General features: G+C 66.0%; 52 protein-coding genes and 2 pseudogenes (1 of these 54 cut by a window edge). 28 read left to right on the top strand and 26 right to left on the bottom strand.

Features of this window, described 5'->3' with window-relative positions:
- From WJ16_RS20370 to WJ16_RS20345, 6 genes are all read left to right on the top strand, one after another.
- Positions 1 to 355, top strand: partial view of a carbohydrate ABC transporter permease gene (locus WJ16_RS20370; protein ID WP_069258923.1) — the end only. It extends 488 nt beyond the left edge of the window; the window shows 355 of its 843 coding nt (coding positions 489-843); the start codon falls outside the window, past its left edge; its stop codon occupies positions 353 to 355.
- A 10-nt stretch (positions 356 to 365) separates the two neighbouring features.
- Complete coding sequence (locus WJ16_RS20365) at positions 366 to 1,400, top strand: NAD(P)-dependent alcohol dehydrogenase (protein ID WP_069258922.1); 1,035 nt, start codon at positions 366 to 368, stop codon at positions 1,398 to 1,400.
- Positions 1,401 to 1,403: 3 nt separating this feature from the next.
- Positions 1,404 to 2,597 (top strand): ABC transporter ATP-binding protein, encoded by a 1,194-nt coding sequence (locus tag WJ16_RS20360; protein ID WP_069258921.1) that lies wholly within the window; start codon positions 1,404 to 1,406, stop codon positions 2,595 to 2,597.
- A 32-nt stretch (positions 2,598 to 2,629) separates the two neighbouring features.
- The gene (locus tag WJ16_RS20355; RefSeq protein ID WP_069258920.1) at positions 2,630 to 3,565 is read left to right on the top strand and encodes an AraC family transcriptional regulator; all 936 of its coding nucleotides are present in this window, start codon (positions 2,630 to 2,632) and stop codon (positions 3,563 to 3,565) included.
- Positions 3,562 to 5,028, top strand: a complete 1,467-nt coding sequence (gene xylB, locus WJ16_RS20350) for a xylulokinase (RefSeq protein ID WP_069258919.1) — start codon at positions 3,562 to 3,564, stop codon at positions 5,026 to 5,028. The genes WJ16_RS20355 and xylB overlap by 4 nt, the downstream gene beginning before the upstream one ends.
- A gap of 125 nt (positions 5,029 to 5,153) precedes the next feature.
- Entirely contained in the window at positions 5,154 to 6,179 is a 1,026-nt protein-coding gene (locus WJ16_RS20345; protein WP_069258918.1) for a MerR family transcriptional regulator, read from the top strand.
- 270 nt (positions 6,180 to 6,449) lie between these two features.
- Here the strand turns inward: WJ16_RS20345 and WJ16_RS20340 are convergent, their stop codons facing one another.
- Both WJ16_RS20340 and WJ16_RS20335 read right to left on the bottom strand, forming a co-directional pair.
- Entirely contained in the window at positions 6,450 to 7,775 is a 1,326-nt protein-coding gene (locus tag WJ16_RS20340; RefSeq protein ID WP_069258917.1) for an epoxide hydrolase family protein, read from the bottom strand.
- Positions 7,776 to 7,901: 126 nt separating this feature from the next.
- Complete coding sequence (locus WJ16_RS20335; RefSeq protein ID WP_236858357.1) at positions 7,902 to 8,666, bottom strand: sulfite exporter TauE/SafE family protein; 765 nt, start codon at positions 8,664 to 8,666, stop codon at positions 7,902 to 7,904.
- Positions 8,667 to 8,987: 321 nt separating this feature from the next.
- Here WJ16_RS20335 and WJ16_RS20330 point away from each other — a divergent pair, with 321 nt between their 5' ends.
- Positions 8,988 to 10,331, top strand: coding sequence for an aminotransferase-like domain-containing protein (locus WJ16_RS20330; RefSeq protein WP_069258915.1), 1,344 nt, complete (start codon positions 8,988 to 8,990; stop codon positions 10,329 to 10,331).
- A 108-nt stretch (positions 10,332 to 10,439) separates the two neighbouring features.
- On the opposite strand, the gene WJ16_RS20325 is transcribed toward WJ16_RS20330, so the two are convergent.
- Positions 10,440 to 11,357: a LysR substrate-binding domain-containing protein gene (locus WJ16_RS20325; protein WP_208607019.1), complete on the bottom strand. Its 918-nt coding sequence runs from the start codon at positions 11,355 to 11,357 to the stop codon at positions 10,440 to 10,442.
- Positions 11,358 to 11,509: 152 nt separating this feature from the next.
- Between WJ16_RS20325 and WJ16_RS20320 the strand changes: the two genes are divergently transcribed.
- The 4 genes from WJ16_RS20320 (at position 11,510) to WJ16_RS20305 (ending at position 15,675) form a co-directional block, all read left to right on the top strand.
- Complete coding sequence (locus WJ16_RS20320; RefSeq protein ID WP_069258913.1) at positions 11,510 to 12,397, top strand: transketolase; 888 nt, start codon at positions 11,510 to 11,512, stop codon at positions 12,395 to 12,397.
- Entirely contained in the window at positions 12,394 to 13,395 is a 1,002-nt protein-coding gene (locus WJ16_RS20315) for a transketolase family protein (protein ID WP_069258912.1), read from the top strand. Before WJ16_RS20320 ends, WJ16_RS20315 begins: the two co-directional genes overlap by 4 nt.
- A 17-nt stretch (positions 13,396 to 13,412) precedes the next feature.
- Positions 13,413 to 14,258 carry an NAD(P)-dependent oxidoreductase gene (locus tag WJ16_RS20310; protein WP_069258911.1) on the top strand — a complete coding sequence of 282 codons (846 nt, stop codon included), beginning with the start codon at positions 13,413 to 13,415 and terminating at the stop codon, positions 14,256 to 14,258.
- 109 nt (positions 14,259 to 14,367) lie between these two features.
- Positions 14,368 to 15,675, top strand: coding sequence for an MFS transporter (locus WJ16_RS20305; protein ID WP_069258910.1), 1,308 nt, complete (start codon positions 14,368 to 14,370; stop codon positions 15,673 to 15,675).
- Between the two features lie 183 nt (positions 15,676 to 15,858).
- On the opposite strand, the gene pdxR is transcribed toward WJ16_RS20305, so the two are convergent.
- Positions 15,859 to 17,271: a MocR-like pyridoxine biosynthesis transcription factor PdxR gene (gene pdxR / locus WJ16_RS20300; RefSeq protein ID WP_069258909.1), complete on the bottom strand. Its 1,413-nt coding sequence runs from the start codon at positions 17,269 to 17,271 to the stop codon at positions 15,859 to 15,861.
- Positions 17,272 to 17,355: 84 nt separating this feature from the next.
- On the opposite strand from pdxR, the gene WJ16_RS20295 reads away from it, so the two are divergent.
- Together WJ16_RS20295 and WJ16_RS20290 are read left to right on the top strand one after the other, a co-directional pair.
- Positions 17,356 to 17,805, top strand: a complete 450-nt coding sequence (locus WJ16_RS20295) for a GNAT family N-acetyltransferase (protein WP_069258908.1) — start codon at positions 17,356 to 17,358, stop codon at positions 17,803 to 17,805.
- Positions 17,805 to 18,419, top strand: coding sequence for an FMN-dependent NADH-azoreductase (locus WJ16_RS20290; protein ID WP_069258907.1), 615 nt, complete (start codon positions 17,805 to 17,807; stop codon positions 18,417 to 18,419). The genes WJ16_RS20295 and WJ16_RS20290 overlap by 1 nt, the downstream gene beginning before the upstream one ends.
- An 84-nt stretch (positions 18,420 to 18,503) precedes the next feature.
- Here the strand turns inward: WJ16_RS20290 and WJ16_RS20285 are convergent, their stop codons facing one another.
- Together WJ16_RS20285 and WJ16_RS20280 are read right to left on the bottom strand one after the other, a co-directional pair.
- Positions 18,504 to 19,319: an alpha/beta hydrolase gene (locus tag WJ16_RS20285; RefSeq protein WP_069258906.1), complete on the bottom strand. Its 816-nt coding sequence runs from the start codon at positions 19,317 to 19,319 to the stop codon at positions 18,504 to 18,506.
- 13 nt (positions 19,320 to 19,332) lie between these two features.
- The gene (locus tag WJ16_RS20280; protein WP_069258905.1) at positions 19,333 to 20,625 is read right to left on the bottom strand and encodes an MASE1 domain-containing protein; all 1,293 of its coding nucleotides are present in this window, start codon (positions 20,623 to 20,625) and stop codon (positions 19,333 to 19,335) included.
- Between the two features lie 302 nt (positions 20,626 to 20,927).
- Between WJ16_RS20280 and WJ16_RS20275 the strand changes: the two genes are divergently transcribed.
- Both WJ16_RS20275 and WJ16_RS20270 read left to right on the top strand, forming a co-directional pair.
- Positions 20,928 to 21,554, top strand: coding sequence for an LAPAL motif-containing putative phage structural protein (locus WJ16_RS20275; protein ID WP_069258904.1), 627 nt, complete (start codon positions 20,928 to 20,930; stop codon positions 21,552 to 21,554).
- Positions 21,555 to 21,633: 79 nt separating this feature from the next.
- Positions 21,634 to 22,071, top strand: a complete 438-nt coding sequence (locus tag WJ16_RS20270; RefSeq protein ID WP_069258903.1) for a GNAT family N-acetyltransferase — start codon at positions 21,634 to 21,636, stop codon at positions 22,069 to 22,071.
- Between the two features lie 24 nt (positions 22,072 to 22,095).
- Here the strand turns inward: WJ16_RS20270 and WJ16_RS20265 are convergent, their stop codons facing one another.
- The 3 genes from WJ16_RS20265 to WJ16_RS20255 form a co-directional block, all read right to left on the bottom strand.
- Positions 22,096 to 22,926, bottom strand: coding sequence for a peptidylprolyl isomerase (locus WJ16_RS20265; RefSeq protein WP_069258902.1), 831 nt, complete (start codon positions 22,924 to 22,926; stop codon positions 22,096 to 22,098).
- A 354-nt stretch (positions 22,927 to 23,280) separates the two neighbouring features.
- The gene (locus WJ16_RS20260) at positions 23,281 to 25,215 is read right to left on the bottom strand and encodes an NHL repeat-containing protein (protein WP_069258901.1); all 1,935 of its coding nucleotides are present in this window, start codon (positions 25,213 to 25,215) and stop codon (positions 23,281 to 23,283) included.
- A 543-nt stretch (positions 25,216 to 25,758) separates the two neighbouring features.
- On the bottom strand, positions 25,759 to 27,060 hold the full coding sequence (locus tag WJ16_RS20255) for a dicarboxylate/amino acid:cation symporter (RefSeq protein WP_069258900.1): 1,302 nt from the start codon (positions 27,058 to 27,060) through the stop codon (positions 25,759 to 25,761).
- Positions 27,061 to 27,663: 603 nt separating this feature from the next.
- Between WJ16_RS20255 and WJ16_RS20250 the strand changes: the two genes are divergently transcribed.
- Genes WJ16_RS20250 through WJ16_RS20240 form a run of 3 tightly spaced genes read left to right on the top strand, consistent with a single transcriptional unit; the run spans position 27,664 to position 30,128 of the window.
- The gene (locus WJ16_RS20250; RefSeq protein ID WP_069258899.1) at positions 27,664 to 28,809 is read left to right on the top strand and encodes a glycosyltransferase family 4 protein; all 1,146 of its coding nucleotides are present in this window, start codon (positions 27,664 to 27,666) and stop codon (positions 28,807 to 28,809) included.
- Positions 28,810 to 28,814: 5 nt separating this feature from the next.
- Entirely contained in the window at positions 28,815 to 29,375 is a 561-nt protein-coding gene (locus tag WJ16_RS20245) for a hypothetical protein (protein WP_069261047.1), read from the top strand.
- A gap of 21 nt (positions 29,376 to 29,396) precedes the next feature.
- The gene (locus WJ16_RS20240) at positions 29,397 to 30,128 is read left to right on the top strand and encodes a polysaccharide deacetylase family protein (protein ID WP_069258898.1); all 732 of its coding nucleotides are present in this window, start codon (positions 29,397 to 29,399) and stop codon (positions 30,126 to 30,128) included.
- Positions 30,129 to 30,251: 123 nt separating this feature from the next.
- On the opposite strand, the gene WJ16_RS20235 is transcribed toward WJ16_RS20240, so the two are convergent.
- The 3 genes and pseudogenes from WJ16_RS20235 to WJ16_RS35620 form a co-directional block, all read right to left on the bottom strand.
- Complete coding sequence (locus WJ16_RS20235) at positions 30,252 to 30,953, bottom strand: gamma-glutamyl-gamma-aminobutyrate hydrolase family protein (protein WP_167375389.1); 702 nt, start codon at positions 30,951 to 30,953, stop codon at positions 30,252 to 30,254.
- Positions 30,954 to 31,174: 221 nt separating this feature from the next.
- Positions 31,175 to 32,383, bottom strand: a complete 1,209-nt coding sequence (gene thrS, locus WJ16_RS20230) for a threonine--tRNA ligase (RefSeq protein ID WP_076606047.1) — start codon at positions 32,381 to 32,383, stop codon at positions 31,175 to 31,177.
- Between the two features lie 374 nt (positions 32,384 to 32,757).
- Positions 32,758 to 32,934, bottom strand: a pseudogene (locus tag WJ16_RS35620) (hypothetical protein); the annotation flags it as partial.
- Between WJ16_RS35620 and WJ16_RS33530 the strand changes: the two are divergent.
- From WJ16_RS33530 to WJ16_RS20215, 3 genes and pseudogenes are all read left to right on the top strand, one after another.
- Positions 32,922 to 33,047 (top strand): annotated as a pseudogene (locus WJ16_RS33530) (integrase core domain-containing protein); the annotation flags it as partial. The pseudogenes WJ16_RS35620 and WJ16_RS33530 overlap by 13 nt on opposite strands.
- A 371-nt stretch (positions 33,048 to 33,418) precedes the next feature.
- A complete protein-coding gene (locus WJ16_RS20220) occupies positions 33,419 to 34,036 on the top strand; it encodes a LysE family translocator (protein WP_069258895.1) in 618 nt (205 codons plus the stop codon).
- 107 nt (positions 34,037 to 34,143) lie between these two features.
- Positions 34,144 to 34,392 (top strand): hypothetical protein, encoded by a 249-nt coding sequence (locus tag WJ16_RS20215; protein WP_069258894.1) that lies wholly within the window; start codon positions 34,144 to 34,146, stop codon positions 34,390 to 34,392.
- A 57-nt stretch (positions 34,393 to 34,449) separates the two neighbouring features.
- Here WJ16_RS20215 and WJ16_RS20210 read toward each other — a convergent pair whose 3' ends face one another.
- The 7 genes from WJ16_RS20210 to pobA form a co-directional block, all read right to left on the bottom strand.
- Positions 34,450 to 35,808 (bottom strand): MFS transporter, encoded by a 1,359-nt coding sequence (locus WJ16_RS20210; RefSeq protein ID WP_069258893.1) that lies wholly within the window; start codon positions 35,806 to 35,808, stop codon positions 34,450 to 34,452.
- A gap of 191 nt (positions 35,809 to 35,999) precedes the next feature.
- On the bottom strand, positions 36,000 to 36,386 hold the full coding sequence (pcaC, locus tag WJ16_RS20205; RefSeq protein ID WP_006480129.1) for a 4-carboxymuconolactone decarboxylase: 387 nt from the start codon (positions 36,384 to 36,386) through the stop codon (positions 36,000 to 36,002).
- 10 nt (positions 36,387 to 36,396) lie between these two features.
- Complete coding sequence (gene pcaD, locus WJ16_RS20200; RefSeq protein WP_069258892.1) at positions 36,397 to 37,182, bottom strand: 3-oxoadipate enol-lactonase; 786 nt, start codon at positions 37,180 to 37,182, stop codon at positions 36,397 to 36,399.
- Between the two features lie 14 nt (positions 37,183 to 37,196).
- Positions 37,197 to 38,555 carry a 3-carboxy-cis,cis-muconate cycloisomerase gene (locus WJ16_RS20195; protein ID WP_069258891.1) on the bottom strand — a complete coding sequence of 453 codons (1,359 nt, stop codon included), beginning with the start codon at positions 38,553 to 38,555 and terminating at the stop codon, positions 37,197 to 37,199.
- An 88-nt stretch (positions 38,556 to 38,643) separates the two neighbouring features.
- Complete coding sequence (locus tag WJ16_RS20190; protein WP_069258890.1) at positions 38,644 to 39,300, bottom strand: CoA transferase subunit B; 657 nt, start codon at positions 39,298 to 39,300, stop codon at positions 38,644 to 38,646.
- Between the two features lie 19 nt (positions 39,301 to 39,319).
- Positions 39,320 to 40,036, bottom strand: a complete 717-nt coding sequence (locus WJ16_RS20185; RefSeq protein ID WP_069258889.1) for a 3-oxoacid CoA-transferase subunit A — start codon at positions 40,034 to 40,036, stop codon at positions 39,320 to 39,322.
- 141 nt (positions 40,037 to 40,177) lie between these two features.
- Positions 40,178 to 41,410 (bottom strand): 4-hydroxybenzoate 3-monooxygenase, encoded by a 1,233-nt coding sequence (gene pobA, locus WJ16_RS20180; protein ID WP_069258888.1) that lies wholly within the window; start codon positions 41,408 to 41,410, stop codon positions 40,178 to 40,180.
- Between the two features lie 116 nt (positions 41,411 to 41,526).
- On the opposite strand from pobA, the gene WJ16_RS20175 reads away from it, so the two are divergent.
- From WJ16_RS20175 to WJ16_RS20165, 3 genes are all read left to right on the top strand, one after another.
- Positions 41,527 to 42,453, top strand: a complete 927-nt coding sequence (locus WJ16_RS20175) for a LysR family transcriptional regulator (RefSeq protein WP_069258887.1) — start codon at positions 41,527 to 41,529, stop codon at positions 42,451 to 42,453.
- A 99-nt stretch (positions 42,454 to 42,552) separates the two neighbouring features.
- Positions 42,553 to 43,185 (top strand): GTP cyclohydrolase I FolE, encoded by a 633-nt coding sequence (folE, locus tag WJ16_RS20170; RefSeq protein WP_069258886.1) that lies wholly within the window; start codon positions 42,553 to 42,555, stop codon positions 43,183 to 43,185.
- Positions 43,185 to 43,988 (top strand): SDR family oxidoreductase, encoded by an 804-nt coding sequence (locus WJ16_RS20165; RefSeq protein WP_069258885.1) that lies wholly within the window; start codon positions 43,185 to 43,187, stop codon positions 43,986 to 43,988. The genes folE and WJ16_RS20165 overlap by 1 nt, the downstream gene beginning before the upstream one ends.
- A gap of 35 nt (positions 43,989 to 44,023) precedes the next feature.
- On the opposite strand, the gene epsC is transcribed toward WJ16_RS20165, so the two are convergent.
- The gene (gene epsC, locus WJ16_RS20160; RefSeq protein WP_069258884.1) at positions 44,024 to 44,944 is read right to left on the bottom strand and encodes a serine O-acetyltransferase EpsC; all 921 of its coding nucleotides are present in this window, start codon (positions 44,942 to 44,944) and stop codon (positions 44,024 to 44,026) included.
- Positions 44,945 to 45,081: 137 nt separating this feature from the next.
- On the bottom strand, positions 45,082 to 45,315 hold the full coding sequence (locus WJ16_RS20155) for a hypothetical protein (protein WP_069258883.1): 234 nt from the start codon (positions 45,313 to 45,315) through the stop codon (positions 45,082 to 45,084).
- A gap of 278 nt (positions 45,316 to 45,593) precedes the next feature.
- Here WJ16_RS20155 and WJ16_RS20150 point away from each other — a divergent pair, with 278 nt between their 5' ends.
- From WJ16_RS20150 to fnr, 3 genes are all read left to right on the top strand, one after another.
- Positions 45,594 to 46,004, top strand: coding sequence for a DUF3005 domain-containing protein (locus WJ16_RS20150; protein WP_069258882.1), 411 nt, complete (start codon positions 45,594 to 45,596; stop codon positions 46,002 to 46,004).
- A 559-nt stretch (positions 46,005 to 46,563) separates the two neighbouring features.
- Positions 46,564 to 47,031, top strand: a complete 468-nt coding sequence (locus WJ16_RS20140) for a universal stress protein (RefSeq protein WP_069258880.1) — start codon at positions 46,564 to 46,566, stop codon at positions 47,029 to 47,031.
- Positions 47,032 to 47,134: 103 nt separating this feature from the next.
- On the top strand, positions 47,135 to 47,881 hold the full coding sequence (gene fnr / locus WJ16_RS20135; RefSeq protein ID WP_069258879.1) for a fumarate/nitrate reduction transcriptional regulator Fnr: 747 nt from the start codon (positions 47,135 to 47,137) through the stop codon (positions 47,879 to 47,881).
- Positions 47,882 to 47,930: 49 nt separating this feature from the next.
- Here fnr and WJ16_RS20130 read toward each other — a convergent pair whose 3' ends face one another.
- On the bottom strand, positions 47,931 to 48,824 hold the full coding sequence (locus tag WJ16_RS20130; protein ID WP_006480142.1) for a LysR family transcriptional regulator ArgP: 894 nt from the start codon (positions 48,822 to 48,824) through the stop codon (positions 47,931 to 47,933).
- Between the two features lie 119 nt (positions 48,825 to 48,943).
- Between WJ16_RS20130 and WJ16_RS20125 the strand changes: the two genes are divergently transcribed.
- Positions 48,944 to 49,564 carry a LysE/ArgO family amino acid transporter gene (locus WJ16_RS20125; protein ID WP_011548718.1) on the top strand — a complete coding sequence of 207 codons (621 nt, stop codon included), beginning with the start codon at positions 48,944 to 48,946 and terminating at the stop codon, positions 49,562 to 49,564.
- Positions 49,565 to 49,645: 81 nt separating this feature from the next.
- Here WJ16_RS20125 and WJ16_RS20120 read toward each other — a convergent pair whose 3' ends face one another.
- The 4 genes from WJ16_RS20120 to WJ16_RS20105 are packed head-to-tail and all read right to left on the bottom strand — an operon-like array spanning position 49,646 to position 55,570.
- Complete coding sequence (locus tag WJ16_RS20120) at positions 49,646 to 51,379, bottom strand: T6SS phospholipase effector Tle1-like catalytic domain-containing protein (RefSeq protein WP_069258878.1); 1,734 nt, start codon at positions 51,377 to 51,379, stop codon at positions 49,646 to 49,648.
- Positions 51,380 to 51,415: 36 nt separating this feature from the next.
- Complete coding sequence (locus WJ16_RS20115) at positions 51,416 to 52,093, bottom strand: DUF3304 domain-containing protein (protein WP_069258877.1); 678 nt, start codon at positions 52,091 to 52,093, stop codon at positions 51,416 to 51,418.
- 56 nt (positions 52,094 to 52,149) lie between these two features.
- Complete coding sequence (locus WJ16_RS20110) at positions 52,150 to 53,052, bottom strand: DUF4123 domain-containing protein (protein ID WP_069258876.1); 903 nt, start codon at positions 53,050 to 53,052, stop codon at positions 52,150 to 52,152.
- Positions 53,053 to 53,065: 13 nt separating this feature from the next.
- Entirely contained in the window at positions 53,066 to 55,570 is a 2,505-nt protein-coding gene (locus tag WJ16_RS20105; protein ID WP_069258875.1) for a type VI secretion system Vgr family protein, read from the bottom strand.
- Between the last annotated feature and the right edge of the window lie 227 nt (positions 55,571 to 55,797).

The following is a 55,797-nucleotide window of genomic DNA, read 5'->3' as shown; positions in this document are numbered from 1 at the left end:
GCTGTCGATTCCGGTGTTCCGCCGGCTGCCGCGCGAGATCGAGGAAGCCGCCGCGCTCGACGGCTACGGCCCGTATGCGGTGTTCTGGCACATCGCGCTGCCGGTGTGCGCGAGCACGCTGCTCGGCGGCATCGTGTTCAGCTTCGTGCTGGTGTGGAACGAACTGATGATCGCGCTCGCGCTCACGTCGTCGCGCAGCGCGACGCTGCCGGTGGTCGCCTCCGCGTTCACGTCGCTCGGCCAGGAAGTGCCGTGGGGCGTGATCAACGCGTCGACGGTGCTGCTCGCGCTGCCGCCGCTCGTGTTCGTCGGCATCCTGAGCCGGCTGCTCAATTCGATGGTCAACGGAAAATAAGGAGGATGTGTTGAAAGCGCTCGTACTCGAACGCACGCGCGAGCTCGCGCTGCGCGACATCGACCTGCCGCAGGCGGTCGGCCCCGGCGACGTCCGGATCAAGGTGCATACGGTCGGTGTGTGCGGCAGCGACGTGCATTACTACGTTCACGGCGGGATCGGCCCGTTCCGCGTCGACGCGCCGATGGTGCTCGGCCACGAGGCGTCCGGCACCGTCGTCGAGACGGGGGCCGGCGTCACGCACCTGCGCGTCGGCGACCGCGTGTGCATGGAGCCCGGCGTGCCGCGCCTCGATTCTCCCGCGACGCTGCGCGGGCTCTACAACCTCGATCCCGACGTGCGTTTCTGGGCGACGCCTCCCATACACGGCTGCCTGACGCCTTACGTCGTGCATCCGGCCGCGTTCACGTACCGGCTGCCCGACAACGTGTCGTTCGCCGAAGGCGCGATCGTCGAGCCGCTATCGATCGGCCTGCAGGCCGCGAAAAAGGCGGCGATGAAACCGGGCGACCTCGCGGTGGTGATCGGCGCCGGCACGATCGGCGCGATGACGGCGCTCGCCGCGCTCGCGGGCGGCGCCGCGCGCGTGATTCTCGCCGACGTCGTGCCCGACAAGCTCGCGCTGTTCGCCGACAACCCGGCCGTCACGACCGTCGACGTGCGCACGCGGCCGCTCGCCGATGCGGTGGCGGAAGCATCCGGCGGCTGGGGCGCGGACGTCGTGTTCGAGGCGAGCGGCAGCGCGAACGCGTATGCGGGTCTTGTCGACCTGATGTGCCCGGGCGGCTGCGCGGTGCTGATCGGGATGCCGGTCGCCCCGGTGCCGCTCGACGTGGTCGCGCTGCAGGCGAAGGAAGGCCGCATCGAATCGGTGTTCCGCTACGCGAACATCTTCCCGCGCGCGCTCGCGCTGATCGCGTCCGGCGCGATCGACGTGAAGCCGTTCATCTCGCGCACGTTCCCGTTCTCCGAAGGCGTGCGCGCGTTCGAGGAAGCGGCGAGCGGCCACCCGCGCGACGTCAAGATTCAGATCGAAATGGATTGAGCCATGGCCCGGATCACCTGCAAGGCTTTGTCGAAGCACTACGACGGCGGCCCCGCCGTGCTGCACCCCCTCGACCTCGAGATCGCCGACGGCGAATTCATCGTGCTGCTCGGCCCGTCCGGCTGCGGCAAGTCGACGATGCTGCGGATGATCGCGGGCCTCGAGGCGATCACCGGCGGCGAGCTCGTGATCGGCGATGCGGTCGTCAACGACCTGCCGTCGCGCGAGCGCAACGTCGCGATGGTGTTCCAGAACTACGCGCTGTACCCGCACATGACGGTGTACGACAACATCGCGTTCGGCCTGCGGCGCCTGAAGGTGCCGGCCGACGAGATCGACCGCCGCGTGCGCGACGTCGCGCGCATCCTGAGCCTCGACGCGCTGCTCGACCGCCGCCCGCGAGCGATGTCGGGCGGCCAGCAGCAGCGTGCGGCGATCGCGCGCGCGATGATAAAGACGCCCGCGGTGTTCCTATTCGACGAGCCGCTGTCGAACCTCGACGCGAAGCTGCGCACGCAGTTGCGCGGCGACATCAAGCGGCTGCACCAGCGGCTGAAGACGACCACGCTGTACGTCACGCACGACCAGTTGGAGGCGATGACGCTCGCCGACCGTGTCGTGCTGATGCGCGGCGGCCACATCGAGCAGATCGGCACGCCGGCCGAACTGTACGGGCAGCCGCACACGGTCTTCGCCGCCGGCTTCGTCGGCACCCCGGCGATGAACTTCGCGGACGGCACGATCGAGCGGCTCGGTGCGAACGTGCTGCTCGAATGCAACGGCACGCGCTGGCCGCTCGCATCGCCGCATTTCGCCGGGCTGCACGACGGCCAGCAGGTGAAGGCCGCGATCCGCCCCAACCACCTGCGGCTCGTCGCCGAAACCGATCCGACCCCGGGCCCGCTCGCGCTGACCGGCACCGTCGAACTCGTCGAACTGCTCGGCGCCGAGGCGCTCGTCACGCTGGACTGGTGCGGCCAGCCGTGCGCGGCCCTCGTGCCGGCCCCGATGGCTCCGGCGCCGGGCGCCGTGGTAGCGTTGCGCTTCGACGAAGAAGCCCTGCATCTGTTCGACGCCGGCACCGAGCGCAACGTCGCGCTGCCGGACGCGAACCCGATCGCGCACGCGGCGCCGCCGGCGGCCGCTTCGCGCGCCGCGCCGCCCGCCGCGACGGGCTGGTCGATGTCCCGTTCGTAGCACGCCGGCACGCCCCGCAGACGGAGCTCACGATGAACCCGGATCTCGAGATCGTTCCCACCCACCGCGACGAGTCGTTCCGCGCGTGGATTCACGACTATCCGCATTCGGTCGCGAAGTGGCACTTCCATCCCGAGTACGAGATTCATCTGATCCAGTCGTCGCACGGCAAGATGTTCGTCGGCGATCACATCGGCGATTTCGGCCCCGGCAACCTGATCGTCACCGGGCCGAACCTGCCGCACAACTGGGTCAGCGAACTCGCCGACGGCGAACGCGTGCCGTCGCGCGACGTCGTGCTGCAGTTCTCGCGCGATGCGATCGAGAAGATGGTCGGCGCGTTCAGCGAGCTGCAGCCGGTGATCGACCTGATCGACGATGCGGCGCGCGGCGTGCAGTTTCCCGATCGCGTCGGGCTCGACGTCGCGCCGCTGATGCTCGAACTCGCGAACGCGCACGGCTGCCGGCGCGTGGAGATCCTGATGTCGCTGTTCGACCGGCTGTCGTCGTGCCGCGAGCGGCGCGTGCTCGCGGGCCCCGGCTACCGCAGCGACGCGCAGCACTACATGTCGTCGACCATCAACCAGGTGCTGTCGTACCTGAAGCAGAACCTGCCCGGCATGCTGCGCGAGACCGACGTCGCCGCGTTCGCCGGGATGAGCGTCAGCACCTTCACGCGGTTTTTTCGCCGCCATACCGGCTCGTCGTTCGTGCGCTACCTGAACCGGCTGCGCATCAACGAGGCGTGCGAGCTGCTGATGTTTTCCGACCTGACGGTGACCGACATCTGCTACCGGGTTGGCTTCAACAACCTGTCGAACTTCAACCGTCAGTTTCTCGCGATGAAGCAGGTGCCGCCGTCGAAGTTCCGCGCGCTGCACCGGCTCAACGAACCGCACGGCCGCGACGACGCACCGCCGCTTCGGCGTACGCCGCCGCGCGCCCCAGACAGGACGCTTCACCCGTGACATTTCTCGGCATCGATCTCGGCACGTCCGAGGTCAAGGTTCTTCTCACCGATTCCCGTTCGGTGCCCCTCGCGACCGGCTCGGCCGCGCTGTCGATCAGCCGGCCGCATCCGCACTGGTCCGAACAGAGCCCGCAGGCGTGGTGGCATGCGATGCTCGACGCGATCGCGTCGGTGCGCGCCGCGCATCCGGCCGGCTTCGCCGCGCTGCGTGGCATCGCGCTGTCCGGGCAGATGCACGGCGCGACGCTGATCGACCGCGCGGACCAGGTGCTGCGCCCCGCGATCCTGTGGAACGACACGCGCGCCGGCACCGAATGCGTCGAACTCGAAGCGCTGGTGCCGGAATCGCGCACGATCACCGGCAACATGGCGATGCCGGGTTTCACCGCGCCGAAGCTGCTGTGGCTCGCGAAGTACGAACCGGCCGTATTCCGCGCGGTGCACAAGGTGCTGCTGCCGAAGGACTACCTGATCTGGCGCCTGTCCGGCGAATTCGTGTCCGAGATGTCCGATGCGTCGGGCACGCTGTGGCTCGACTGCGCGCGCCGCGACTGGTCCGACCGGATGCTCGCCGCGACCGAGCTGACGCGCGCGCAGATGCCGCGCCTCGTCGAAGGCAACGCGCCCGCCGCGCAATTGCGCGACTCGCTGCGCCGCGAATGGGGCATCGCCGGGCCCGTGACGATCGCCGGCGGCGCCGGCGACAACGCGGCGTCCGCAATCGGCATGGGCGTGACGGGCGCCGGCAGCGGCTTCCTGTCGCTCGGCACGTCGGGCGTGCTGTTCGCCGGCAACGACCGCTTCGCGCCGAACCCGGACGCGGCCGTGCATGCGTTCTGCCATTGCATCGAAGGGCGCTGGCACCAGATGAGCGTGATCCTGTCGGCCGCCGCGAGCCTCGACTGGCTCGCCCGCGCGCACGGCACGACCGCCGGCGAGCTGGCCGCACGCGCCGAGCGCGCGGACCCGGCGCGTGCGCCGCTGTTCCTGCCGTATCTCGGCGGCGAACGCACGCCGCACAACGACGCGCATGCGCGCGGCGTGTTCTTCGGGCTCGCCAACGAGCACGCCGCGGACGATCTCGCGTATGCGGTGATGGAAGGCGTCGCGTTCGCGATGGCCGACGGCTACGACGCGCTGCGCGCGGCCGGCACGACGCTCGACGCGGTGTCGTTCATCGGCGGCGGCTCGAAGAGCGCGTTCTGGGCGCGGCTGTGCGCGAATGCGACGGGGCTCGCGATGCATCGTCACGCGGACGGCGCGGTCGGCGCGGCGCTGGGGGCCGCGCGGCTCGCGCGCGTCGCCGCGACCGACGACTCGCTCGCGGAAGTCTGCGTCGCGCCGCCCGTCACGGAGACGGTCGCGCCCGATGCCGCGTCGGTCGATCTGCTGGCCGGGCGGCTCGCGCGGTATCGGCGGTTGTATCGCGCGTTGAAGGACGAGTTCGCGGCGGCTGACTGAGCGCTCGCCGCGTGGGCGTGTATCTCTTCTCGGGCTGCGTCGCCGCGGACATCACGCCCGCTTGACCCGGCCCCTGGGGCCGCCTTTATGCTGATCGTCACGAATCGACGACCCGAAGGTGACCCATGAACGACGTCACGCGTGGCCTAAGCGCATCGGAAGCCGCTGCCCGGCTCGGCGTATCGGTCAAGGCGCTGCGGCTGTACGAGCGGCAAGGACTGGTCACGCCCGCGCGAACGGTGGCCGGATACCGGGCCTATGGCCCGGAGGATCTGGCGCGTGCCGCCGACATCGCGGCGCTTCGCGCGCTCGGCTTGAGCCTTGCCCAAGTCGCGAACGTGCTGAACGGCGACGCCCGCAGCCTGAGCGATGCACTGGCGACGCATGAAGCGACGCTCGAACGCGGCATTCAGGATCTGGTCGGCAAGGTCGACAAGGTTCGCGCGATCCGCGCCGATCTCGCGCGCGGCCGCATGCCCGACGACGGCGAACTGACGCGCCTGCTCGATCCGGCGGCTGCCGGCGTCGCGTTCAGCCTGCCGTGGCCGTGGGGCGGCGAATGGTTCGAGTGGCGCGATATCCGTCCGCTGAACTACATCATCGGTTCGCTGGGCAGCGGCAAGACACGGCTCGCATTGCGGCTGGCCGACGCATTGCCCGGCGCTGCGTTCATCGGGCTGGAGCGGCTCGAGCACGACGGCGCGGCTGCCTTCGCCGCGTTGCAGGCCGATCCGGCATTGAAGGCGCGCGTCGAGCGCACGTCGGCATGGCTCGCGGACGAAGGCGCCACACCGTCCGCGGCGCTGACCGCGCTGCTCGTCGGCCTCGAAGCGGACGGCATCGGCGCCCGGGTCGTGGACATGATCGAACAGGATCTCGACCGGCCGACACAGGAGGCGTTGATTGCGTACCTTCGCCGCCGCGCCAGGGCCGACGGCCGGCGGCCGCTGTTCATGCTGACGCGCTCGTCATCGATAGTGGACCTGTCGGCCGTCGGCCCCGACGAGGCGATCATTCTGTGTCCCGCCAACCATAGCCCGCCGGCCCGCGTCGCACCGTACCCCGGCGCACCCGGGTATGAAGCGGTGGCCACTTGTCTGGCGTCGCCCGCCGTCCGCGCAAGGATCGCGCGGCGGCCGGAGGGCGGGTGATGGTGTCGCCCGGGTTCGCAGTTACTGTCGGCGATGACCGGCGTATCGGGTCCGGGCCGCCGGTGCCGTAGGGCGCCAGAGTATCGGCAATGGTGTGCGCAGAAAATCAGCGAGTTGCGTCAGGGCGCGTCACTGGTACGGGGCGGGTGGCGGAGTTTGTGAAACCGCTCTACTGCGGCGCTTGCAACGATGACGCACATCGGCAGTCCGGCACGCCATCGCGACAGGTTGGCGCGTAAACCTCGCGGCAGGCTGCGTCATTCACTGCGTTCAGCGCAGCGTCCTGAAACTCGCGCGAAGCTCTTCCGATAGCGCTTGAGGCTGCTCCCACGCTGCAAAGTGCCCACCTTTCGACAACCGATTGAAGTGAACCAGCCTGGGATAAGCGGCTTCCGCCCAACGCTTCGGCGCAGCGTAGATCTCGTCCGGAAAGACGCTGACGGCCACCGGAATCACAACATGTTTCGGGGCAAAGAAGCTCAGCTTGCTCTCCCAGTACAGTCGCGCCGATGAAACGGCCGTGTTCGTCAGCCAGTACAACGTGACGTTGTCGAGAACGTCGTCTCGTGTGAGCCCTTCAGACTCGCCATTGAAGACGCGTGTGATGAGTGCGAGACCCGACGCGTCGTGGTCCAGCATCCACGCGGCGAGGCCGATGGGCGAATCTTCGATCGCATACAACGTCTGCGGCCGGTTTGCCATTTCCTGCGCGTAACCGAGCCCGTGCTTGTAGAAGAAATCGAGTTGGTCGAACGCGTGTTTTTCATCGGACGAGAGTCCGGACGGTGCCGGATCGCCGAATTTCAGTGCCGTCGCGATGTCGTCCGGCACGGTCGCCGGCATGTTGGTGTGAATGCCGAGCAGCCCCGGCGGCTTCAACAGGGCCATTTGCTCCGTGACCGCATTTCCCCAGTCACCGCCTTGCGCGACGTATCGCTCGTACCCGAGACGTTGCATCAGCACGACCCACGCGCGCGCGATGCGCTGGGGATCCCAGCCGGTCGTCGTGGGTTTGCCCGAGAAACCGTACCCCGGCAACGACGGAATCACGACGTCGAAAGCGTCCGACGGCGACCCGCCATGCGCTGTCGGATTGGTAAGGGGATCGACAATTTTCAGCTGTTCGACGATCGAACCCGGCCAGCCGTGCGTGACAATGATCGGCAATGCGTTTGGATGCTTCGACCGCACATGAATGAAGTGAATGTCGAGCCCGTCGATCTCGGTAACGAATTGCGGCAACGCGTTGAGCGTTGCCTCGACCTTGCGCCAGTCGTATCGCGTCGCCCAGTAGTCGGCGAGCTTTTGCATCGTCGCAAGTTGCACACCCTGCGACGTATCGTGCACTGTCTCGCGCTCGGGCCACCGGGTTGCCTTGATGCGTCGCCGCAATTCGACGAGTTGAGACTCCGGCGCATGCACGTGCAACGGCCGGATCGCGGTTTCGTCGCCGCCGGCCGACGTGGCGATGTCGCCGACAGGTCTATCGGCCCCGGCGAAGGTGACCGCATTGAACGAACCCGCCACGGCGGCTGCCACTACGACGCCCATGAAATGACGGCGCGATGTGGCCGTCGGAGAAACATCAGTTGACATACGAACTCCGGTTTTCAGCATGGAAAGTCGGTGAATCAATCAATACGGCGCGCGCGTCTATCGATTGCGTTTCATATCAGGACTACTTATTGATGTGCATGAAAAATACAGCCTCGTTTGCCACGCTTACGCGAGATACCCCGTTACGCCATCCCAAAGCAGTTTTACCGCGGCCACCACCAACAGTCCGTAGCAGGCTCGATAAACCTGGCGCTGATCGAGTTTCGCGTGAAGTCGCCAACCGGTCACGACACCGGCAGGAATCGCACAGAGGCAGACCGCCATCACGATCCAGACATTGCCCGTCGGCCTGGCCAGAAGCAGCCATGGCACTGCCTTGGTCGCGTTCCCTACGGTAAAGAACATGCTCGTGGTCCCCGCATACACTTCCTTGCTGAGACCAAGAGGCAGCAGATACATGGCGAGCGGCGGCCCGCCCGAATGCGCGACCATCGTGGTCACGCCCGAAGCGAGACCGGCCGTGATCGCCTTCGGCCTGGAACGCGGACGAACCGTCAACGCTGCGCCCGCGCCCAACCATAATCCGACGAAGATCAGCGTAATCGCCGCCATCACGATCGCGATCGCGCGGTGGTCGAGGAGCCGGAAGGTCAGATAACCGACGCCGATGCCGGTCACGAGCCCCGGCAAAAGCAGGATCAGGTCCGGCTTCGACCATGTCGAAGGCTTCCAGTACCGCAATGCGAACAGATCCATTGCGATGAACAGCGGTGCGAGCATTCCGCCCGCGGTAACCGGATCCATCACCAACGACAGCAGCGGAATACCGACGATAGAAAAGCCGCCGCCGAAGGCCCCTTTCATGAACGAGATCAGGAACACACCAGCAAAGGCGATCAGTAGCGTGATGAATGTCAGTTGCAGATCCATCCCGGTCGACGAAATCATCACGATGACCTCGCGCGGTCGGCGTCACACCCGCCCGACAGGCGTGAAGATCCCGTCGTCCTTCCCGCATAGGCGGGACGGGCAGTAATCGAGGCGGTGAAAGGCATATTGCGTCTCCACGAATGCTCCGAGGTCAATGCGGCGCCTGAGCGGATTTCGCCGAAACGACGCGCATGCACATTGGCCGTAGAAGCTTTGCAATCCCGGTACAATCGGGCGGTGAAGACAGAATGCACCGGCCCAATACTCGGTGCAATAAAAACATTGAACTCGGTGCAATTTACATTGAACTCGGTACATTGAATGTCAAAGTCGGAATACCTGAAGTTGGCCGACACGATCGCCGCAGAAATTGCCGACGGAACGCTCAGGCCGGGCGACCGGCTTCCTCCGCAGCGGAATTTCGCGGACCAGAGAAAGATCGCCGTGTCGACGGCCAGCAGGGTTTATGCAGAGTTGTTGCGCCGAGGACTCGTCGTCGGCGAGGTAGGGAGGGGAACGTTCGTTTCGGGCGACGCAAGGCGCGGAGCAGCAGCGCCAGGCGAACCGCGGGACGTACGGATCGATCTGGAGTTCAATTACCCGATCCTTCCCGACCAAACGACACTCATCGCGAGAAGCCTGAGCGGGCTCGAACGAGCTGCGGAACTCGCGAGCGCCTTGGGTCAGGCAACAAGCAGTGGAACGCCCGCCATCAGGAACGTCTCTGCCGCCTGTCTGGCGCGCAATGGTTGGGCGCCTTCTCCCGAGCAACTGGTCTTCACGGGGAATGGGCGGCAAAGCATCGCCGCCGCGGTCGGCGCCATTGTGCCGACGGGCGGCCGCTGCGGCGTCGAAACGCTGACCTACCCGTTTATCAAGGGCATCGCTGCGCGGCTGGGTATCACGCTGGTTCCGCTCGCGATGGACGAAGGCGGCGTGCGCCCCGACGCCGTGCTCAAAGCGCACCGGGAGGCGAATCTTTCGGCGATCTACATTCAGCCCGCCATCCAGAATCCGTTGGGCATGACGATGAATGCGGCGCGACGGGAAGATCTCTTGCGCGTCGTGGAAACGCTCGGCATTCCCGTCATCGAGGACAACGTGTACGGCTTCCTCGACGACGAGCCGCCGCTGGCGGCGCTCTCACCGGACAATTGCGTCGTCATCGACAGCCTTTCGAAGAAGGTCGCGCCGGGGTTGACGCTGGGATTCGTCGTGACGCCGCGTCGGCTGCGTGAAACCGTGATGGCGTCGGTGCGCTCGGGCGGATGGACGGCATCGGGATTTGCGTTTGCGGCCGCACAGCGCTTGATGAGCGACGGTACGGTTGCCGAACTCGCACGACTGAAACGCGTCGACGCCGTAGCCCGTCAGAAGCTGGCCGCCGACCGTCTGTCGGAGTTCGATATCCAGACGAACGGAAAATGCTTTCATCTGTGGTTGACGCTTCCGGCCCATTGGCGCTCGCAGGCGCTAGTCGCTGCCGCAGCCCGGCGAGACATCGCGTTGACGCCCTCGACCACCTTCGCAGCCTCGCCCGGCCATGCGCCGAATGCCGTCAGGCTCGCGCTTGCGGCGCCGACAATGGACCAGCTCGACGCCGGTCTGCTGACACTGAGCGGGATCCTGAATGCAAGAGAAGAGGATTTCGATTCGACCGAATGAAGTCATTGCGCGCTTCTCCCGCTTATCGTCGATCTTGACAAGCGAATCCTCCGCCATCCGGCCAGCACGACACTTCGTCAGGCCCCCACCCTCCACAACAACTTCTGCCTACTCCGCATCAGTAATTCCCAGCTCACCCAACAACCACGCCTTGAACGTCTCGAACGCGTCGTGCCGCTCCGGCCTTTTCGGGTACACGAGGTAATGCCCGACGTACTCCACCTCCCGCGTGGACCCGGCAAGCGGCCTCACCAGTTGCCCCCGTTGCAACTCCCGCTCCGACAGAAGCGTCGATTCCAGCACGACGCCCAGGTTGTCGACCGCGGCGGCGATTGCCATCGCGCTGCGGTCGAAGCGCAACCCGTAGTGCGTCGGCGGCGGTAGCCCGTTGGCTTCGAACCACCCTGCCCACTGATACATCTGCACTTCGCACTGAATCAAAGGCAAGTGATAAAGATCCTCCGGTTTGCGTATCTGTTCGGCCAGCGCCGGCGTGCACAACGGCGCGAGGCCTTCCACCGCCAGCGGAATCTTCTGGTGCGGCGACGGCCGCGGTTCCCCATAGACGATGTCCAGATCGAAGTCATCGTCGAACCGCGCGTACTCCGTACTTGCCGAGAAGCGCAGGTCGATATTCGGATGGTCCCGCACGAAGCCCGCCAGCCGCGGCAACAGCCATTGCGTCGCAAAGCTGGGCGCCGTATGCAGGCGCAGCGGCGCGCGCTCCTCCTTCGTCAACAGCGCAAAGCCGCGCTGCATCTCGTCCATCCCGCGCTGAATGTGCTCCATCAACATCGCACCTTCGCGCGTCAGTCGGACCTCTCTCGTACTTCGCTGAAAGAGTCGATGGCCGAGCAAGTCTTCGAGCTTGCGTACGGAATGGCTCACGGCGCTGGGCGAAAGGCTCAATTCGCGCGCAGCGGCGGCAAACGAAAGCAGACGGCCGGCAGCCTCGTAAACCCGGATGTAGGACAGCGGCACCTTGCGGAAAACGTTCATGGGCGGTGATTCATGAATGGTATTCATCGCCTGTTGCAATCTTTTCTTTTGTCAGGCGCTCCGGCTCAAGCATACAGTACGTTCACCTCGTTGCCACACCGCCCGATTGCTGAACAGGAGACACCTTCAGCCGTCGACGGTTGTCGAGGTCGACGATCCCCTCTTCCGCAGGAAAAGCCATGACAACGACGACTGAGCTCGAGCCGCAGGCCGACTCCACACTGCTGGCGAACCTCGCCGATCACGCGTATCGCATCCGACGCTACGCGCTGCGCATGGGCGAGGTGCAAGGCCAGGGCTATATCGGTCAGGCCCTCGGGCTGGCCGACGCCCTTGCCGTGACCTGGTGCCACGCGATGAACACCCGGCCCGACGATCCCGAATGGGAAGGCCGTGACCGGTTCCTGCTCTCGCACGGCCACTATGCGATCGCGCTCTACGCCGCGCTCATCGAAGCCGGCGTGATCCCGCCCGAAGAGCTGGAGACGTACGGGTCCGACGACAGCCGTCTGCCGATGTCGGGGATGGCGACCTACACCCCCGGCATGGAGATTTCGGGCGGCTCACTCGGCCAGGGCCTGACCATCGCGGTCGGCATGGCGCTGGGCCTGCGTCTCAAAGGCAATCCGGCCTTCGTCTACAACTCGATGTCGGACGGCGAGCTCGATGAAGGCGCCACCTGGGAAGCCGCGCTGTCGGCCGCTCATCACGGCCTCGGCAATCTCGTCGTGATGGTCGACATCAACCGCCAGCAAGCCGACGGCCCGTCGCACGACGTGCTCGGCTTCGAGCCGCTCGCCGACAAGTGGGCTGCGTTCGGCTGGCACGTCGAGCGCGCAAACGGCAACGATCTGCCCGCGCTCGTCGAAGCGTTCGACCGCGCCCGTGCGCTCAAGGAAGCGAAGCCGCGTGTCATTCTGCTCGACACCCTGATGGGCAAAGGCGTGCCCTTTCTCGAAACCCGCGAAAAGAATCACTTCATCCGTGTCGACGCAGAAGAGTGGCAACAAGCGATCGCCGTGCTCGACCAGAACCACCTGCACAGCAAGCAAGGAGACAACGCATGAGCGCCGTCGCTGAGAAGAAACCCCGCCTGACCACGTCGGCGATGATCGCGTCGATTGCATCGGAAGGCCAGAAGACACGCTCCGCCCCGTTCGGACATGCGTTGGTCGCCGAAGCGGAGAAACGGCAAAATATCGTCGGCATGACCGCCGACTTGTCGAAGTACACGGACCTGCACATCTTCAATCAGGCGTTCCCCGAGCGGCACTTTCAGATGGGAATGGCCGAGCAGCTTCTGATGGGCGCGGCCGGTGGAATGGCCAAGGAAGGCTTCATTCCGTTCGCGACGACCTACGCGGTGTTCGCGACACGGCGCGCGTACGACTTCATCCATCAGATCATCGCCGAGGAAAACCTCAACGTGAAGATCTGCGCGGCGCTGCCCGGCCTCACGACCGGTTATGGCCCGAGCCACCAGGCGACGGAAGACCTGGCGCTGATGCGGGCGATCCCCGGCATGACGGTCATCGATCCCTGTGACGCGCTCGACACCGAGCAGGCGGTCGCCGCGATCGCCGCGCACCACGGCCCGGTCTACATGCGTCTGTTGCGCGGCAAGGTCCCTGCCGTGCTGGACGACTACGACTACACCTTCGAGCTCGGCAAGGCCAAGATGCTGCGCGACGGGAAAGACGTGCTCATCATCTCGTCCGGGATCATGACCATGCGCGCGCTGGAAGCGGCGCAGGCGCTCGACGACGGCTCGGCAAGCGTGGGCGTATTGCACGTGCCGACGATCAAGCCGCTGGACGAAGCGACCCTCATCGAGCAATGCAGGAAAGACGGGCGTCTCGTCATCGTCGCGGAGAATCACAGCGTGATCGGCGGGCTGGGCGATGCGGTGACGAGTGCGCTCGTGCGCCACCGGGTATTGCCCGAGTTTCGTCACATCGGCCTTCCCGACGCGTTTCTCGACGCGGGCGCACTGCCGACGCTGCACGACCGCTACGGCATCTCGACCACGTCGATCGTCGAGAGCATCAAGACGTGGCTGAAGTAATCCAGGGAGCCAGGACAATGAACGTGACATTTATCGGGATAGGCGCGATCGGCTTGCCGATGGCCCTCCAGGTGCAGCGGGCGGGACACACCGTCACCGGCGTCGATCTTTCCAGCCGCGCCCGTGAACTTGCCCAGGACAGCGGCCTTGCGGCGGTGGAAAGCTTCACCGCGGCCCCGACGGCTCAGGTCGTCGTCGCAATGGTCGCGACGCCCGAGCAATTGGCCGCCCTCGTCGACAGCGTCGGCAAGGCGGTGGAAGGTCAGACGTGGGTCGTGATGTCGACGGTGGGCCCGGATGCCGTGCGAGAACACGGCCAGCGCCTGATCGCGGCAGGCGCCCGTGTCGTGGATGCGCCCGTTACCGGCGGCACGGCCCGCGCGCGGACCGGTGAACTGGTCATCTTCGCGTCGGGCGAGCGGGCGGACATCGACGCGGTGCGCCCGGTGCTCGAAGCGATGGGCAGCGTGCGCATCACCGGCTCGAAGCTCGGCGACGGTCAGGCAATCAAGGTGGTCAATCAGCATCTCTGCTCCGTTCATATCGTCGCCGCCGCCGAAGCGCTCAGCCTCGCGCGCGCGCTCGGGCTGGACCCGGCTGCGGTGCTCGAACTGGTCGAAAAAGGCGCGGCCGGCTCGTGGATGCTGTCGGACCGCGGCCCCCGCATGCTGCAAGGCACCGACGTGACCGTGACGAGTTCGATCAACATTTTCGTGAAAGACAGCGATCTCGTGGCGGCTGCCGCTCGATCCTGCAACGCGGATGTTCCGCTGCTCTCGATCGCGAACGCACGATACAAAAAAGCGGCAAACGACGGGCTCGGCCTGCGCGACGACAGCCGCGTGATCGAAACCTGGCACTGAACGCTGCACCGTTCAGCTTCCACTTCGTGTGAAGCGCACGTAGAAGCGTAACGCGACCCGGCCGCCCTGCAAAGGAAAGACGGCCGCAAAGATACAGGAGACGAAATCCATGAGTACACACAAGCAAGGCCGTGCGGTCAAAGTCGCGGTGGCGTCGATGATCGGGTCGGCGGTCGAGAGCTACGACTTCTTCATCTACGGGACGGCTGCCGCAGCGTGGTTCGGCAAGATCTTCTTCCACACGAACGAGCCCATCGTCGGGATCATGGCGGCGTTCGCGACGCTCGCCGTCGGTTTCCTCATGCGTCCACTCGGCGGCTATCTTGCCGGACACTATGGCGACCGCATCGGCCGCAAGTCGGTGTTGTTCTGGTCGCTGATTGCAATGGGCGGCGCAACCGTGCTGATTGGTGCGTTGCCGACCTACGCGCAAGCGGGCGTCGTCGCCCCCATCCTGCTCATCCTCCTGCGCATGGTGCAAGGCATCGGCTTTGGTGCGGAATGGGGCGGCGCCGTGCTGATGGCGTGCGAGCACGCACCCGAGAAGCGCCGCGGCTTCTTCGGCGCGGTGCCGCAACTCGGCATCCCGCTCGGCCTGCTGCTGGCCAATGGCGCGTTTCTGCTGTCCGGCGCATTGCTCGAAGGCGACTGGGTCTGGCGCACGCCGTTTCTGTTGTCGTTCGTGATGGTCGCGATCGGCATCTTCATCCGGATGAGCGTGTCGGAATCCCCTGAATTCGAAGCGGTGAAGGCCGAGAACAAGGTGATGAAGCAACCCGCGCTGGAAGTGATCAAGAGCGACTGGCGCAGCATTCTGAAAATCATCGGCCTGCGCATGGCGGAAACCGGCGGCTACTACATCACGACGAGCTTCATGCTGTCGTATGTGGCGCTCGCGCATGTGTCGACGACACGGCACATCCTGTGGGGCACGCTGATCGGTTCTGCACTCGGGCTCGCGAGCCATCTGATTTATGGCGCATTGAGCGACAAGATCGGCCGGCGCCCCGTGTTCATGATGGGTGCGCTGTTCACGATCGTCTTCGGTGTGCCGATGTTCATGCTCATCAACACCGGCGCGGTGATGATGGTGATCGTCGCAATCGCGTTGTCGCTGTTGTTCAGCCACGATCCGATCTTCGCCGTCGAGGCAAGCTGGTTCTCCGAGCAGTTTCCGGCCAACGTGCGCTCGTCGGGCATTTCGCTGGGCTACAACGGCGCGTCGGTCGTCGCGGGATTGCTGCCGATCGTCGCGACCTTCATGTACGGCGCGTTCGGATGGATCGGGCCTGCGCTCATGTTCTCGTCGCTGGGCATCGTGTCCGCCTGCTGCGCACTGGCGATGAAGGAAACTGCGCCAGCCGTTGTCGAGAGAAAGACGGCCGCTGCAACGACCGAGCGCCGATTTGCCGCATAGGCGGGCTGTTTCGACCGAGGATCGTTGAGCCCGCTTGACGGCGGGCTTGACGTTTCATGCCCCGACAACTGTTCGGGAGCCTATACAGCGCAGTCGCGGTCGTTTGGTCGCACGGTCACAAAGCCGTGGCACCCGTCGCACGGACTCCCGCGCCCGACGGGTGCGTGATCCGCCACCCTTGGCTCACGCGCGAATGAGCCGGTGCAGGCGCCGAACCTGGGTCAATGCCTGCTGCGCCGACGTCAGGTTCGTGAAGCCGAGCAGCATCGCGGGCGGCATCCGTCCGCCCGGGCTCCAGTCGTTCAGCGGCTGGATCGCAAACCCCTGCAGGTCGGCCATGCGTGCGACGGCACGATCGTCGACCGTCGTGCGCCAGTAGGCGGTGACATGCAGGCCGCCCGCGCGGGGCGGAATGTGCAGCGTATCGCCGAAGACCTTGACCAGCGCATCGATCAGCCACGCGCGGCGCGTGGCGTAGAGCGTGCGCATTTTCTTCAGGTGGCGTGCGAAGTGCCCTTGCTCCATGAAGTCGGCGACGACGGATTGCATCAGCATCTGGCCGCTTCCGCCGAGCCAGCCGGCAGTCTCGCGGAAAGCGTCGACCTGCCCGTCGGGAACGACGAGATAGCCCAGCCGCAAGCCCGAATACAGCACCTTGCTGAACGATCCGGTGTAGAGCACGCGGTGGTGGCGATCCAGGCTTTTGAGCGCGGGCAGCGGGCGGCCGTGGTAACGGAACTCGCTGTCGTAATCGTCCTCGACGATCCAGGCCCGCTGCCGACGGGCCCAGTCGAGCAACGCGAGGCGTCTCGGCAGCGACAGCGCGACACCGAGCGGGCTTTGATGGGTCGGGGTCACCACGGCAAAACGCGCGTCGTCCGCACGGCGTCGCCCCGCTTCCACGCACAGGCCGTCGTCGTCGACCGGCACCGACAGGAGCCGCATCCCCGCGTGCTCGAGCACGCGGCGTGCATGGATATAGCCCGGGTCCTCGAACCAGCCGGTGTCGCCCGGGCGCAGCAGGGTCCGGCAGATCAGATCCAGCGCACCGCGATACCCCGCGGTGATGAAGATCTGCGCCGGCGCGCAGTCGATGCCGCGCGACACGCCGAGATAGGCGGACAGCGCACGCCTCAGCGCGGCATGCCCCTGGGGCGGCGAAGAGTCCAGCGACGGCACCGCCATCTCCCGCACATGACGCCCGGTCAGCCGTATCCACGGCATGCGCGGAAACGCATCGAGCGCGGGAATGCCCATCTGAAACGGTTTCGGCCCGCTCGCCGCCGGATCGCCGCGCGGCGGCTCGTCCGGCCCGGGCGCGGTGGCGCGCGGCGCGCGGCCACGCGGCAACTGCGGCGACACGACGGTGCCGGCCGGCCCGCGTGCGACCAGATACCCTTCGCCGATCAGGATCTGATAAGCCGCCTCGACGGTGCCCCGTGCCAGGTTGAGTTCGCTGGCCAGGCTCCGTACCGACGGCACGCGCTTGCCCGGCGCCAGCCTGCCGGTCTCGATCGCATCGCGAAAGCGCCGGACCAGCTGCCGATAGACCGGCATGTCGAGATGACGGTCCGGCATCAGATCGTCGAAGTTCATGTCCCAGTCAAATAGTCACTTTTTGGACCTTCAGGATACGCCATCCGCTTTGTACAGTAACGACGTTACCGTGGAGCAATCGAGATGCCGGAGATCCATTTGAAACGCGCCGTGACGGACAACGATTACCGGTCGGCGTTCGACGTGATGCGCGAGCTGCGCCCGCACCTGACCGATTCCGATGCGTTCGTGCGGCAGATGCACCGCCAGTCCGAACAGGGTTATGTCCTGCTGACCGCGCGGCACGGCAGCCCGGACGGTGCAGTCCTCGCGCTGGCCGGATACCGTCACGTCGAAAACACGCTGTACGGCCGCTTCGTCTATGTCGACGATCTGGTCGCCACCGAGCACGCGCGCAGTCAACGGCTGGGCGAGCGGCTGCTCGATGCGGTGCGCGACGACGCGCGGCAACACGGCTGCCGGCACCTGGTACTGGATACCGGCCTGTCCAACGCGCTCGCGCAACGTTTCTATTTCCGCCAGGGGCTGTTGTCCCGCGGCATGCATTTCAGCCAGTCTCTACAGGCGCTTTGATGAACAACCTTCTTTTTGTCGACGCCAGTCCGCATGGCAGCCATTCGCAGGGCGCACGCCTTGCGCACGAAGCGATCGCGCACTGGCAGGCGACCCACCCCCACGCACGTGTCGTGTCGCGCCGCCTCGGTCAACCCGGGTTGCCGTCGCTATCGGCCGACTATGCGCATGCGGTGGTCGCGCGGCAGCCGGATTCCGATCCCGCGCTGGCGTACTCCGAACAACTGATCGCGGAAGTGGAACAGAGCGACGGCGTGTTGATCAGCACGCCGATGCACAACTTCACGGTACCGGCCGCGCTGAAGCTGTGGATCGATTTCGTGCTGCGTATCGGCCGCACGTTCACGGCCACGCCCGAAGGCAAGTTCGGACTGCTAGCCGATCGCCCCGTGCTCGTGCTGGTACGCTCCGGCGGCATCTGCACGGGGCCAGCGGCACGGCAGCCCGATTTCCTGACGCCGTATCTGAAGCAGGTGCTGGCCGTCATCGGCCTCTCGACCGTCGATTTCATCTACCTCGAAGGCATTGCGCCGCACGAAGCAGCGATCGAGGCGGCACGTGACCAGTTGGCCGCGTCGACCCTGTTGGCTCGACGCGCGACGGAACCGGCCTGAATTCGCCGGACTCCGGCGTTCGCATGCGTTACCGACGGAGGCCGACGGAGGCCGATCGGGCATCCCGAGCAGGGCGCGTCACCGTCACGACGCCTCCCGCCCCATCCTGCGCGCCATCGCCGGGCTCACCGCATGCACCGGATCGAACCCGAAGAATGCGAGCACGTGGCGCGCGACGTCGTCGCGATCGTTGTCCGCACAGATCATGTGGTAGCTGTTCTCCAGCACGATCCCGCGTGCGTCGGGCATCTTCGCGAGCAGGAAATCGGCCGAGCGCAGGCTCGTCAGTTCGTCCTCGCGCGCATGCAGCACGAGCGTCGGGCACGGCGTGCCGGCCGCGGCGTCGCGCGCCCAGCCGCGCATCCGGTCGACCTGCCGCACGCACGCGAGCGGCACCCACGCATAGTGGAAACCGTCCTCGCGCTCGAACTTCTTCTTCACGATCGCGCGGATCGTCGCGTTCTTGATGCCGAACGGATCGCCTTCCTCGACGCGCATCCGCTCCGCGACACCCGGCACGCGGTACAGCACGTGGCGCAACGCCCGATACCACGGCGTCGACCAGCCGTCGATGAACACCGGCGCGGCCAGCAGCGCGAGCCGGCCGCGTGCATGCTGCACGCGATGGCACAGCAGCAGCGCGACCAGCGCCCCCATGCACATGCCCGCGACATGCAGCGTGTCGTATTCGTTCTCCAGCGCGCGATACTGCTCGGTCACCGCGTCGAGCCACGCCTCGGCGCGCACGCCGACCAGATCCTCCGGCTGCGTGCCGTGCCCCGGCAGCGTGATCATGTGGGTATCGGCGCCCGCGCGCCGCATCGCCTTGTGCAGCGAACCGAGATCGTATTGCGTGCCGCCGAGCCCATGGATCAGCAGCACGCCCGTGCGGGCCGTCATGATGCGTCTGCGCTCATTCGTCCGCCGGCCACACGCGTTCGAGCTGCCAGACGCCCGCCACCACCGTCACGTCGACGTTCGAATCGAGCAGCGGCGCACCGTGATCGGTGATCGTCTGCGTGCCGCCGTCGCGCTGCACGACACGCAGCGACAGCGACGCGCGATCCTCGCCCGCGATCTCCGCATTCCAGTAGTCGCGCAGCGCATCGCGGTCGCCCGGCTGCACGCGTTCGAGCACGAGCGGCACGCTCGCGATCTGCGACGCGTCGACGCCGACGCCGAACACGCGCTCGACGTCGCCGCTCCACTCGATCCAGCCCGACGCCGGATCGAGCACGTACGCGATCTGGCCGGCGCTCGCGAGCGCGAGTTCCATGTTGTTCCGGAGCACCGCCGCATGCTCGTGCACGCGTTCGCGCGTGGTCTTCAGCGTGCTCACCGTCAGCACCAGCAGCGACGCGACCGCCAGATAGAGTTGCGCTTCGAGCAGCGCGCTGCCGTAGTGCTCGTGGAACGACGAGAACGGGCCGTCGCCCTGCGCGGTCTGCTCGATCACGATCAGCGCGAGCACCAGCACCGACGACGAGCCCGCGCGGCCGCCGAGCAGCAGCGTCACCGCGACGGTGAGGAACAGCGGGATATAGGTGAGCGCGAAGCCGGCGCCGGTGCCGAATTTCCGCGACGTGTCGCCGTCGAAGATCACCAGCGCGACGACGGCGAGCAGCACGAACGACACCAGGCCGAGCACGAGGTCGAAGCGCTCGTGGTCGCCCGAACGGTGCGCGCGAAAGCGCGACCATGACGCGAGCACCGGCGTGACCAGCAGCACGCCGACGAAATCGGACGCGGCCCACACCGACCACACGTCGAAGAACGGCGCGCCCTTGACCACCGTGTACCACGCCGCGCCGCCGATCGCGCCGACCACGCCCGCGATCAGGCCGGCGAGGATCACCGAGCGCAGGAAGTACAGCCCTTCGAGCGAAAAGCGCACGCGCTGGACGAGCCACACCGCAAGAGCGGCCGCGCCGACTTCGTCGAGCGTGAACAGCACCGCGTTGACGAGGCTGCCGTGTTCAATGCCGGTCAGCGCGAGCTGCCCGGCCAGGAACGCGGCGGCCAGCATCGGCCATTCGCGCATCGGCCGCAGCATGAACGCGCCGACCGTCACGCCGGCCGGCAGCCAGATGTAGCCCGTCAGCCGGACGGGGCCGTTGAACTCGTGCGAGATGTAGCCGGTCGCGAGATACAGCGCCGCCCAGAGCAGCGCGGCGACGAGGCCGGGCCGCGATCGTTTGGTGTCCATCGAGAATCCCTGTGTGCTGCGCCTGCGGTGGGCAGGTGCGCGATGTGCGAATGATAGGCGGACGGGGCGGGCCGGGGAATACCGGGGGCTGCAAGCGCGTGCGGCACGCCCGCCAGCTGGCTGGTTGTGACCGGGGAAATATCGGAAAAGTTCGGTGCGCGCCCGGTACGGCCGGGACACGTCGGAACGTCGTGCTGGTCGGATGGCCAAAATCATCCGCGGCCGGTGAATCGCATCTAGCATGAAAGACATCCGAAAGTATCCGCTTCAGGTATCGTCGACGTCATCGGCCCACTTTCCACATGACCACCCACCATGAAAACCGTCCCGGCCCGGCCGACATCGGTCCCCTCGGCGCCATGAGCCGATTTCGCGCCACCTACGACGGGCCCGCGCTCGAATCGTCGGAAATGGACGTGCGCGAACTCGCGCCCGCGCTGCTTGCCATCGGGGATCTGCTCGACGCGTCCACCCGCGCGCTGTGCGGCAATCAGGTCCGGCCGCAGGTGAACGTGCGCGGCAGCTTCAAGACCGGCAGCTTCGGTATCGACTTCACGCTCGCGACCTCGCTGCCCGGCCGCATGCGCGACATGCTGAGCGGCCACGAAGGCACGGCGCTCGCGAATGCGGTCACGATCCTCGACGAGCATCGGAAGATGGCGTTCTCGATCGTGTCGCTTGCATGCAAGGACGACAACAAGTGGCGGCTGTACGACGGCACGTCGACGATTCACGCGGCGATCACGGATGCCGGCTTCCTGTCGCGCGTGAACAATAGTCAGATCAGCTTCAGCAAGGGCGACGTGCTCCTGTGCAATGTCCGCATGCAGCAGTGGCAAACCTCGGACGGTGCAAAAACCGAATACGAGGTCACGGATGTGCTCGAACATCGCCCGGCCGGGCTGCAGATTCCGTTGCCGGGGCTTTGACCGGCTGCCGGCAATCGGCAATCATGCGCGTCGGGGTTCGGCCTTCCCGCCGGTCATCCCGAACGAACGAGCCCGCACGATGACACCTGCAATCCGCCTGCGCGCGGCGTCTGCCGCCGACCTGCCGTTTCTGCTGACGCTGCGCCGGCTCACGATGACCGAGCACCTGCAGCGCATCGGCGCGCCGACCGACGACGACGCGCACGATCGGCGCATTCGCGCGCACTTCGACGATGCGATGATCGTCTGCGAACGCGATGAAGCAATCGGCTTGCTGAAGGTGACCCGCGCCGCCGACGACTGGCATGTGCACCAGATTCAGGTCCTTCCCGAATGCCAGGGGCGCGGCATCGGCGCAGCCGTGCTGCACGCGCTGCTGACCGACGCGGCACGCGCGCACGTGCCGGTGTCGCTCAGCGTGCTGCACGGCAACCCGGCGCGGCGGCTCTACGAACGCTTAGGCTTTCGCGTCACGTCGGAAACCGAAACGAGCGCGACGATGATCTGGCGCGCGTGACGCCGGCGCGTCGACGCCGCGGCATTACTGCGTGATCTTTGCGTCCTTCACCAGGTTGCCGATCATCTGCGCACTCGCCTTCTCCACCGCGGCCGCCTGCAACTGCTGCTGAAGCGCCGGCTTCGCGGTCGCGAAGCCCGGCACCTGCGTCGGCCGCTTCGCATCGAGCTTCACGATCGCCCGCACGCCGTCGACCGGGATCGAATCGCTCGTCGCCGCGCCGACCTTCAGTTTCTCGAGCGCCTGCGCGATCGGCAGCGGCAAGCCGGACGTCCTGCCTTCCGTCGCCGGCGTGTGGAAGCTCACCCACGGCAGCTCGCCGCCGGCATCGCGGCTCGGCGCCATGCTGTACTGGCGCGCCAGCCCATCGAACGACTTGCCCGCCTTCAGCTCGCTCAGCACCGTCGCGGCCGTCAGCGGGTCCTGGACGACGATCACGCGCGGCTTGTACTCGTCCTTGCCGAGCGCGGCCACGAGTTCGTCGTAGCGTGCCTTGACCTGCTCGTCGGTCACCGGCTCGGGCTTCACGTTATCGCGCAGGTACAGCTGCACTTCGGCATTCGCCTTCGCCTGCTGCACCGCCGCCTTGACCTCGGGCCGGTCCGCATAGTTCGCCTTCTCGGCGGCCTGCTGAACCAGCACGCGCGTGATCAGCTGGTTCTTGATCGCCTGGCGGATCTGCGGCGAATCGGGTTGCCCGGACGCGCGCAGCAGCGCATCGACGTCGGCCTGCGTGATCGGCGTGCCGTTGACCGTCGCAACGGTCGCCGCGGTCTCTGCGTGGGCGGGTCCGCTCAGCGCGCCGACCAGCGCAGCGATCAGCAACAGGCGGTTCGGTGTCGTTTTCGTCTTCATTTTTTCGTCACTTCGGCTCAAAAAACGCGGGATGGGCGGCCGCGCAACTTCGCCGGCACGGCAACGCGCCGGCGCAACCATTCAGTCGATTCGGTTCATCGTCCTGGGCACACGCAGTGCCTGCCGATGCCGCTGCCATTGTGCCCGTAACCGGTTTTCCGCGTCGTGTGGTTGGAGCAGCCGCCCGGCGGACGGTGAGGCGCGCATTGCGCACGCCGCTCATTACGAACGCGCGATGTGGAAATTCTGTGGAAATTCCGTGGAAACACCGAGGAAATCGCGATGAACACCGTCACCGCTACGCATCCCCGGCCGCCGACCGAGGTCGAGGCGGCCGCGCATCCATCGTCGAAGTCAGGGCGTCCACCGGTACACGGTGATGCTGTTGCCCTTCACGTTGTTCTTCATCACCACGTACTCGCCGTTCGACCGGCGGTAGGCGCGGATGCTGTACATCGCATCGATCGCGCTGCTGGTATCGACGGTCGCCGGGCTCGCGTTGACCAGCGTGGTGTCGAGATGGCCGGTGGTGAGGTTGAACGCGTCGACGTTCGGCCACAGCGGCCCGCTGCTGCTGAACCAGTAGCCGACGAACAGATGGTTGCCCACCGCGTCGATCGATTTCGCGCCGCTGTGCGGCAGCGTGATCACCGGGTCGGGCTTCGTCGTGTTGCCCGCGCGCCAGCCGTGATACACCTCGATGCGCGTGCCGATCGACGTCCAGTCGTTGCTGCCGAGCGCGCCCTGCGCGAGCACCATCGTGTCGCTGTCCGCGAGATACACGATGCGCGTGAGCGGCTGGATGCTGTCGGGCACGCGGGTCGCGACGCCCGGCCCCCACGACGGCTTGCCGCTCACATCGAAGCCCGTCAGCGGGTAGTAGGTAATCGCGCCGGTCTTGTCGAGGCCGGCCCACACGCCGCCCTGGCTGTCGAGGCTGAAGCCGCTCGTCACGCGCCGCGTCGTGTTGAACGCGGAGCCCGGAATCGAGCCGTCCGGGATCGCGATGTAGCCGTTCGCCGCGTTGAAGTGGAAGAAGTAGAAGACCGGCGGGTTCTGGCCGGCCGCGACGAGAATCCGGTTCGCGCCCACCGACGTGAGCAGCCCGAAATGCTCGTCGCGCTGCGTATCGTTCATGTCGATGCGCGGATCGGCGGGATACGTGAACGGATCGACCGTGTTCGCGACGAACGTGCCGCCCGCGCCGCCGCGGTATACGTGCGTGGCGCCGTAGAACAGCGCGCCGTCCGTCACCGGGTCCGGCGCGGCGATGCCTTCGAAGTTCAGCGACTGCAGCGTCCAGCGCAGGCTGCCGGTGCTGCTGTACGCATGAATGTCGGTGGCGCCGTTGCGGCCGAGATCCCAGCTGCCGCCCCACGGATTGTTGAGCACGTAGAGATTGCCGCCGGCGTCCTTGCCGATCCCGACGATGCGCGTGAAACGCTGCGCGCCGACCTGCCCCTTGATGCCCGTCGTCGTGTCGAGATAGCCGCCGCGCACACCGAACGTGCCGACGAGTGCGGGCCGGCCCGCGATCGAATAGCGCTTGATGTTCTGGTCGGGGCCTTCGTCGCCCACCAGCAGCTGGCCGGCCGCCGCATCGACATACAGCGCCGCCGGCTGCGACCCGGCCGGCATCCGGATCGTGTTCAGCAGCGCGCCGGCCGCGCTGTAGCCGACGATCGCGCCCGCGCTTTTCTGCGCGACCCATACGTTGCCCGCGCCGTCCACCGCGAGGGCACCCGGCCCGGATACGCCGATGTCGCGCTGCCACACGCCGTCGGTGGTGAACACGCGCACGCGATTGCCGTAGAAGTCGCTCGCATAGAGCAGCGTGCCGGCTGTCGCAAGCCCGGTGACGACGTCGATGCGCGGCTGGTTGGTGGCCGCGCTGACCTGGATCACGCGATCGCGATACTTCGTCGCGCGGTTGTAGCGCCCCACCGCGCCGCTTCCATAGGTCTTGCCGGGCTGCAGCGCGACGAACAGCGACGTCGCGTTGCCCGTGATCGCGCTGCCCTGGAACTCCGAGTGCGCGCCGATCGAGCCGACGCTCTTGCCGTTCTGGTAGATCGCGACACCGCCTTCATCCTCGTCCCACATCGACGCCGTGTAGATCACGCCTTCGGGCGCGACCCACATCGCGCGCGCGACGTTGCCGACGTGCGCCGCGAGCGTGCCGTACGTGTTCGCGAGCCAGTCGGTAGTATTGCCTGCGTGAACGGCGGGGGGAATCGCGACGATCGCCGCGGCGAGCAGTGCAGCGTGAAACCGGTGTCTGGCGCCCATGACGGATGCTCTCCTGAATGGTGCGAACATTCAAATGAAGGGCCGGCCGGATGACTTGAAAACCGCGATGCATAAATTCTTCCCCTGAATCATCCGGCGCAGTCGGTATGACGTGCAGCATGCATTCGAGAATGCGCAGCGCGAGAATAGCGTCATATAAATCGAAAAAAATTGCGGATCGCTCGCGGCGCTGCGCTTTTCCCGGGTCTGGCGTCGATGACGTTGCGTTCGACGCCCGTGGCACCCGCGCGCGTCGACGGCGCGCGGGAGGGCGCGATAGTGAATGGTCACTTACATGCGGAAGCGGGGAGAGGAAAAATCAGGCCGATGCCTGTCGGAATATCGGCGCGTGTTTAACGACGGCCGATCGAAACGGCGAGCGTCGGTTTCGGAGAATCGGGGAAAACCACCCCATTCAACGCGGAATCATTTCGCCAAAGAAAAATCGCCGGCCTGAATCCGTATCGAATCCAGACCGGCGATCGTCCGCGACTGCGGGGCGGGCAGCACACCGCTACCGCTGCGCTGCAGCACCGCCGTGCATCATGCCGATGCTGACGTTTCCGGCACCTTCACCTGCATCGCGCGTCCGTTGTCCGGATCGTCGTCGCGCGGATCGTCGAGCTGCCCTTCCCACTTCGCAACCACGGCCGCCGCGATCGAGTTGCCGACCGCGTTGGTGGCCGAGCGCCCCATGTCGAGGAACATGTCGACGCCCATGATCAGCAGCAGCCCGGCTTCGGGCAGGTTGAACTGGTTCAGCGTCGCCGCAATCACGACCAGCGACGCGCGCGGCACGCCCGCCATCCCCTTCGACGTCACCATCAGCATCAGCAGCATCGTGATCTGCGTGCCCAGCGGCAGATGGATGCCGTACACCTGCGCGATGAACAGCACCGCGAACGTGCAGTACATCATCGAGCCGTCGAGGTTGAACGAATAGCCGATCGGCAGCACGAAGCTCGAGATCTTGCGGTTCACGCCGAAGCGGTCGAGCGCGTCCAGCAGCTTCGGATACGCGGCTTCGGAGCTCGCCGTCGCGAACGACAGCAGGAACGGCTCGCGGATCAACCGGATCAGCGTGAACGCGCGCTTGCCGAGGAACGTCACGCCGGCGAGCGTCAGCACGCCCCACAGCAGCGCCAGCGCCAGGTAGAAGCTCGCCATGAACTTCGCGAACGTGAGCAGGATGCCGAGCCCCTGGGTCGTGATCGTCGACGCCAGCGCCGCGAACACTGCGACCGGCGCGAACCACATCACCGCGCCCGTCACCTTCAGCATCACCTGCGCGAGATCGTCGATCACGCCGGTCAGGCGCTTGCCCGATTCGCCGAGCGCCGACAGCGCGGTGCCGAAGAAGATCGAGAACACGACGATCTGCAGGATTTCGTTGTTCGCCATCGCTTCCGCGATCGACTTCGGCACCAGGTGGACCACGAAATCCTTCAGCGTGAACGCGCCCGTCTTCAGGCCGAGCGCCGCATCGGATGCCGGCAGCGGCAGGCTCAGATGGCTGCCCGGTTGCAGGATCGTGGCGGTCAGCAGCCCGAGCAGCAACGACGTGAACGACGCGATGAAGAACCAGCCGAACGCCTTCACGCCGACCCGGCCCACAGCGCTGCCGTCGCCCATCTGCGCAATCCCGACGGTCAGCGTCGCGAATACCAGCGGCGCGATGATCATCTTGATCAGGCGCAGGAACACGTCGGACAGCAGCGACACGTAGCCGGCGACCTCCTTCGCCATGTTCGGATCGGGAAACGCGCTATGACAGGCGTAACCCACGGCGATACCAAGCATCATCGCGACAACGATGTACTTGGTGATGTTGTGCTTTTTCTTCATTAGTAATCCAAATCACAAAGCGTATGTTGCTAACGGCTGGCACAGCTTTCGCGCCCGGCTACGAATCGAAACCCACGTCTCTCTGGGTGCGACAAGTCCGCCGTTGGCGATCGCCATGGCGGACAAGGGGGGGCATTCTAACGCAAATGACACCCCGGCTTTCAAATCTGAAAGTCCGGCGGGTTGATTTGCGTCCGGATGTCGTCGAAATGGCGCGTTTTGTCGCGATTCCGTCCACTTCCTGTGACGTCGGCGGCGCAATCGGGCCGCCCCGCAGCGCGTGTCGGGCCTGCCACGGCTCACGCACCGGTGCAGGCGCCGTATCGCCGGGTTCCCGCACCCTCCGCCGTTGATGTGCTGCGCGTAACGACACCGCGAGCGATCGCGACACATTCTCACAAAGATGCGCAGACCTCGACACTACGACGCGTAATCACTCTGTAATATTTGGAAACGATTCGCGTTACCACGATGCCCCGGCGTCGCTGCGCGATCATGCGTCGGCCACGCGGAAGCGGGCCCGAGTCACGACTTTCAACAGATTGACGCATTCATTTTCTCAGGAGTCCTGCAAATGAATCCGCGAGTAACGGCGGCATCGCGATGAACATTCTGTATACCAACTTCCACGGCGACTACGGCGGCGGCCAGGACACCTACGTCCGCGATCTCGCTGCCGCGATGAGCCGGCATCATCGCGTGACCGTCGCGTCGCCGGAAGGCAGCCGCCTGTCGCGACTGTTGCAGGACAGCCCCGACGTGGCCATTTTCGACATGGAATTCAAGCCGCGCTGGAACCGGCTGTGCCACGAAATCGTCCGGCTGCGCCGCCTGATCGTCGACGAGCGCTTCGACGTCGTCCACGTCAACGGGTCCGCCGATCACCGGCAGGTGATGCTCGCGCTGCTCGGCTGCCGGTATCGGCCGGCCGTCGTGCTCACCAAGCACAACACCTATCGCGCCGACAGCTTCGGCAACGTGCTGCGCGCGCGGCTGGCAACCGACCACACCATCGCGGTCAGCGATTACGTGGCGGGCATGCTCGCGCTGCGCTCGCCGTACGGCAACGTCACGGTCGTCAAGCACGGCGTGCGCCGTCAGGCCGCGCAACGCCTGGCCGACGACGAAATCCGCCGCCGCAAGGCCGCGCTGTTCGGGCCGGCCGGCGCGGACGCGATCGTGCTGGGCAGCAGCGCCGGCACGGCGCCGGAAAAAGGCTGGATGGACCTGATCGCGGCACTCGGCCGCTTGCCCGAGCACGAGCGCGAGCGGTTTCGCGTGCTGCTGGTCGGCGCGGAGCCGTCCGGCGAGCAACGCGAGCAGCTCGCGCGGCACCACATGGCGTCGCGCACCGCGTTCACCGGCCGGCTCGACGACGTACGCGCGCCGTTCTCGATCATCGACGTGTCGTTCGTGCTGTCGTACCACGAGAGCCTGTCGTATGCGTGCCGCGAAGCGATGTCGCTCGGCTGCCCCGCGATCGTGACGCGCGTGGGCGGGCTGCCCGAGAACGTCGAGCCGGGCGTGGACGGCTGGGTCGTCCCGCCGCGCGAACCCGAAGCGATCGAGGCGATCCTGCGGGACATCGTGCGCGATCCCGCGCGCGTGCGCGCGATGGGACGCAGCGCGCGGCTGAAGGGCAAGCGCGAGTTCTCGTTCGAAAGATTCGTCGACGCGACGCTGTCCGTTTATCAGAAATCGATTCGACACAACCCGTATCGTCGGGTGACATCCTTGAGGTCCGTTTGATGGCAATGAACATCTGGAAGAAATACTGGGACTTGCGCACGCAGGAGTGCCCGTGCGACGTGCATTTCGTCGAATGGCTGGAAGCCGCGCGCCTCAGCGGCATCCGCATCTACCACTTCGGCACCGGGGGCCATCACCACGTGGGCGTGGAATGCGCGCGGCCGCACCTGAACAACACGGTGTTCGGCGTGACCGCGTCGCCGAAGGAATACAAGTCGTACGTCGAGCTCGTCACGCGGCAGCCGGAAGTGAGCAAGACCTATCTCGCGTATTTCGGCGACATCTATACGAGCAATTCGGATCTGCTGCCGGCGTTCGACGTCGTCACGCTGTTCCATCTGTGCGAATTCCGCGACGAGACCAACAGCCGCTACGGCGCGAAGACCGACGCGGACGTGCTCGACCTGTTCGCACGCCATACCGCGCGCGACGGACACCTGCTGTTCTACAAGGGCTCGTCGGCGTACCGGAAGGCCGAGCCGATCATCGCGCAATGGGCGGCGAATGCCGACTTCGCCGAAGTCGGCGACTTCAAGACCCTGCGGATTTTCCGCAAGGCCGCGTAGTTCTCCTCCCGCGATCCGCTCATGCTGCACGCCACGCGCTACCCGATCCTGATGTATCACCAGATCCGCACGCTGCCGCCGCCGTCCGACCGGTTGCGCGGCCTGAGCGTCGCGCCCGACGCATTCCGCCGCCAGATGACGCTGTTCAGCCGGCTCGGCTACCGCGGCCTGAGCGTGCGCGAACTGCAGCCGTACCTGCGCGGCGAGCGCAGCGGGAAAGTCTTCGGCATTTCGTTCGACGACGGCTTTCTGAACGTGCTGACGCACGCGATGCCCGTGCTGGACGAGCTCGGCTTCACCGCGACCTGCTACTTCGTCGCCGGCCGGTTCGGCGGCGAGAACGACTGGGATGCGGGAGCCGATACCGCGCGCGCGCCGCTCATGACGCACGCGGACATGCTCGCGTGGCGCGATCACGGCCACGAAATCGGCTCGCATACGCTCGATCACGTCGCGCTGTCGCACGTGCCGGCGCATGTGTCGGAGGTGCAGATCGTCGAATCGAAGCAACGGCTCGAGGCGTTGAGCGGCGAGCACGTCGAATCGTTTTGCTACCCGTATGGCGATCTGGACCCGCGCGTGCGCGACCAGGTCGCCGCCGCCGGTTACGGCAACGCGACGACGACCTGGCGCGGTTGCGCCGATGCATACGACGACCGATTCCTGTTGCCGCGGATTCCGGTCGCGGGCGGTGTCGGTGCGGTACGGCTGTGGTTCAAGTGCGCGAAGGCGCGGGTTCGGAAGCGCGGGTAGTGCGGCAGAACCCATCTTCCTGAGAGACCACACACTTGTGGGCTCTCAGAAAAGGTGTCGTTGGCCCCCTAGAGAGATCAAGGGCTCGGACATCTTTTTTGAGAAGCCTGCCTGCCCTTCGTCTCAGAAAAGATGTCCGTGGCCTCCGATATTCCCAGAAAAGTCGTCTTTGGGAATGTTGCCCGCCCGCGTCGGCGTGTCCCGACAGGACCGGGCGTCGAATCGACGGCGAAAATAAGCTGCACATTCGCGACCGAACCGTGCCCAGACCGCACGGTTCAGCACGCTATCCCGCACATACCACTCAGGATGCCACTGCACACCGAAGATCGGCGCCCTGATATGCGATACCGCCTCAATGGTGCCGTCGTCGGCATATGCATCGACACTCAATCCGTTCGCCAGGGCGGCAATGCCCTGCCCATGCAACGAGTTCACATGAGCGCGCCGACAATCCGGCGACATTGTCCGAATCACTTCGTCAAGCCAGCCTCCGCTCACCAGCTCGACCGCATGAGCGTCCCGATAGCGCTCCTCGAACGCCCCGTACAGGCGACTTCCGTCTCGAAGTTCGCGCTGTTCAGTTGTCTCGAAGATCCGGTCGCACCAGATCAGCGGTGCCAACGACGACATCGCATGCTGCGCGATCGGATCGATCATCAGATAAGCCCGCTCCCGATAACGGGACAACCACGCCTCCGGGTAGTTCGACAGTGTGCGGCCGCTCTTCAGTGTCCCGCCCGTCATTCGATAGTCCTGGTAACAGACATGGTCGAATCCCGCCAGCCGTCCAATGTCGACCAGCATCCCGCCCAGTTCGTCCATGCAAGTGCAACTGCCGATCTCGAACACCCTCTCAAGCATCCGCTCACGGCACCGACACGATGCGGACTCACGACATCCTTCGGCCCATAGAATGACGCGTTCGCTGGCTTCTCTCATAATTTTTAGAATTACTGATCAAGTTATTTTCGTGAGTCGATTCGATGAATTCCCAAGGTGCCCTCTATCCGCCTGCGATAGCAGGAAACGGCCCTGTCGCCGGATCAGAACACCCGCGTCGCAGACGGGACACGTGCATGCTGCTTGAGGTACGCGAGCGCATCGTTGATCGTCAGAACGTGCTGCTCCCCATCCCTCATTCGCAACGACACCTCCCCAGCCAGCGCCTCCTTGCGTCCTGCTATAGCGACGATCGGAGCGGCCAGTTCCCTTGCATCGAAGATCTTGCGCGGCAGGCGCTCGACGCGGAAATCCCTCAACACCCGACAGCCGATGTCTTCGAAGGCGAACGCCGCGTTGTCGGCAAATGCGCGGTCATCTTTCCCGATGTTCGCAACGACAATCTGGTCCGGTGCCAGCCAGGTCGGCAACCATCCCTCGTAGTGTTCGAGAAGAATACCGATGAACCGTTCGAGGCTTCCTAGGATCGCGTGGTGCAACATGACGGGCGTTGCCTTCGCACCGTCCTCTGCGACATATGACGCACCGAGCCGTTCCGGCAATACGAAATCGAGCTGGATCGTCCCGCACTGCCACTTTCGCCCTTGGCGGTCGAGCAGATGAAATTCGAGCTTGGGACCATAGAATGCCCCTTCTCCTGCCTGGATCGCGAAATCGAGACCTGCCGCGCGCGCAGCGGACGCCAGCATCGCTTCCGAGCGATCCCAGACCGCATCGTCACCCGCGCGGACCGCCGGCCTCGTCGACAAAGCCACATCGAATTTGCCAAATCCGAAGTCTGCATAGATCGTCTTCAGCAACACACAGAATCGTGCGACTTCAACCTCGACCTGATCCTGCATGCAAAGCACGTGAGCGTCGTCCTGCGTGAACGCACGGGCACGCATGAGGCCATGCAACGCCCCGGACGGTTCGGCCCGGTGGACCGCCCCAAACTCAGAATATCGGATTGGGAGATCGCGGTACGACCGACTGCCTTTTTTGAAAACCTGCACATGGCACGGACAACTCATCGGTTTGAGACAGTACGGATTGTTGTCACTCTCGAGAGAAAACATGTTTCGCCCGAATTTCTCCCAATGACCACTCTGTTCCCAGAGATCGCGCGAGACGATCTGAGGGGTCCGCACTTCAGAAAAGCCCGCCTGACGCATCCGGACTCGGATGTATTCCTCGACGACCCGGTAAAGAACCATACCGCGCGGATGCCAGAAGACGGCGCCCGGACTTTCATCCTGCTGATGAAACAGATCGAGTTTGTTGCTGAGCACTCGGTGATCGAAATCGTCCATCATGTTCTCCATTGACATTGATACCGGTCGACGGAGCACAAAAAAGCCCCGTCCGTTTCCGGCGGGGCTTGGGGATGGTTTGAGGCACTAACTTACGGCATGCAACCTCCCCCCGGCCCGCCGTTGGCGGTCGTGGTGGTGGTCGTGGTAGTCGTAACGAAAAGTGCGTTCATGTGGCTAATCTAGTCAACCTGCCAACGTCTGTCAACAAAACATTCGAATCCAGATGCGGCGTCAAAATTCCATGATTCGTTAATAATCCTCAAACGGAAAAATAAATGAAATGCGCGGAAATCATAATGAAATTTTCGTTAAATTAAACAAATTATGGCTTTAATCATGGACTGGAAGTTGTGAGCTGTCAGCAAAGGCGATCACTGACCCCAGGAGGCAACCTCGGTGGCCCACGATTTATTTTTCCGAAAATTCATATGGCAGCCTCTCGGTCTCTTTGCCTCGATTGCCGTTTGCTCAATGAGTTCGCGAAGATCGATCTCGTGCGCGGCGAACGCGCCGATGAGGGTCGCGATGACCGCGAGCGACTGCTGCACGCAACTTGGCCATCGCGTTCGACCATTACAACGAGAAGCATCCCCATAGCTCGCTGAAATACCGCTCGCCTCGCGAGTTCCGGCGCTCGATGGATTCAGCAACCTTAGTGTGACGCTGTGTCCGGTATTACAGGGGCAACTCCAGGAATGACGAATGAGTGCCTCCGATGCGCCAACGTCGATCTGACACCGTCGTTCAAACATTGCGTCATATGCCACCATCGTCAAATATTCTCCGATCATTTTCAGGCTGTGGATATGGATCGCATCCCTTACACGTGGGCGGTAGCCAATTATTCAAAGACAACTTATTGAGACTGCGGACATCTTTTCTGAGAGACAACACCAACATCTACGAAAGAAATCTCCCCGCCGCCCTCCTTCCCCGTACCGGCATCCATCCATCAAACCGTACCGGTACTGTACAGAAAACCGTCGCTACACTGATTCCATCCCAGCCTCGAACACGAATGGAGCCTTCGCGATGGAATTCCTCACACTCAGCGCGCTGCCCGCCGGCATGCTTTTCGCGCTCGTCACGTCGATCACGCCCGGCCCGAACAACACGATGCTGCTCGCCTCCGGCGTCAATTTCGGTTTCCGCCGCACGATGCCGCATCTGTTCGGCATCAGCATCGGCGTCGCGATCCTGATGCTCTGCGTCGGGTTCGGCCTCGGCGAAGCGTTCAAGCGCCTGCCCCTGCTGTATACGATCCTCGAAGCCGCGAGCGTGGTGTACCTGCTGTATCTCGCGTGGCGCATCGGCACGTCCGGCGAGGTAAAGGCGCACGGCGCCAAGCCGCGGCCGATGACGTTCACCGAAGCCGCCGCGTTCCAGTGGGTCAACCCGAAAGCCTGGATGATGGTGCTGACGGCCGCGACGACGATCCGCCTGTCCGCCGACTACGGGATGAACGCCGCATGGATGGCGGTCGTGTTCATCCTGATCGGTTTCCCGTGCATTTGCCTGTGGGCCGCGTTCGGGCTCGGCCTGCGCCGCTTCCTGTCGAATCCGCGCGCGCTGCGCATCTTCAACGTGACGATGGCCGTGCTGCTGATCCTGTCGCTGTACCCGCTCGTCGCGCACCTGCTGCCGCAGTGAGCGCTCACCGCGCGCCCGTTGAGATTCATCCGACGCAGGCGTACCCTTTCGGCATGGGCGCACGCAACCGCTTCCCCGGTTGCGCCGCCGCTGCCGGGAGAGTACCGATGAAGCCACAGCTGAGGGCCGGCGAACACATCGAGGGCATGCACTGGATTGCCGAGTATCACCCGCTCACGCACGAGATTCGCGTGCTGCGCGAGGACATCGAGATCGGCGTCTACTGCGCGCCGCCGACGATGTTCGGCGACGAGGAGGACATGGGCGCCGCGAACCTCGCCGATCATCGCAGCCGGGAGGCCGCGCTGCGCGCGTATCTGCGCAACTTCGTGAAGGAACACGACGCGGAGGAATAGCGGCAGCCAACGGCCGCCGCATCGGCGGGCCGGCGCGTCGCACCGGCCCGCGTTCGCTCAATGCCCGAGCGATTCGATCTTGCCTGCCGGCTGCGCCACGCCATGCGGGCGCGCCATCTGCTTGATCAGCAGCGCGACACACGCGAGCAGGCCCGCGACGGCAATCGTCGCGAACACACCGGCGAACGTGAAATGCCGGCGCGTCAGCTCGGCGACGAGGAACGATCCCGCAATCCCGCCGAATCGGCCGACGCCGAGCATCCATGCGACACCGGTGCCGCGCCCTTCGGTCGGATAGAACGCAGCGGCGAGCGCCGGCATCGACGATTGCGCGGTGTTCATCAACACGCCGGCCACGAACACGACCAGCACGAGCAGCCCGACGTTGCCGGCCGCCTGCCCGATCGCATAGACGCTCACTGCCGTCAGCGCGTAGCACACGGCGATCACGCGGTTCGCGTTGAAGCGGTCCATCAGCACGCCGCACAGCACCGCGCCCACGCCGCCGAGCGGGAACAGCGCGGAGATCAGCGTCGCGCTCTTCGGCGCCAGGCCGGCATCTTTCAGCAGGATCGGCATCCAGTTGATCGATGCGTAGAAGATCACGAGCCCCATGAAGTAAGCGATCCACAGCATCACCGAGCCGACGATGTACGGGCGCGACAGCACGACGCCGAGGCCCTTGCTACCGGTCTGCGGCGCGGCTTCGGTCATCGCGAACGAGCCTGCGTTCAGCGCATCGCGCGAGATGCGCGCGAGTGTCGCGCGGACCTTGTCGACGGCGTGACCGTTGGCGACCATGAAGCGCACCGATTCCGGCATCTTCAGCAGCAACAGCACGCCGAGCAGCAGCGGCGTCACGCCGCCGAGGATCAGCACGCTGCGCCAGCCGAAATGCGGAATCATCCATGCGGCGAGGAAACCGCCGAACGCGGCGCCGAGCGGGAAGCCGCAGAACATCAGGTTGATCACGGTCGCGCGGCGCTTGTCCGGGCAGAACTCGCCCATCATCGTGACCGCGTTCGGCATCGCCGCGCCCAGCCCGACGCCGGTGACGAAGCGCAGGATCGTCAGGTGTCCGATGGTCGTCGAAAACGCGGACATCAGGCACGCGATGCCGAACAGGAATACGGAGCCGAGCAGCAGCGAGCGGCGCCCGAGCTTGTCGGACAGCGGGCCCGACACGAGCGCGCCGCACGCGAGGCCGAACAGCGCGGCGCTCAGCACCGGTGCGAGATCGGGCTTGGTGAGGTTCCATTCACCGAGCAGCGACGGCGCGATGAAGCCGATCGCGGCCGTATCGAAGCCGTCGAGCAGCACGATCACGAAACACATGAGGAACACGAGCCATTGAAAACCGCCGAACGGCTGCTCGTTGATGAAGGTCTGGACATCGACCACGGGTGTGCGATTCATCGCTAGTCTCCTTGTCGGCCGGCGTTGTAACGCCAGTCCCATGCAACACCAATATAGATGCAAGAAGCGCGGCCTCCCAGCCGCGCCTTTCTTCTGTTCACGCGCCGATGCGCTGCCGGCACGATCATTCGATATCGACGGCCCGCCAACCGTCAGCGGGCCTCGAATCAGGATCGGTATACGCCCGGCACTCAACCGGCCGCATCCTGCTCCTTGAAGATTTTGTCCGCGAGATGGAACGCGGAGTTCGCGGCCGGCACGCCGCAATAGATCGCGGTCTGCAGCAGCACTTCCTTGATCTCGTCGCGCGTCACGCCGTTGTTGCGTGCGGCGCGCAGATGCAGCGCCAGTTCCTCGCCACGGTTCAGCGCCACCATCATCGCGATGGTCAGCAGGCTGCGCGTATGGCGCGGCAGGCCGTCGCGCGTCCAGATCTCGCCCCATGCATAGCGCGTGATCAGGTTCTGGAATTCGTCGGTCACCTCGGTGCGATTCTCGATCGAACGGTCGACATGCGCGTCGCCGAGCACCGCGCGGCGCACCTTCATCCCTGCTTCGTAACGTTCCTGGTCGTCCATTGCCGTTACCTCACGCGTTCAGGAAATCGAGCAGCGCGCGGTTGAAGCCGTCGGTGCACTCGATGTTCGAAATATGCGCGGCGTCGAATTCGACGTGCTGCGCACCCGGAATCGCGGCGGCGAGCGCGCGGCCCTGGTCGGGCGGCGTCGACATGTCCGTCGCGCCGGTCACGACGAGCACCGGCAGCGCGATGCCTTTCACTTCTTCGCGCAGGTCGGCGGCATTCAACGCGTCGCAGTTCGCCGCATAGCCGTCCTTGTCGGTGTGCACGAAGGTGTCGCGGATCGCGTCGAACAGGCGCGGCTCGCGCTCGACGAACGCGTCGGTGAACCAGCGCGGCAGCACGGCGTCGGCGAGCGCGGCCATCCCTTCGGCGCGCGCCTTTTGCGCGCGCGGCGCCCACACTTCGGGCGAGCCGATCTTCGCGGCGGTATTCGACAGCACGGCGCGCACGATGCGCGACGGGAAGCGTGCGGCGAGCGCGGCGCCCGTCAGCCCACCCATCGAGATCCCGCAGAAATGCGCGCGCTCGATGCCGACGTGGTCGAGCAGGCCGATCACGTCGCCGGCAAGCTGGTCGATCGTGTACGAACCGGCCGGCGCGTCGGAATGGCCGTGGCCGCGCGTGTCGTAGCGCAGGATGTTGAAGTGCTGCGTGAGCGGACGAATCTGCGGCGCCCACATCTGCAGGTCGGCGCCGAGCGAGTTCGAGAAGACGAGCCACGGCGCATCGTCGCGCGCGGCCCGGTCGATCCGGTAATGCAGTTTCACGCCGTTGACAGTGGCGAAAGGCATCGATGTTCTCCTGGTTATTGCGCGCCCGCATGCAGCGCGAGCACGGCGTCGACGTAGGCCTGCGCCTCGCCGACGTAATGAGCGGGATCGAGCAGCCGCGCGAGCGCGTCGCGCGACAGGTGTGCGGTCACGGTCGGATCGGCCGCGAGCACGTCGAACAGCGTCGCGCCCGTGCGCACGGCTTCCTTCGACGCATGTTCGACGACGTGATGGGCATCGAGCCGGCCGATCTTGTCGCCGAGCGCGAGCATCACCGCTTCGCCGAGAATCAGCCCGCGCGTCAGGCCGAGGTTCGCGGCGAGGCGTTCGGTGTTGACGTCGAGGCCCGCGACGATCTGCGCGATCTGCGCGAGCGCGCCGCCGGTCAGGCGCGCGAGGTCGGGCAGCGCATCCCATTCGGCCTGCCAGCCGCCGAGTGCGCGCTCATGTTCCTGGACCATGCCGGCGAATACGGTCGCAACGAGGCTCGGCGCACGAACCGCGGCAGTGAGCACCGCCGCGCAGCCGACCGGGTTGCGCTTGTGCGGCATCGTCGACGAGCCGCCCTTGCCGGCGGCAGCCGGCTCGCCGAGCTCGCCGACTTCGGTCTGCATCTGCAGCGACACGTCGCGCGCGATCTTGCCGAGCGTACCCGTCAGCATCCCGAAGCACGACGCGGCTTCCGCGATGCGGTCGCGCTGCGTGTGCCACGGCACGGCCGGCGCCGCGAGTTGCAGGTCCGCCGCGAGCGCGGCGGTGACGCCGGCCGCCTGCTCGCGCAGGCTCGCGAGCGTGCCGGCCGCGCCGCCGAACTGCAGCACGAGCGCACGCGCGCGCAATTCGGCGAAGCGCGCGCGATGGCGCAGCAGCGCATCGAGCCATTGCGCGAATTTGAGGCCGAGCGTGATCGGCAGCGCCTGCTGCAGCCACGTGCGGCCGATCATCGGCGTCGCGCGATGCGTGCGCGCAAGCGCCGCGAGCGACGCGCAGGCTTCGTCGAGCATCGGTTCGAGCACGTCGAGCGTGTCACGCAGCTGCAGCACGGTGGCCGTATCGATGATGTCCTGGCTCGTCGCGCCCCAGTGGACGAACTTCGCGGCCTCCGGGTCGTCGGCCTTCACCTGCGCGGTCAGCTGCTTGACGAGCGGAATCGCGAGATTGCCGCCGAGCGCCGCACCGTGCGCGAGCGCATCGGCGTCGAGCCGGCCGGCGTCGCACGCGCGCTCGATCGGCGCGACCGCGGCGGCGGGAATCACCTGATGCGCGGCGAGCGCGCGCGCGAGCGCGGCCTCGACGTCGAGCATCCGCTGGATCGTCGCGCGGGGCGACCAGATCCGGTTGAGCGGCTCGGTGCCGCAGATGAGGGAGGTCAGGCGGGCGCTGTCTTCGAGCATGGCATCTGATTGGGGAAACGGCGTGCGCCTATTGTCCACCCAAGCGTGCCGGGATGCGCGCGAGCGCATGCGCCGGCACGCCGGCGGTTCAGGCGGCGGCCTTGCGCGTCGCGTCGATCAGCGGCACGCCGGTCAGCTTCTGAAGTTCGTCGAACGACAGGTCGGTGAAGATCTCGCTCACCGCGAGGCCGTCGGCCGTCACGTCGAGCACCGCGAGATCGGTATAGATACGGCTCACGCATTGCACGCCGGTGACCGGATACGAGCACTGCGCGACGATCTTGCTCTCGCCCTGCTTCGTCAGGTGCTCCATCATCACGAACACCTGCTTCGCGCCGATCGCGAGATCCATCGCGCCGCCCACCGCCGGAATCGCGTCGGGCGCGCCCGTATGCCAGTTCGCGAGGTCGCCGCTCGTCGACACCTGGAACGCGCCGAGCACGCAGTAATCGAGGTGGCCGCCGCGCATCATCGCGAACGAATCCGCATGGTGGAAATACGCGCCGCCGGTGAGCAGCGTCACGTGCTGCTTGCCGGCGTTGATCAGTTCGTCGTCTTCCTCGCCGGGCGCGGGCGCGGGGCCCATGCCGAGCAGGCCGTTCTCGCTGTGCAGGAAGATTTCCTTGGTTTGATCGAGGTGGTTCGCCACCAGCGTCGGCACGCCGATGCCGAGGTTCACGTACGCGCCTTCGGGGATGTCCTGGGCGACGCGCTTGGCCATTTCATCGCGGGTCAGTCGTTTCATTTGGATGCTCCTCGGGCGGTCAGGCGGCGTGGGACGTAGCGTGTTCGGCAGCCAGCTCGGCCGCGTGCGCGGCCTGCGGCACCTCGACGATGCGCTGCACGAAAATGCCCGGCGTCACGATGTGTTCCGGGTTCAGCGCGCCGAGCGGCACGACTTCCGACACCTGCACGATCGCGACCTTCGCGGCGCTGGCCATGATCGGCCCGAAGTTGCGCGCGGTCTTGCGATACACGAGGTTGCCCCAGCGATCGCCCTTGTATGCCTTCACGAGCGCGAAATCGGCGTGGATCGGCGTCTCGAACACGTAGGGCTTGCCGTCGATCACGCGCGTTTCCTTGCCTTCCGCGAGCTTGGTGCCGTAGCCGGTCGGCGTGAAGAAGCCGCCGATGCCGGCACCCGCCGCGCGGATGCGCTCCGCGAGGTTGCCCTGCGGCACCAGTTCCAGCTCGATCTCGCCCGCCCGGTACAGCCCGTCGAACACCTGCGAATCGCTCTGGCGCGGGAACGAGCAGATGATCTTGCGCACCTGCTTCGCCTTCAGCAGCGCCGCGAGGCCGGTTTCGCCGTTGCCCGCGTTGTTGTTGACGATCGTCAGGTCGCGCGCGCCCTGTTCGATCAGCGCGTCGATCAGCTCGGACGGCATGCCCGCCGTGCCGAAGCCGCCGATCATGATTGTCGCGCCGTCGTGGATGTCGGCCACCGCCGACTGAAGCGATTCGAAAATCTTGTTGACCATGTCTCTTCCTGATACGAACCCGCGGCTCGATGCGCGGCCTGTCGAGGGGACACGCGCGTGCCGCGTGCCGCGCCGGGGCCGATGTCGACTCCGGTTTTGTTCGCCATTCGAACCTAGATTCGATTAGCGAACGATGGCCGATCATAGAGTCGCGCACAGCGCGTTGTCAAGGCGGGTTGCCTCGGGGGGCGTCGCGTCGTCGAACGGCAGCCCGACGTAGTTTTCGGCGAGCGACTGCGCGGCGGCCCGCGAGCGCGTCACGTATTTCAGCTCGGCAAACTTCAGGCGATTGACGAACGGCGAGTCGTCCGGCGACGCATGGAGCATGTTCGTCATGAAGTACGAGAAGTGCTCGGCGCGCCACACGCGTTCGAGGCAGGTTGCCGAATACGCGTCGAGCGGCGCCGTATCGCCGGTGCGATAGCGCGCGCCGAGCGCACGGGACAGCGCGCGGACGTCGGCCACCGCGAGGTTCATCCCCTTCGCGCCGGTCGGCGGCACGATGTGCGCGGCGTCGCCGGCGAGGAACAGGCGGCCATGCTGCATCGTCTCGGACACGAAGCTGCGCATCGGCGTCACGCTCTTCTGCGTGATCCGGCCCTCTGTCGGCGTCCAGCCGGTGTCGTTCGAAAAGCGCGTGTGCAGTTCGTCCCAGATCCGTGCGTCGGACCATTCGGCGAGATCCTCGTCGGGCTTGCACTGCAGATACAGGCGCGTGACCGTCGGCGAGCGCATCGAGAACAGCGCGAAGCCGTTGTCGTGATGCGCGTACACGAGTTCGTCGAGCGACGGCGCGGCGTCGGCGAGGATGCCGAGCCATGCGAACGGATAGACGCGCTCGAACGTGTTCAGCCGCTCGGCGGGAATCGTCTGGCGCGCGATGCCGTGGAAACCGTCGCAGCCGGCGATGTAGTCGCAGTCGATGCGGTCTTCGCGGCCGTCGGCGTGCTTGAACGTGACGAACGGGTGCTCGCTTTCGACATCGTGCAGCGCCACGTCGCTCACTTCGAAATGCATCGCGTGGCCATGCTCGACGCCGGCCGCGATCAGGTCGCGCACCACTTCGTGCTGGCTGTAGACGGTGATCGCGCGCCCGCCGGTCAGCGCGGACAGATCGATGCGATGGCGCTGGCCCGAGAACAGCAGCTCGATGCCGTGGTGTTCGAGCCCTTCGCGGCGCATCCGGTCGCCGAGGCCGGCTTCGTTCAGCGTGTCGACGGTGCCCTGCTCCAGCACGCCGGCGCGGATGCGGTTCTCGCAGTATTCGCGGGAACGCGCTTCGACGAGGATCGAATCGACGCCTTGCAGGCGCAGCAGATGGGAAAGCAGAAGGCCGGACGGACCGGCGCCGATGATCGCGACTTGGGTGCGCATTGTTCGTCTCCTGAACATTGGTTCGAGTAATGGAACACATTTGAGCGCTTTCCCGACTATGCGGCAACGCGATTCAGGAGATATGTTGTATACGTTTTGAAGATACTGGCCCGGCGATGGAAGCGCTCGATCTGAACCTCATTCCCTACCTCGTCGCGCTCGACGACACGCGCAACGTCAGCCGCGCGGGCGACCTGCTCGGCGTGAGCCAGCCGCGCGTGAGCACGGCGCTCGGCCGGCTGCGCGACTATTTCGGCGATCCGCTGTTCGTGCGCACGTCGCGCGGGATGGAGCCGACGCCGCGCGCGCTCGCGCTGCTGCCGGCTGCGCGCGACGCGCTCGCGCAGATCAAGCGCGGCCTCGTCGCGCCGCACGACTTCGACCCGGCCGCGAGCACGCATACGTTCTCGATCGCGCTGTCGGACGTCGGCGAGATCGTGTTCCTGCCGAAACTGCTGCAGGCATTCGCGACGCGCGCGCCGCACGCGAACCTGCGTTCGGTCTCGCTCGCGCACGACGAAGTCGGCCGCGGCCTCGAAGCCGGGTCGATCGATCTCGCGGTCGGCTACTTCCCCGATCTCGACGGCAACAACTTCTTCCAGCAGCGCTTGTTCACGCACCGGTTCGTGTGCCTGATGCGGCGCGGCCATCCGTTCGAGCAGGCGCCGCCGTTCACGGTCGAGCAGTTCCTCGGGTGCGGGCACGCGGTGGTGCGTGCGGAAGGCCGCAGCCAGGAAGTGCTCGAGAAATACCTGGCGAAGCAGCGCATGCAGCGCCGCGCGGTGCTCGAGACGCCGCACTTCATGAGCCTGCCGTTCATCCTGAGCCGCACCGACCTGATCGCGACGGTGCCGCACGCGATCGGCTATGCGTATGCGGCCGAGCACGCGTTCATCGTGCCCGTCGAGCCGCCGCTCGCGCTGCCGCGTTTCGACCTGAAGCAGCACTGGCATCGCAAGTACCACAACGACCCGCGCCTCGCGTGGCTGCGCGGCGTCGTCGCGTCGCTGTTCAACGACGAGCAGGACGAATGGCCGAAGTGACGAACGATGAGCGGCGGCCCGTACACACGCCCCGCGAAACCATGAAACAATGCCCGGATATCGGCCGCCGCTCGCGGCCTTCGATGGAGCCACTACAACATGGGTAAGAAGAAGTCCGCGCGGCCCGAGCCCGCCGCATCCCGGCCGAGCCGTGAAGAAGCCGAAGACGCCGTGCGCGTGCTGTTGCGCTGGGCCGGCGACGATCCCGCGCGCGAAGGCCTGCTCGACACGCCCGCCCGCGTCGTGCGCGCGTACGAGCAGTTCTTCGCCGGCTATGCGCTGGAGCCGCGCGACATCCTCGCGCGCACGTTCAGCGAGGTCGACGGCTACGACGAGATGATCGTGCTGAAGGACATCCGCTTCGAGAGCTACTGCGAGCATCACATGGTGCCGATCATCGGCCGCGCGCACGTCGCGTATCTGCCGAATCATCGCGTGGTCGGCATCTCGAAGCTCGCCCGCCTCGTCGACGCGTTCGCGAAGCGCCTGCAGATCCAGGAAAAGATGACCGTGCAGATCGCCGACACGCTGTTCGACGTGCTTCAGCCAAAGGGCGTCGGCGTGATCCTCGAAGCCGCGCACCAGTGCATCTCGACGCGTGGCGTGCACAAGCCGGGCGTCGAAATGGTCACGTCGCGCATGCTCGGCACGTTCCGCACCGATCCGTCGACGCGACGCGAATTCCTGTCGATCGTCGCGAATCCTTCCTCGGTCAACCTGACGAATACCTGATGGAGCAGACGAAGCAAACGGCGCACGCGCCCGTCGTGCTCGTGACCGGCGCCGCGCGCCGGGCCGGGCGCGCGTTCGCCGAGTATTTCGCCGCGCACGGCTATCGCACCGCCGTGCATTACGACCGTTCGGCCGATGCCGCGCAGGCGGCCGCCCGCGCGATCGCCGAGCGTGGGCACGAATCGGCTGCATTGCAGGCCGACCTGTCGGATGCGGCGCAGATCGCCGCGCTGATCGACCAGGTGTATGCGCGCTTCGGGCGCCTCGACGTGCTGGTCAACAACGCGTCGGTGTTCTGGCAGGACCACTTCCCGAGCTTCGACCTCGCGGCATTCGACCAGGCGTGGGCCGTCAATTGCCGCGCGCCGATCCTGCTCACGCGCGCGTTCTACGAACGTGCTCGCGCGGCCGGCACGCAGGGGGTCGTCGTGAACGTGGTCGACCAGAAGATCAAGGAAAACTTCCACCGCGACCATTTCAGCTATACGGTCGCGAAGGCCGCGCTCGGCAACCTCACGCAGATGCTCGCGCTGTCGTCCGCGCCGGTGCTGCGCGTGAACGCGGTGTTCCCCGGGCTGATGCTGCCGAGCGACGACCAGACGCAGGCCGACTTCGAGCACGCGAGCCGCGCATCGACGCCGCTCGCGCGCATCGCCGGCCCCGACGACGTCGCGAGCGCGATCCTGATGCTGACGGGCAACGCATACAACGGCGTGGATTTCGTCGTCGATGCGGGGCAGAACCTGATCCGCGTCGACCAGGACGTGCTGTACAAGCACCGCGCGCCCGACAGCAAGCACTGACGCACGCGCCCGCGCGAACCGGGCGCGCCGCCGCGTTACGGCTTCTCCGCGCTGCCGCCTTCCCGTACCTTGCCCTGCGCGACGCTCGTGCCGGCCGGCACGCTGTGCGTGAGCCACACGTTGCCGCCGATCACCGAGCCGCGCCCGATCGTCACGCGGCCGAGAATCGTCGCGCCCGCGTAGATCACCACGTCGTCCTCGACGATCGGGTGGCGTGCATTGCCCTTCACCAGCGCGCCTTCGCCATCGGCCGGGAAACTCTTCGCGCCGAGCGTGACGGCCTGGTACACGCGCACGCGCTCGCCGATGATCGCCGTCTCGCCGATCACCACTCCGGTGCCGTGGTCGATGAAGAAGCTCGGGCCGATCTGCGCGCCCGGGTGGATGTCGATGCCGGTGGCCGAGTGCGCGATTTCATTGATGAACCGCGCGAGCAGCGGCACGCCGAGCTGGTGCAGCGCATGCGCGAGCCGGTGATGCATCATGGCCAGCACGCCGGGGTAGCACAGCAGGATCTCGGTGATGTGCTGCGCGGCCGGATCGCCCGCATACGCAGCCTGAATGTCGCTGACGAGCAGCGCGCGGACCGCCGGCAACTGCCGGCCGAATTCGCGGGCGATTTCGAACGCGCGTTCGTCGAGTTCGGCGAACGGCGTATCGGCATGCTCGGGCAGGAACGGCAGCGCGCGGCGGATCTGTTCGGACAGGATGCGCAGCGTGCTTTCGAGCGTGTGGCCGACATAGAAATCGACGCTTTCGTCGGTCAGATCGGGCGCACCGTAGTGCGTCGGAAACATCGACGCGCGCAGGCCGGTCACAATCTTGCAGATCGCATCGCGCGACGGCAGTTCGCGGATGCCGCGCGGATGGCGCGTGCGATGGAGTTCCTCGCGCGACTCGCGCAAGCCGGCAACGATTTCTTCAAGGCCCCACTGACGGGCGGGTGATGTCGACATATGCCAATGCAAGCGGCCGCGCTCGGTCGCACGGCCGCCAATAAAGTGACGGGTTCCGCAAGATTACCGCGTTTTTTGTCCGCGAGCGGCACGCCGGGGATCGGCCGGATGGCCGATGCCGCGCAAGTGCGGCGGCGTTACATCGCGATGCTGCTCGCGTCGATCCATCGCACGGCCCAGTCGCGCGCGTGCGCGATCGCGGCGTCTTCGTCGTGGAACTGGAGCTCGATCGGAAAAAAACGGTTCGCAACGAGTTCCCCGTCGCTCGATCGGGAGATCACGACGTAGGGTTTGAACGAACCGTCGCTGGCGCGCGCGGGCGCGCAATTCAACAGATAACCGCGGTGCGTGAAGGCAGTAGTCGCTTGCATGAATCCGCCACCTCTAGTCCCTTGCTTTGTTGTTCACTACCCGTCTTTAAGGGGTGCTGCGGCCCCCGGCGCGGGCAGAGGCGGCGCGACCGAATCCCCTCTCGCCGCTTCGCAGGAAAAGAATCATACTCTGTAGAAAACGCGTCTTCTAGCTGAAATAAATCACGACAAATCAGTGCGCGCCGCGCGACCGCGGCGATCGCCCGCGCGCCTTTTCCCGTCACGCCCGGAACGGGATTTGCTTCGATCCGGCACGCTTCGCCGCGAGGAGAGCCGCGATGGAATCATCCGGTCAAACCGGTCGTTCGCGCCCGCGCAGCATCGAGCTCGACAACGACGACACGCACGACAGCACGGTCGATACCGACGGCAAGAACCGCGAGGCGGCGCGCCTCGCCGGCGGCGGGCCGATCTCGCCCGACGAGATCACGCGCAGCAACGCGTCGCTCGTCGGCGCGATGCCCGAAGCCGCCGACGGCTTCGCCGGTTTCGACAGCCGCGCCGGCGGCAATCATCCGGCGTTCGCACTGCGCGCCGGCTACATGGTGATCGAGAAAGGCTTCGACGCGCCGCCGCCGATCGGCGATGCGCTGTTCGGCCCGGTTCACCGGATGTACGGCAGCGCGTACTGGCCCGGCCACCAGCGGCGGCCGGAGCGCATCTTCGAGCTGACGGCCGTCCCGAAATAGCCGGCGCGGCGTTTGAATCGATCGTTCGTTTGCGGACCGGCATGCGGCGCGAGCCGATGGCGACGATCGGGTGCGCTGCTCCGGTGCGCCGATCTTGCACCGGCAACTGCGCGATGCAGGAGCGAACGCTTCCGCGCAGCGGCAGCGGCAGCGTCGCGCATGCCGCGAAACGCGCCGATGCACGGGTGTTGATCGAGGTCATGTCGACACGGCGCGGTTGCGATTGAATGGCGATGCGGGCGATGCCTCCTTGCAGCCGTCGTATCGCGTCGTATCGCGTCGATTCGACCGGCGTGCGCGACGATGCGTGCGCGCATGCGTTTGCGCCCACGCTACGGACGATAGCCGCGGCGCCGACCCGCGACGCGTCACGCGATGCAGCATGCGCCACGTGCATGTCTGCGCGCTGCGACAGCACAAGCGGCGGCGCCACCCATCACGACCGGCGCCTCACTGCAAAGTCCCGGCCGTTGGTTTACTCTGCCTCGCAGCATCGCGCATTGCCCAGCCTGATCGGCCATTCGGCCGACTTCGTTTCAACCCGCCACTCGGAGACACTATGTACAAGCGCATTCTGGTTGCCGTCGACGGCAGCGACACGTCCCGCCACGCGTTCGATGCCGCGCTGGCGCTCGCGAAATCGCACGGCGCCGAGCTGCAGCCGTTCTACGTCGTCGAGAACGCCGCGATCTACTACAACGTACCCGGCTACGATCCGTCCGTGCTGCGCGATCAACTCGTCACGCAGGGCAACGCGCTCGCGAAGGATTTCACCGCGCTGATGCAGGCTGCGGGCGTGAAGGGCGAGACGCGGCTGAGCGAAGCGACGTCGCTCAACGACGTGTCGTCGCTGATCCTCGACGGCGCGAAAGCATTCGATGCCGATCTGCTCGTGCTCGGCACGCACGGCCGCCGCGGCTTCCGTCGTCTCGTGCTGGGCAGCATCGCCGAACAATGCGTGCGCCACGCCACGCTGCCCGTGCTGTTGATTCCCGCGGCCGCCAACGCCGACGAACCGGCCGCGTGAACGGCATTCGGCATGCGCGGGCGGTCGCGACGTTTTGTCACCCGACAGCGGCAAGTTGCGGTGGGACAATGATTCCGTCGATTCAACGCCGGAGTAAACGATCATGCTGACGCCCGTCGCCACACGTCCCGCTGCCAGACCTCATGCCGGTAGCTGGGCGCCTCGCCAGGCTGCACATTGCTCGACGTGCGCGATGCGGCACCTGTGCATGCCGCAGGGCCTGGCGCCCGAAGCGCTCAGTCGCCTCGAATCGGTCATCTGCGCGGCGCGCCCCGTCAAGCGCGGCGAGGCGCTGTTTCGCGAAGGCGATGCATTCGACAACCTGTACGCAGTACGCTCGGGTTCGCTGAAAACCGTCGCCACGCGCCACGACGGCCGCGAACAGGTCACCGGCCTGCATCTCGCGGGCGAAGCGCTCGGCCTCGACGGCATCTGCGACGATACCCATCCGCGCACCGCCGTCGCGCTGGAAGACAGCTCGGTCTGCGTGATTCCGTACAGCGCACTGAAGGCGCTGTGCTCGGAAGCCGGCTCGATGCAGTTGCGCATGCACAAGCTGATGAGCGAACAGATCGTGCGTGAAACGTCGCAAACGATGCTGCTCGGTTCGCTGAATGCCGAAGAACGCGTCGCCGCGTTCCTGCTCGACGTGTCGTCGCGCTACCTGAAACGCGGCTACTCGCCGTCGGAATTCAACCTGCGGATGACCCGTGAAGACATCGGCAGCTATCTCGGCATGACGCTCGAAACGGTCAGTCGCACGCTGTCGAAATTCCAGAAGCGCGGCCTGATCGAAATGCAGGGCCGCCACGTGCAGATCGTCGATTTCGACGGCCTCCAGCACCTCTGATCACACCGCACGGCGCGCGCCTCGCGCGCCGTCAGCATCGCACTGCGAATCAATCGAGAAACAGCGCGGCACGCGCTTTCAGTGCCGCGCTGAAATCGTCGAGCCAGCCGATCGACAGACGCCAGCTCTGCCAATAAAGATCGATGTCGATGGTTCGGCCGCGCGACATGTCGATCAGCTCACCCGCCGCCAGCTGGCGGTCGACCATCCGGTCCGGGCACATCCCCCATCCCAATCCCGTTTCGCATGCGCGCAGGTAGCCCGCGACATGCGGTATCCAGTGCTGCGGCGGATCGAGATCCGCGCGCGTCACGCGCCGGATGAAACGCGCCTGCAGCCCGTCCTTCGGATTGAACATCACGCACGGCGCGCGGCGCAGCGCATCGCGCGTGATCCCCGCGTCGAAATAACGCGCGTAAAACGCCGGCGAGCACACCGCGCGATAGCGAATCCGCCCGAGCCGCTCCGACCGGCATCCCTGGATCGGCTCGGCCTGCGCGGTCACCGCGCCCTGCACACTGCCGTCGCGAATGCGCGAGGCCGTGTAATCCTGGTCGTCGATCACGAGGTCGAGCAGCGTCTCGCGCTCCGTGCAGAACGGCCCGACCGCATCGATGAACCACGTCGCGACGCTGTCGTCGTTGACGGCCACGCGCAACGTCGGCCACGCGCTCGCGATCTGGCCCGGCAACGCGGGCATCCGGCCGCCCAGTTCGGCTTCCAGCAGCTGCACGCGTTCGGTATGCCGGCACAGCAGCGCGCCCGACGTGGTCGCGACGCACGGCTGCCCGCGCTTGACGAGCACGCTGCCGACGCGCTCCTCCAGCAGCTTCACGCGCTGCGACACCGCCGACGGCGTGACATTCAGCTCCTTGGCCGCCCGCTCGAACGAGCCGTGCCGGATCACGGCCGCGAGGGCATCGAGCAACGCGTAGTCGAGCATTAGATTTCCTTAATCTGCATTAGGTGATTTAGCTTCTCTTATTTTCCTGCCGACCGCAGACTAGCGCTACCCGATTCATTCGTCTACTGCTTCCACGGCTGTCCCCCATCATGAACTGGCTGAACTGGCTCGCTTTTTCCCACGGCGCCGCACTGTGCGCGTCGCTCATCGTCACCATCGGCGCGCAGAACGCGTTCGTGCTGCGGCAGGGCATCATGCGCTCGCACGTCGGCAAGATCGTGCTGCTGTGCGCGGTGTCCGACATGATCCTGATCGGCGCGGGCGTCGGCGGCGCATCGGTGCTCGTCGAACGCTATCCGACCTTCGTCCATGCGGTGCTGTACGTCGGCCTCGCGTATCTCGCGTGGTTCGGCATCAACGCGCTGCGCCGTGCGTTCAAGCCGGGCCACGACACGCTCGACGTGCGCGGCGACGCAGTCGCGCCGCCGCCGCAAGGCGCGCTCGCGATCGTGCTGATGACGCTCGCATTCACGTGGCTCAACCCGCACGTGTATCTCGACACGTTCCTGCTGATCGGCACGGCCGGCGCACGCGAGCCGGAAGGCGCGCGGCTCGCGTTCGCGATCGGCGCGATGACGGTCAGCGTCGTGTGGTTCCTCGGGCTCGGCTATGGCGCACGCTTGCTGGCGCCGTGGTTCCGCAAGGCCGTGGCATGGCGCGTGCTGGATGGCGCGATCGGCAGCATGGTGCTGTTTCTCGCAGCGGTGCAGTTGCGGTAGGGCGGGGCGTGTCGCGGCAGATCCTGTCTGCCGCGACGTCAGGTCAGACGGTCGCGGTCGCGACCGGTATCGCGTTCGGCGTCAGGCCGTCGAGGTCGCGTCGGGCAGCGTGCCGCCGATCGCCGCGGGCGGGTTGCTGGCCAGTTGCGGTTCGTTGGCCGCCGTCGGGTCCGACTGCTTCGCCGGATCGGCCTTCGCGAGTTGCGTGGCGGCCTGCTCGGCCTTGTCGCCCTCGTAGCGCCAGAACAGGAACTTCTTGCCGCGCTTGCCCATGAAGTACTGACGGTTGACCGACCAGCGGCTCGATTCGGCGAAACCGACGTGACCGTCTTCCATCTGTTTCTTGAAGCCCGCGATCGAGTCGTGCACGTAGTGATCGAAGAACCGGTCGAACGTCGCGCGCGCCGCCGGATCGATGCCCCCCAGCCAGTTGCCGGTGACCCGCGTGGCCGCGTCGATCGCCTTGTACTGCTCCGAGATGGTCCGCGTCAGGACGCCCCCGTTGGCGCGACGGATGAGATCCGCATCTTCGTTCCATTCGCGGTCGGTAATCGCCATGTGGGCGTCCACGCCGCCAGGCGGCTTCATCCGGCCGTCGTGCAGGCGCCGGCTGCGGCTCGCGCGCCACTGGTAGTAGCGGTTCATGTGCCAGATGATCTGCGACTCGAGCCTGTCGCTGTTCGACGCCACGCCCGCGCGACGCTCGTTGCCTTGCCCCATGTACACGTTCCAGGCCGCCTCCAGCTCAGCGGAAATCGCGAACAGCCCGCCGGCCGATTCCACGATCTCCTTCGGCTCGCGAAACGGCACGCCGGCCTTCCACGCCTCGATGTAGAGATTGTTCAACGCGACGTTGGCCAGTTCGTTGGTGCGCCCTTCCTGGTAGTTGCGCTCGTAGCCGCCGCCCACATCCGAGTGCATGCCGGGGTAATACACCTCGCGGCAGTTCGCTGGAAGCGTCTGGTCCTCGCGCACCGAATCGCCGGGGAATTTCTCGCGGACTTCATGCGACGCGACATAGTGAACGCATTGCCGTACGTAGTCCGGAATGCGAATGTCGTTCGCCCATTCCGCGTGGCCGCCCTTGTCGATGCTGTGAAGCAGGCCGCCGTAGACCGGCCCCAGGATCCCGCCGACGATGTAGGGCGCCGCCTTCTCCATGCGGCTGCCGCCGAAGCCTGTCGACGCCACCGTATCGAGGATGCCCATGAAGTAGACGACCACTTCGGGACGCATCCCCTTCATGTTCTTCTTGTTCCACCAGAGCCGGCCGCCGATGTTCTCGGCCAGTTGCTCGGTCAGCATGCGGACGAACGCCCGCGCCTCCGTGGCGCCGCGCGAGAAGCCGAACGCGGCCACGTTGATCTGGCTCACGGCCGGCATGTGGCTCGCCACGTGTTTTTCGAGCTCGCCGAGCATCCAGCGGATGCGCGCCTCGCCCTTGCTCGCGGCCGCCATGCCAAGCGCGCCGTCGATACCCTTGCCCGAATCGCCGACCTTGCTGCAGGGTGTGCCGACGCCCTCGACGTACCGGCCCATCGTGCGCGGATTGGCCTTGTTGAACGGGACATGGGCAAACATCGCGAGCTTGGCGATATTGCTGTACTTGGTCCTCGCGACGTCCGTCGAACCGTTGCCGTCCTCGCCGTAGTTGTTGCCCGTGCCATCGAAGAAGGCCGTAAACCACACGGGTTTCGGACACTCCTTGCATTGCTCGACCCGCAGCGGATCGAGCGCCTCGCGGTGCCCGTTGCGGATCGACTCCTCGACCGGCGTGATATCGGTGATGCGTCGAATGAGGGGGGGATTGCTCATGGCGGTTACGCTCCTGTTCCGGTCACGCGTCCAGCGTCAGTTCCACTGGGCCGGTTTCTTGCGCCCATAGAACGGATTGGGAATTTCCTTGAGGCACGCGCGGTCGGTCAGCTTGCGCTGCGCGTCGCGCTTCGACAGGGCCACCTTCGGGTCCGGGCCGTCGGCTTCGAAATCCATGTCGCCTTCCACCCGGCCATCGGGGAAGAAGTGCAGCACGATACCGCCGCTCTTGCCCTTGACGGGCGGGCGCGTGACCGTGATCTCGCCTTCGCACCATGCCATCCCCGGCTGGGTTTCCCGGTGGGTGTACGGGTCGTAGTTCGAGGACGACGCTTCCATCGCGCGCTTGTCGACCACGCGTTCCCACCACACCTTGAACGTCTTCGGGGTCTTCCAGCGGAAATCCCATGCGAGGCTCGGTCTTTGCCCGCCGCCGCCGGTCCAGTATTTCGCGCTCCGCGGCGTCGCACTCGCGCCATCGGCGCTTGCCGCATCGTCGAGGCTGTTCTTGTCGGGCGGCAGCAGATAGACGCCGTAGATGTCGTAATCCGTATAGTTGAAGGAACCGGCCGTGATGATGTCGTAGTTCGGGTCGTTCCATTTATTCACTTCGCCGGGCGCAAGGCTGTCCTTTTCGGCATCGTTCACGCTCTTGCTGCACGCAGCCGTGGAAAAAACCATCACGGACAGCAGGGTGATCCAGCAGCGGTTCATATTGAACTTCCTTCTCTTCCAGTCGATTTCATTCGAGTCGCGTCGCGTACGCGCCATCACCCGGCCGCTTCCTGCATCCGCCGCCAGTCTTCCGCCGGCACCCGCGCCAGCGCCTCCGGAAACGCCTCCCCTTGCGCGACCGCGTCGAACACGACGGCCATCGCCGGATCCTCGTCGAAGCGCGCGCCGTAGCGCAACGCCAGTTCGCAATAGATCAGCAGCGACGCCGCGCTTTCGGCGCCGTGCGCCCGGCAGCGTACCAGTTGATCGCGCACGAAGCCGTAGTGCGCCTCGGCCGGCAACGACGCGAGCAGCGCGGGCTTTTCGACACGCAGCCGCTCGAGCATCGTGTACGGATAGCAGGCGGCGAGCAGATCGTCCTCCTGCGCCTGGGTCAACTGCAGCGGAAACTTGGCGGCCTGCCCGACGTTGGCGGGCGCGGCGATTTCCACCGTCCGGATCTGCAGTGCGGAATCCCGGTGAATCCAGTGCCGCACGCCCTGCGCCAGATACGCGCGATGCGCGGCGGGGAGCATGTCGAGCCAGAACGGCAGCACGCGCGGATCGAAGAAGCGCATCAGCATCACGCTCTCCATCTGCTCGAGCTGGACGTCCACCATCGGCGCCAGATGCGCGGCCAGTCGCTCGAGCGACAGCGGCGACACGAGCACGCTCGCCGCCGGCCACGGAATGCTGCGCGGCTCGACGGCATCCGCGGCATCGGCACCGTCGGCGCCGGGCTGCCATTCGTACAGCAGCGGTCCGACGATTCTCGCATCGTCGTCGGCGGCGTCGAGCAGCGAAGCCGCGACGAACGCGGGCCACGACGTCTTGTCATCGTCCGGCAACGTATCCAGCAATGCGCCATCGATCAGGACGTAAGCGCGCAGCCCGTCCTGCGACGCCAGCGCCGCCTGCAGCGCATCGGCCGCCTGCGCGGCGATCGGGTCGTTCGTCATGCGCTGCCCCGCTTCACGCCTTGGCGGCGAACGGCGACGCCATCGATGCCGCGTTGACCATGCACGGCGCGCACGCCGTGCCCGGGAACGCGCGCGCGGGCACCGGCAGGCTGTCCGGCCCGATGAACGTATGCGACGCCGCATGCGCGGTGAATCCGCCCTTCGTCCCGTGGACGATGCCGCTGCCGTTCCAGCGCGTATAGCTTGTCCCGCCGTTGATCAGGACTTCTTCTTTTGCGGTGATGGTGATGCGGTTCGCATCGACCTTCACGTCCAGCTTGGCCAGCACGTTGATGCTGTCCTTCAGCGCCTGGATGTCGATGTCGGCGGCGGCGGCCACGAGCCGGATACCCTTCTCGAACGCGGCGACGCGCACCGCCTCCTGCGCACTGACCAGCATGCTCTTGCCCGCGCCGATGCTCGTGTGGGCGCCGCTCGTCAACGCGACGTGCTGATCGCTCGCGATGTGGGTCGACCCCGTCGTCGTGGCCAGGATCCCCGCCGGGCTGGCGAGGGCCAGGAACGGCTGCGCGAACTCCGGAAACTCGCCCTGCTGCGGATTGCCGCCGCTGCCCCTCAGCCCGTCGTTCTGCGTTCTGAGCGCCTGATGGACGGCGTCCTGATCGCCGGACTCCTGCGCCTTCACGTCGTGCGCGGACCCCGACAACGATTCGTGCAGGTCGTGCGCCTTGTCGAGGCGCGCGACGGTCTCGCCGATGTCGGTCGCATGGGCACGCGCGTCGTAGCGCGCTTCGCTCGTCACGAGCAGGCCCTTGGCCGCCCGGACCGCGCCATGCGCGTCGGTCCGCAATTCGAAGCCGCGGGCGCGCTGATCGGTGCGCCCCTGGGTCGCGTCGATGCGGACGTTGTGCCCGAGCGTCAGTTCGCTCGCGTCGGTATCGCTGCGCAGCTTCAGCTGGAGCTGCTGCGGCGTGTCGTCGAGCAGCACGTGGTTCGAGCGTCCGCCGGCCGCGTTGCCGCTGTCGCCGGACAGCTCGCGACTGCGCAGGCCGGTCAGCACGTGCTGGTCGGGCAGCGCCCACGGCGGCATCCGTTCCGCGTTGTACGTGGTGCCCGACACGATGGGCCGGTCGGGGTTGCCGTCGAGGCACATCACGAGCACCTCGCTGCCCACGCGCGGATGCGCGATCATGCCCTTCTCGCCGCCCGCCCAGCCGGCGGCCACGCGAATCCGCGCGCTGATCTGCGCTGCACGATCCCAGTGGTAGACGATGCAGACACGGCCGTATTCGTCGACGTCGACGCTGCCGGCTCCCTTCGCGCCGGCGACGGTCGCGGTTTGCGGCGCCAGCACGCGCACCGGTTCGCTGTTGAACCCGCGCCCCGGGCGCCACGGCGTCCGTCGACGGCCCGCGACGAAGCGGTTGCGATACTCGGGCTTGCCGTCGGCCTGCAGGTAGTTGTTCGCCGCTTCGTGGCGGGCTTCGAGAATCAGGTACTCGTGATCCTGCGGGCTGCCCGACGCCACGCTGGAGTGATCGGACAGCTGGAACCAGCGCCCGGGCAGGATGCCGTGATGATTGCCGGCCGCGTCGAAACGCGTCGCGGTCGCCTCGATCTCTTCCATCCGCACGCGCGCGAGCGCGTCGCCGGCGCGCGTTTGCTTCGCGAAGCCGTAGTGCCCCACGTATTCGTGATGCTCGACCTGCGGCGCGACACCCGACGGATGCAGCGTCGGAATCTGCGCGTTGGCCGCATGCGGCGCCTTGAAGTCGAACGCCGTCGCGCTATAACTGCCGGCGGACAACGACCGTACCGCGGACCATTGCGAAATGGCGTCGGCGGCCATCGGGCCGTCGTGCGTCTGAAAGCGGATCTGCGGCGAGCGGCCGTCGATGGCCGGGCACTGCACCGTGCTGTCGTCGCCGACGATCAGCTTCAGGCCTTTCTCGTCGTGCTCCCACCAGTACAGGAACCCGGCGGCTTCCAGATGGCGAACGATGTAGTTCCAGTCGCTTTCGCCGAGCCCGCCGCCCTGCACGTTCATCGTGCGCGCCGGATCGTCGCCGCGCACGCGCCACTCCCACGACGGCGCGAGCCCCTGGTAGTCGGCAAGCAGCGTGCCGATCTGCTGCTGAAGCGACTGGCCGAGGAACAGGCGGTTGTTCACGCGCGTCAGCAGGAAATGACTCCACGGGCGCAGCACCGCGCGATACTCCGCGATCGAATCGTCGTTGCGGACCAGCGAAAACTCGGTGCAGTAACCGGTGAAATAACGCAGACCGCCGTCCGGTCGCACCATCGACACCGCGAGCAGCTTGCCCAGCATGTCGGCCAGCGTGACGCCCGCCTCGCCCGACAGCAGCGTCACCTCGAACGTGAAATCGATCCCCAGCCCTTCGTGCGCGACGAGACGCTCGGCAACCAGCCGCGCCGGACGTTGCCGGCCGTACGAGTCGGTCACCGACGGCGCGTCGTCGTGAGGAAAAGACAGCGCGAGCAGGCGTTTGTCCTGCAGGAAAAACGGGGTTCGAGTGAATGCCGCCAGGTCAGCCATGACCGCCTCAGAATGATTATTCGTTCGTGTGGCAGCGGCCGCTGCCTCCCTTGATTTTGGGATGAAAGGATATCGTAGACATCGCGTCGCGACAACGTTGACGCCGTACGTCATTTCCCTACCTCGGCACGGAAAATCGGTAATAAATACAGTACCTTGCGCGCGGCGGCGGCGGCGCTCGAACGGAGATCGCCGCCGCGATGACGTCGCCTCGTCCGGCATGCCGG

Source organism: Burkholderia metallica (genome assembly GCF_001718555.1).
Classification (GTDB): Bacteria; Pseudomonadota; Gammaproteobacteria; order Burkholderiales; family Burkholderiaceae; genus Burkholderia; species Burkholderia metallica.
Note: the sequence above shows the minus strand (reverse complement) of the source record. Positions and strands in the feature narration are given on the sequence as shown.

Excerpts from the sequence above, each read along its gene's own strand:
- WJ16_RS20360 (WP_069258921.1), top strand. The coding sequence starts at position 1,404 with ATGGCCCGGATCACCTGCAAGGCTTTGTCGAAGCACTACGACGGCGGC.
- WJ16_RS20355 (WP_069258920.1), top strand. The coding sequence starts at position 2,630 with ATGAACCCGGATCTCGAGATCGTTCCCACCCACCGCGACGAGTCGTTC.
- WJ16_RS20345 (WP_069258918.1), top strand. The coding sequence starts at position 5,154 with ATGAACGACGTCACGCGTGGCCTAAGCGCATCGGAAGCCGCTGCCCGG.
- WJ16_RS20340 (WP_069258917.1), bottom strand. The coding sequence starts at position 7,775 with ATGTCAACTGATGTTTCTCCGACGGCCACATCGCGCCGTCATTTCATG.
- WJ16_RS20335 (WP_236858357.1), bottom strand. The coding sequence starts at position 8,666 with ATGGATCTGCAACTGACATTCATCACGCTACTGATCGCCTTTGCTGGT.
- WJ16_RS20330 (WP_069258915.1), top strand. The coding sequence starts at position 8,988 with ATGTCAAAGTCGGAATACCTGAAGTTGGCCGACACGATCGCCGCAGAA.
- WJ16_RS20325 (WP_208607019.1), bottom strand. The coding sequence starts at position 11,357 with ATGAATACCATTCATGAATCACCGCCCATGAACGTTTTCCGCAAGGTG.
- WJ16_RS20320 (WP_069258913.1), top strand. The coding sequence starts at position 11,510 with ATGACAACGACGACTGAGCTCGAGCCGCAGGCCGACTCCACACTGCTG.
- WJ16_RS20315 (WP_069258912.1), top strand. The coding sequence starts at position 12,394 with ATGAGCGCCGTCGCTGAGAAGAAACCCCGCCTGACCACGTCGGCGATG.
- WJ16_RS20310 (WP_069258911.1), top strand. The coding sequence starts at position 13,413 with ATGAACGTGACATTTATCGGGATAGGCGCGATCGGCTTGCCGATGGCC.
- WJ16_RS20305 (WP_069258910.1), top strand. The coding sequence starts at position 14,368 with ATGAGTACACACAAGCAAGGCCGTGCGGTCAAAGTCGCGGTGGCGTCG.
- pdxR (WP_069258909.1), bottom strand. The coding sequence starts at position 17,271 with ATGAACTTCGACGATCTGATGCCGGACCGTCATCTCGACATGCCGGTC.
- WJ16_RS20295 (WP_069258908.1), top strand. The coding sequence starts at position 17,356 with ATGCCGGAGATCCATTTGAAACGCGCCGTGACGGACAACGATTACCGG.
- WJ16_RS20290 (WP_069258907.1), top strand. The coding sequence starts at position 17,805 with ATGAACAACCTTCTTTTTGTCGACGCCAGTCCGCATGGCAGCCATTCG.
- WJ16_RS20285 (WP_069258906.1), bottom strand. The coding sequence starts at position 19,319 with ATGACGGCCCGCACGGGCGTGCTGCTGATCCATGGGCTCGGCGGCACG.
- WJ16_RS20280 (WP_069258905.1), bottom strand. The coding sequence starts at position 20,625 with ATGGACACCAAACGATCGCGGCCCGGCCTCGTCGCCGCGCTGCTCTGG.
- WJ16_RS20275 (WP_069258904.1), top strand. The coding sequence starts at position 20,928 with ATGACCACCCACCATGAAAACCGTCCCGGCCCGGCCGACATCGGTCCC.
- WJ16_RS20270 (WP_069258903.1), top strand. The coding sequence starts at position 21,634 with ATGACACCTGCAATCCGCCTGCGCGCGGCGTCTGCCGCCGACCTGCCG.
- WJ16_RS20265 (WP_069258902.1), bottom strand. The coding sequence starts at position 22,926 with ATGAAGACGAAAACGACACCGAACCGCCTGTTGCTGATCGCTGCGCTG.
- WJ16_RS20260 (WP_069258901.1), bottom strand. The coding sequence starts at position 25,215 with ATGGGCGCCAGACACCGGTTTCACGCTGCACTGCTCGCCGCGGCGATC.
- WJ16_RS20255 (WP_069258900.1), bottom strand. The coding sequence starts at position 27,060 with ATGAAGAAAAAGCACAACATCACCAAGTACATCGTTGTCGCGATGATG.
- WJ16_RS20250 (WP_069258899.1), top strand. The coding sequence starts at position 27,664 with ATGAACATTCTGTATACCAACTTCCACGGCGACTACGGCGGCGGCCAG.
- WJ16_RS20245 (WP_069261047.1), top strand. The coding sequence starts at position 28,815 with ATGAACATCTGGAAGAAATACTGGGACTTGCGCACGCAGGAGTGCCCG.
- WJ16_RS20240 (WP_069258898.1), top strand. The coding sequence starts at position 29,397 with ATGCTGCACGCCACGCGCTACCCGATCCTGATGTATCACCAGATCCGC.
- WJ16_RS20235 (WP_167375389.1), bottom strand. The coding sequence starts at position 30,953 with ATGGACGAACTGGGCGGGATGCTGGTCGACATTGGACGGCTGGCGGGA.
- thrS (WP_076606047.1), bottom strand. The coding sequence starts at position 32,383 with ATGGACGATTTCGATCACCGAGTGCTCAGCAACAAACTCGATCTGTTT.
- WJ16_RS20220 (WP_069258895.1), top strand. The coding sequence starts at position 33,419 with ATGGAATTCCTCACACTCAGCGCGCTGCCCGCCGGCATGCTTTTCGCG.
- WJ16_RS20215 (WP_069258894.1), top strand. The coding sequence starts at position 34,144 with ATGAAGCCACAGCTGAGGGCCGGCGAACACATCGAGGGCATGCACTGG.
- WJ16_RS20210 (WP_069258893.1), bottom strand. The coding sequence starts at position 35,808 with ATGAATCGCACACCCGTGGTCGATGTCCAGACCTTCATCAACGAGCAG.
- pcaC (WP_006480129.1), bottom strand. The coding sequence starts at position 36,386 with ATGGACGACCAGGAACGTTACGAAGCAGGGATGAAGGTGCGCCGCGCG.
- pcaD (WP_069258892.1), bottom strand. The coding sequence starts at position 37,182 with ATGCCTTTCGCCACTGTCAACGGCGTGAAACTGCATTACCGGATCGAC.
- WJ16_RS20195 (WP_069258891.1), bottom strand. The coding sequence starts at position 38,555 with ATGCTCGAAGACAGCGCCCGCCTGACCTCCCTCATCTGCGGCACCGAG.
- WJ16_RS20190 (WP_069258890.1), bottom strand. The coding sequence starts at position 39,300 with ATGAAACGACTGACCCGCGATGAAATGGCCAAGCGCGTCGCCCAGGAC.
- WJ16_RS20185 (WP_069258889.1), bottom strand. The coding sequence starts at position 40,036 with ATGGTCAACAAGATTTTCGAATCGCTTCAGTCGGCGGTGGCCGACATC.
- pobA (WP_069258888.1), bottom strand. The coding sequence starts at position 41,410 with ATGCGCACCCAAGTCGCGATCATCGGCGCCGGTCCGTCCGGCCTTCTG.
- WJ16_RS20175 (WP_069258887.1), top strand. The coding sequence starts at position 41,527 with ATGGAAGCGCTCGATCTGAACCTCATTCCCTACCTCGTCGCGCTCGAC.
- folE (WP_069258886.1), top strand. The coding sequence starts at position 42,553 with ATGGGTAAGAAGAAGTCCGCGCGGCCCGAGCCCGCCGCATCCCGGCCG.
- WJ16_RS20165 (WP_069258885.1), top strand. The coding sequence starts at position 43,185 with ATGGAGCAGACGAAGCAAACGGCGCACGCGCCCGTCGTGCTCGTGACC.
- epsC (WP_069258884.1), bottom strand. The coding sequence starts at position 44,944 with ATGTCGACATCACCCGCCCGTCAGTGGGGCCTTGAAGAAATCGTTGCC.
- WJ16_RS20155 (WP_069258883.1), bottom strand. The coding sequence starts at position 45,315 with ATGCAAGCGACTACTGCCTTCACGCACCGCGGTTATCTGTTGAATTGC.
- WJ16_RS20150 (WP_069258882.1), top strand. The coding sequence starts at position 45,594 with ATGGAATCATCCGGTCAAACCGGTCGTTCGCGCCCGCGCAGCATCGAG.
- WJ16_RS20140 (WP_069258880.1), top strand. The coding sequence starts at position 46,564 with ATGTACAAGCGCATTCTGGTTGCCGTCGACGGCAGCGACACGTCCCGC.
- fnr (WP_069258879.1), top strand. The coding sequence starts at position 47,135 with ATGCTGACGCCCGTCGCCACACGTCCCGCTGCCAGACCTCATGCCGGT.
- WJ16_RS20130 (WP_006480142.1), bottom strand. The coding sequence starts at position 48,824 with ATGCTCGACTACGCGTTGCTCGATGCCCTCGCGGCCGTGATCCGGCAC.
- WJ16_RS20120 (WP_069258878.1), bottom strand. The coding sequence starts at position 51,379 with ATGAGCAATCCCCCCCTCATTCGACGCATCACCGATATCACGCCGGTC.
- WJ16_RS20115 (WP_069258877.1), bottom strand. The coding sequence starts at position 52,093 with ATGAACCGCTGCTGGATCACCCTGCTGTCCGTGATGGTTTTTTCCACG.
- WJ16_RS20110 (WP_069258876.1), bottom strand. The coding sequence starts at position 53,052 with ATGACGAACGACCCGATCGCCGCGCAGGCGGCCGATGCGCTGCAGGCG.
- WJ16_RS20105 (WP_069258875.1), bottom strand. The coding sequence starts at position 55,570 with ATGGCTGACCTGGCGGCATTCACTCGAACCCCGTTTTTCCTGCAGGAC.